The 57,671-nt window shown below is 68.6% G+C and carries 34 protein-coding genes and 1 pseudogene (2 of these 35 running past the window's edge); 20 read left to right on the top strand and 15 right to left on the bottom strand.

Annotated features, from left to right (window positions below):
* The 4 genes from urtC to AC07O8_RS05845 form a co-directional block, all read left to right on the top strand.
* Window positions 1–304, top strand: partial view of an urea ABC transporter permease subunit UrtC gene (gene urtC, locus AC07O8_RS05860; protein ID WP_495047144.1) — the end only. The gene continues 938 nt to the left of window position 1, outside the view; 304 of the gene's 1,242 nt are visible here — the last part of the coding sequence; its start codon lies off the left edge, out of view; the stop codon is at window positions 302–304.
* Entirely contained in the window at window positions 301–1,137 is an 837-nt protein-coding gene (gene urtD, locus AC07O8_RS05855; RefSeq protein WP_495047143.1) for an urea ABC transporter ATP-binding protein UrtD, read from the top strand. The genes urtC and urtD overlap by 4 nt, the downstream gene beginning before the upstream one ends.
* Window positions 1,138–1,177: 40 nt before the next feature.
* A complete protein-coding gene (urtE, locus tag AC07O8_RS05850; protein WP_495047607.1) occupies window positions 1,178–1,882 on the top strand; it encodes an urea ABC transporter ATP-binding subunit UrtE in 705 nt (234 codons plus the stop codon).
* 113 nt (window positions 1,883–1,995) lie between these two features.
* A complete protein-coding gene (locus tag AC07O8_RS05845; protein ID WP_495047142.1) occupies window positions 1,996–7,656 on the top strand; it encodes a TcdA/TcdB pore-forming domain-containing protein in 5,661 nt (1,886 codons plus the stop codon).
* A 461-nt stretch (window positions 7,657–8,117) separates the two neighbouring features.
* Here the strand turns inward: AC07O8_RS05845 and AC07O8_RS05840 are convergent, their stop codons facing one another.
* The 6 genes from AC07O8_RS05840 to AC07O8_RS05815 form a co-directional block, all read right to left on the bottom strand.
* The gene (locus tag AC07O8_RS05840) at window positions 8,118–9,119 is read right to left on the bottom strand and encodes a Bug family tripartite tricarboxylate transporter substrate binding protein (protein ID WP_495047141.1); all 1,002 of its coding nucleotides are present in this window, start codon (window positions 9,117–9,119) and stop codon (window positions 8,118–8,120) included.
* A 111-nt stretch (window positions 9,120–9,230) separates the two neighbouring features.
* Window positions 9,231–10,172, bottom strand: coding sequence for a hydroxymethylglutaryl-CoA lyase (locus AC07O8_RS05835; RefSeq protein ID WP_495047606.1), 942 nt, complete (start codon window positions 10,170–10,172; stop codon window positions 9,231–9,233).
* Between the two features lie 168 nt (window positions 10,173–10,340).
* Window positions 10,341–11,537: a CaiB/BaiF CoA transferase family protein gene (locus AC07O8_RS05830; protein WP_495047140.1), complete on the bottom strand. Its 1,197-nt coding sequence runs from the start codon at window positions 11,535–11,537 to the stop codon at window positions 10,341–10,343.
* 455 nt (window positions 11,538–11,992) lie between these two features.
* On the bottom strand, window positions 11,993–12,274 hold the full coding sequence (locus AC07O8_RS05825; RefSeq protein WP_495047139.1) for an AAA family ATPase: 282 nt from the start codon (window positions 12,272–12,274) through the stop codon (window positions 11,993–11,995).
* Window positions 12,275–12,483: 209 nt separating this feature from the next.
* Window positions 12,484–13,380: a LysR substrate-binding domain-containing protein gene (locus AC07O8_RS05820; RefSeq protein WP_495047138.1), complete on the bottom strand. Its 897-nt coding sequence runs from the start codon at window positions 13,378–13,380 to the stop codon at window positions 12,484–12,486.
* Window positions 13,381–14,536: 1,156 nt separating this feature from the next.
* Window positions 14,537–31,405 carry a C80 family cysteine peptidase gene (locus AC07O8_RS05815; RefSeq protein WP_495047137.1) on the bottom strand — a complete coding sequence of 5,623 codons (16,869 nt, stop codon included), beginning with the start codon at window positions 31,403–31,405 and terminating at the stop codon, window positions 14,537–14,539.
* A gap of 137 nt (window positions 31,406–31,542) precedes the next feature.
* Between AC07O8_RS05815 and AC07O8_RS05810 the strand changes: the two genes are divergently transcribed.
* From AC07O8_RS05810 to mdoH, 5 genes are all read left to right on the top strand, one after another.
* Window positions 31,543–32,991, top strand: coding sequence for a sensor histidine kinase (locus AC07O8_RS05810; RefSeq protein WP_495047136.1), 1,449 nt, complete (start codon window positions 31,543–31,545; stop codon window positions 32,989–32,991).
* Window positions 32,988–33,635, top strand: coding sequence for a hypothetical protein (locus AC07O8_RS05805; protein WP_495047135.1), 648 nt, complete (start codon window positions 32,988–32,990; stop codon window positions 33,633–33,635). The genes AC07O8_RS05810 and AC07O8_RS05805 overlap by 4 nt, the downstream gene beginning before the upstream one ends.
* A gap of 79 nt (window positions 33,636–33,714) precedes the next feature.
* A complete protein-coding gene (locus tag AC07O8_RS05800) occupies window positions 33,715–35,076 on the top strand; it encodes a sigma 54-interacting transcriptional regulator (RefSeq protein ID WP_495047134.1) in 1,362 nt (453 codons plus the stop codon).
* 244 nt (window positions 35,077–35,320) lie between these two features.
* On the top strand, window positions 35,321–36,829 hold the full coding sequence (locus tag AC07O8_RS05795) for a glucan biosynthesis protein G (RefSeq protein WP_495047133.1): 1,509 nt from the start codon (window positions 35,321–35,323) through the stop codon (window positions 36,827–36,829).
* A gap of 11 nt (window positions 36,830–36,840) precedes the next feature.
* Window positions 36,841–39,018: a glucans biosynthesis glucosyltransferase MdoH gene (mdoH, locus tag AC07O8_RS05790; protein ID WP_495047132.1), complete on the top strand. Its 2,178-nt coding sequence runs from the start codon at window positions 36,841–36,843 to the stop codon at window positions 39,016–39,018.
* A gap of 291 nt (window positions 39,019–39,309) precedes the next feature.
* Here mdoH and AC07O8_RS05785 read toward each other — a convergent pair whose 3' ends face one another.
* Both AC07O8_RS05785 and AC07O8_RS05780 read right to left on the bottom strand, forming a co-directional pair.
* On the bottom strand, window positions 39,310–39,714 hold the full coding sequence (locus tag AC07O8_RS05785; RefSeq protein ID WP_495047131.1) for a GFA family protein: 405 nt from the start codon (window positions 39,712–39,714) through the stop codon (window positions 39,310–39,312).
* 235 nt (window positions 39,715–39,949) lie between these two features.
* The gene (locus AC07O8_RS05780; protein ID WP_495047130.1) at window positions 39,950–40,819 is read right to left on the bottom strand and encodes a DMT family transporter; all 870 of its coding nucleotides are present in this window, start codon (window positions 40,817–40,819) and stop codon (window positions 39,950–39,952) included.
* 90 nt (window positions 40,820–40,909) lie between these two features.
* On the opposite strand from AC07O8_RS05780, the gene AC07O8_RS05775 reads away from it, so the two are divergent.
* Window positions 40,910–42,244 carry an aminotransferase-like domain-containing protein gene (locus AC07O8_RS05775; RefSeq protein WP_495047129.1) on the top strand — a complete coding sequence of 445 codons (1,335 nt, stop codon included), beginning with the start codon at window positions 40,910–40,912 and terminating at the stop codon, window positions 42,242–42,244.
* Between the two features lie 55 nt (window positions 42,245–42,299).
* On the opposite strand, the gene AC07O8_RS05770 is transcribed toward AC07O8_RS05775, so the two are convergent.
* On the bottom strand, window positions 42,300–43,220 hold the full coding sequence (locus AC07O8_RS05770) for a class I SAM-dependent methyltransferase (RefSeq protein ID WP_495047128.1): 921 nt from the start codon (window positions 43,218–43,220) through the stop codon (window positions 42,300–42,302).
* Between the two features lie 109 nt (window positions 43,221–43,329).
* Between AC07O8_RS05770 and AC07O8_RS05765 the strand changes: the two genes are divergently transcribed.
* The 7 genes from AC07O8_RS05765 to AC07O8_RS05735 all read left to right on the top strand — a co-directional run bounded on the left by AC07O8_RS05765 (window position 43,330) and on the right by AC07O8_RS05735 (window position 50,002).
* Window positions 43,330–44,121, top strand: coding sequence for an excisionase family DNA-binding protein (locus AC07O8_RS05765; protein WP_495047127.1), 792 nt, complete (start codon window positions 43,330–43,332; stop codon window positions 44,119–44,121).
* 41 nt (window positions 44,122–44,162) lie between these two features.
* Window positions 44,163–44,771 (top strand): VapC50 family PIN domain-containing toxin, encoded by a 609-nt coding sequence (locus AC07O8_RS05760; RefSeq protein WP_495047126.1) that lies wholly within the window; start codon window positions 44,163–44,165, stop codon window positions 44,769–44,771.
* Between the two features lie 109 nt (window positions 44,772–44,880).
* Window positions 44,881–45,390, top strand: a complete 510-nt coding sequence (locus AC07O8_RS05755; RefSeq protein ID WP_495047125.1) for a DUF4124 domain-containing protein — start codon at window positions 44,881–44,883, stop codon at window positions 45,388–45,390.
* Window positions 45,391–45,556: 166 nt separating this feature from the next.
* Window positions 45,557–45,841 carry an EF-hand domain-containing protein gene (locus AC07O8_RS05750; protein WP_495047124.1) on the top strand — a complete coding sequence of 95 codons (285 nt, stop codon included), beginning with the start codon at window positions 45,557–45,559 and terminating at the stop codon, window positions 45,839–45,841.
* 464 nt (window positions 45,842–46,305) lie between these two features.
* Window positions 46,306–47,523: an HlyD family secretion protein gene (locus AC07O8_RS05745; RefSeq protein WP_495047123.1), complete on the top strand. Its 1,218-nt coding sequence runs from the start codon at window positions 46,306–46,308 to the stop codon at window positions 47,521–47,523.
* Entirely contained in the window at window positions 47,520–49,679 is a 2,160-nt protein-coding gene (locus AC07O8_RS05740; RefSeq protein WP_495047122.1) for a peptidase domain-containing ABC transporter, read from the top strand. The genes AC07O8_RS05745 and AC07O8_RS05740 overlap by 4 nt, the downstream gene beginning before the upstream one ends.
* Window positions 49,680–49,798: 119 nt before the next feature.
* Window positions 49,799–50,002 (top strand): hypothetical protein, encoded by a 204-nt coding sequence (locus tag AC07O8_RS05735; protein ID WP_495047121.1) that lies wholly within the window; start codon window positions 49,799–49,801, stop codon window positions 50,000–50,002.
* A 164-nt stretch (window positions 50,003–50,166) separates the two neighbouring features.
* On the opposite strand, the gene AC07O8_RS05730 is transcribed toward AC07O8_RS05735, so the two are convergent.
* The 3 genes from AC07O8_RS05730 to AC07O8_RS05720 form a co-directional block, all read right to left on the bottom strand.
* A complete protein-coding gene (locus AC07O8_RS05730; RefSeq protein ID WP_331612790.1) occupies window positions 50,167–50,958 on the bottom strand; it encodes a transporter substrate-binding domain-containing protein in 792 nt (263 codons plus the stop codon).
* 127 nt (window positions 50,959–51,085) lie between these two features.
* The gene (locus AC07O8_RS05725) at window positions 51,086–52,198 is read right to left on the bottom strand and encodes a porin (protein ID WP_495047120.1); all 1,113 of its coding nucleotides are present in this window, start codon (window positions 52,196–52,198) and stop codon (window positions 51,086–51,088) included.
* A 19-nt stretch (window positions 52,199–52,217) separates the two neighbouring features.
* Window positions 52,218–53,084, bottom strand: coding sequence for a CPBP family intramembrane glutamic endopeptidase (locus AC07O8_RS05720; protein ID WP_495047119.1), 867 nt, complete (start codon window positions 53,082–53,084; stop codon window positions 52,218–52,220).
* 479 nt (window positions 53,085–53,563) lie between these two features.
* Between AC07O8_RS05720 and AC07O8_RS05715 the strand changes: the two genes are divergently transcribed.
* From AC07O8_RS05715 to AC07O8_RS05705, 3 genes are all read left to right on the top strand, one after another.
* Window positions 53,564–54,325, top strand: coding sequence for a substrate-binding periplasmic protein (locus AC07O8_RS05715; RefSeq protein ID WP_495047118.1), 762 nt, complete (start codon window positions 53,564–53,566; stop codon window positions 54,323–54,325).
* Between the two features lie 67 nt (window positions 54,326–54,392).
* The gene (locus AC07O8_RS05710; RefSeq protein ID WP_495047117.1) at window positions 54,393–54,854 is read left to right on the top strand and encodes a cupin domain-containing protein; all 462 of its coding nucleotides are present in this window, start codon (window positions 54,393–54,395) and stop codon (window positions 54,852–54,854) included.
* Between the two features lie 126 nt (window positions 54,855–54,980).
* Window positions 54,981–55,652 (top strand): restriction endonuclease, encoded by a 672-nt coding sequence (locus tag AC07O8_RS05705; RefSeq protein WP_495047116.1) that lies wholly within the window; start codon window positions 54,981–54,983, stop codon window positions 55,650–55,652.
* A gap of 10 nt (window positions 55,653–55,662) precedes the next feature.
* On the opposite strand, the gene AC07O8_RS05700 is transcribed toward AC07O8_RS05705, so the two are convergent.
* The 3 genes and pseudogenes from AC07O8_RS05700 to AC07O8_RS05690 all read right to left on the bottom strand — a co-directional run.
* Window positions 55,663–56,133 (bottom strand): DUF6795 domain-containing protein, encoded by a 471-nt coding sequence (locus AC07O8_RS05700; protein WP_495047115.1) that lies wholly within the window; start codon window positions 56,131–56,133, stop codon window positions 55,663–55,665.
* Window positions 56,134–56,179: 46 nt separating this feature from the next.
* Window positions 56,180–56,893 (bottom strand): hypothetical protein, encoded by a 714-nt coding sequence (locus tag AC07O8_RS05695; RefSeq protein ID WP_495047114.1) that lies wholly within the window; start codon window positions 56,891–56,893, stop codon window positions 56,180–56,182.
* 473 nt (window positions 56,894–57,366) lie between these two features.
* Window positions 57,367–57,671, bottom strand: a pseudogene (locus tag AC07O8_RS05690) (type III restriction endonuclease subunit R); its annotated part runs 82 nt beyond the window's last position; the annotation flags it as partial.

Below are 57,671 nucleotides of genomic sequence, written 5' to 3'. Positions count from 1 at the left end.
GCCGCAGGTCGGCATCATCAACCCCGGCGAGATGAGCGTCGCCAACTCCATCGAGATCGCCATCTGGGCGGCGGTCGGCGGGCGCGGCACGCTGGTGGGGCCGATCGTCGGCGCCTTCGCGGTCAACGGCGCGAAGAGCTGGCTGACGCAGTTCGCGCCGGAGTACTGGCTGTACCTGCTGGGTGCGCTGTTCGTCGCGGTCACGCTGTTCATGCCGGACGGCATCGCGGGGCTGGTCAAGCGCAAGCTCGGCGGGAACGTCGTTGGAAAGAGCGACCGCAAGCACGTGGAGACCAAGGCATGAGCCCCGACCTGCTCGAACAAGGCGAGGAACGGCTGCGCGCGGCCAGCGGTCCCGGCTACGGCCGCGTGGTGCTGCCGGGCCAGCTGGACCTGGCGCACGGCCGCATCCTGTACCTGGAGGACGTGTTCGTCAGCTTCGACGGCTTCCGCGCGATCAACGGCCTGTCCATCGACATCGCACCGGGCGAGCTGCGCTGCATCATCGGCCCGAACGGCGCGGGCAAGACCACGATGATGGACATCATCACCGGCAAGACCCGGCCCGACAGCGGCACGGTGTTCTTCGGCGGCACGATCAACCTGCTGCGCCACAGCGAGGCCGAGATCGCGCAGCTCGGCATCGGCCGCAAGTTCCAGCGCCCGACGGTGTTCGAGGCGCTCAGCGTCTACGAGAACCTCGAGCTCGCGCTGCAGGGGTCCCGCGCGCTGCGGGCGTCGCTGTGGGGCGTGCTGAGCGGCGCGCAGAAGGACCGGCTCGCCGAGGTGCTGACGCTGATCCGGCTGCAGGACCAGATGACGCGCGCGGCGGGGCTGCTGAGCCACGGGCAGAAGCAGTGGCTGGAGATCGGCATGCTGCTGGTGCAGGACCCGAAGCTGCTGCTGCTCGACGAGCCGGTGGCCGGCATGACCGACCAGGAGACTGAGCGCACGGCGGAGCTGATCCTGACCCTGAAAGGGAGGCACAGCATCATCGTCGTCGAGCACGACATGGGCTTCGTGGACCGCATCGCGGAGAAGGTGACGGTGCTCGCCGAAGGCTCGGTGCTGGCCGAAGGCACGCTCGCCCAGGTGCAAGCCGATGAACGCGTGATCGAGGTGTACCTTGGACGTTGAACTTCAGGACCGGACCTCGACGGTCCCCGCCACCGCAGCGATGCTCGAAGCGACCGGCATCCAGCAGTACTACGGCGGTTCGCACATCCTGCGCGACGTGTCGGTGAGCGCGTCGCCGGGGCGCATCACGGTGCTGCTCGGTCGCAACGGCGTCGGCAAGACCAGCCTGCTGAAGAGCCTGATGGGCCTGATCCCGATCCGGGCGGGCAGCGTCACGCTGGCCGGCGCGGACATCACGCGCGCGACGCCGTACCAGCGTGCGCGGGCCGGCATCGGCTACGTGCCGCAGGGGCGCGAGATCTTCGCCCGCCTGAGCGTCGAGGAGAACCTGCGCATGGGCCTGGCGAGCAAGCCCGGCGGCACGACTATCCCGGAGCACCTCTATGCGCTGTTCCCGGTGCTCAAGCAGATGCTGAAGCGCCGCGGCGGCGACCTGTCCGGCGGCCAGCAGCAGCAGCTCGCGATCGCGCGGGCGCTGGCGGCGTCGCCGCGGCTGCTGATCCTCGACGAACCGACCGAAGGCATTCAGCCCAGCATCATCAAGGACATCGGGCGCGTGATCCGGCGCCTGGCGGACGAGGGCCTCGACGGCCACCCGGTCGCCATCCTGCTGTGCGAGCAGTACTACGACTTCGCCGCGGAACTGGCCGACGAGTTCCTCGTGCTCGAACGCGGCAGCGTGATCGCGCGAGGCAACAACGCGGACATGCAGACCCCGGAGATCCGGGGACTCGTGGCGATCTGACGCCCGCGCAGCCGACAAGCGCGGAAAAAATATCGATGAACATCGTGGAGACGCGAGGCAAGACCTGGCGCTCGCGGCGGCACTGAGGGATCCCTTCGACTGTCGTTCGCGCCATGCCCGTCATCCCCGCCAAGCCCACCGCCCTCCCCGCCTTCCCCGACCTTTTCGCCTCCCAGCCACGCCTGGAACCCGTCCAGCACGCCCGCCCCGGTCCCGCACTGGCGCCGCATCAGGGATTGCTGATGCTGTTCGCGCTCGAACATCTTTCCGGCGGAGGCGGCGCCCGTCCGGACGAGATCCGGTTCATGGATGGCACGAAGGAGGCCCTCGTCTCCTGGGCGGTGGACTTCGTCATGCGCGCGCGGCCGCCTCGACCGGGCGGCCTGTCTTCCCATTCCTTGCGAAGCATGTGGGGGACGCTGCTGTCCGGAGTGGTCGACTCGATCATGGCCTCGGTCCGCGGCGCCGCTCCCGCGGGCATCGCTGATGCGGCGAGTGGGCTGGGTGGCCTTTTCCTGCTGGGCGAGGCGCCGGACGGGAAGGTCCCGTTGTGTCGCTTCACCTCCGACAACACCCTCTCCAACACGCCGGCCAAGGCGACCGAGGTCGTGCTGCCGCTCTCCGAGGGACTGCTGCTGAAGCTGGTCGACGTGGCCGTCGCGTCGGCCATCGTCGCCAGTCCCGTCGTTGCCACCTCGGGTCTGGGTGAGCGCCTCCAGGCGCTGAAGGCCACGCTTTGCGAACAGCCGTTCAAGCTCGACGTCGAGCGGGCGCGACGTGCCCATGCCGAGGCGACGCGGCAGCCGGCGGAGTTCGAGGCGCTCCGCGCCGTGTTCCAGGCCCAGCGGCGCATGGCCATCCATGGCCTGGTCCCGATGCCGCAACTGGTCTTTCCGGCGGCCGCGCAGGCATCCCGGCAGTCTCCCGAAACGCGCGCCCTGCTGCGGGCCCTCCTGGCACCTCGCGCGCCAGCGACCGCTGCGGCAGCAAGTGCAGCGGCGGATGCGGCGGCAAGTGCAGCGGCAGATGCGGCGGCCGACGCGGATGTCGGAGCCTCGCAGCTCAAACGGTTGCAAACCGTCCAACCCACACCGTCGGAACGGGAGACAGGGACCTGGACGTTCACCTTCGGCCTCCGCGATTCGAAGGCCGTGCTGCACGTCTCCCCGCTGCCCGCGGCGCATTCGGCGCATTCGGCGCAAGCGCTCGCCGCACAGGACCGGCAGTTCCGGCTGCTGCGCGACTTCGTCCTCGCCCACTTCTCCATCGGCCAACGCGACGTCCATCCGCTGGATGTCCGGCTGGCCGGCGACGAGATCCGGGTCGGTCGTCTGCCCGTCGCCCGCAAGTCCAGGAACGGGCTCTGGATCCCCGACCGCCTGGCGGTCAAGGAAGTGCTCTCGGCGACGGCCGTGAGCAGTGCCGCGGACGCGACGCCCCTCGAGACGTGGTGGGACGCCAGCGCCTTCAGGCTGCTGGAGCCGCGCGTCCCGGCGACGACGGTCCGGCGACTGCGCGTGTGCGTGCAGATGGACCCGGAGTTCAACGCGTTCTGGATGGCGAGATACCGGTATCCGGAGGAGGCCGTCTGGATCCAGATCGACCGGGACGGCCATTGGCGCATCGTGGCCGGCGAGGCCCTGCTCGCTCGTCTGGCGCCGGACCACCAGCTCAAGATCGAGATCGGCGGCCACGGCAACATGGGCGCCTCCGGGGCTCGCGAACTCGCCCACTACGCGCCGTCCGTGCTCGTCGCGCAGGTGACGACCGCGCTGCGTGGCCTGGGCCTCTCCACGCCGGCCAGTGCCGTCACGCTGATCTCCTGCGCGCTGGAATCTCCCGTGACCCGCGAGTCGTATGCCGGTTCCTTTCTCAAGACCGGCATCGCGAAGGGTCTGTTGCCCCCCCGGGCCGAGGTGACCGCGTACGCGGACATGGTGAGCATCACCGCGAACGCCGCGCTCCTGTCGACGGCGCGGTTCGTCCGCCCGGGGACCGATCGGAAGACCCTGCGATTCGACGGCGCGCCCTTGAAGCGGCATGCCCCCCAGAAAACCTGGGTCTATCGCGTCGACCCGACGACCGGCCAGGTCGTCCGCCGCGACAAGTACCCGCCCGCGCCCGGTCAGACCGAAGCGGACACGACCGTGCTCGAACAGTTTGCCCTCGGCAGCGAGGGCTGCACCGTCCTCGGCGCGGCCGGCCGCGTCGCCGACCGCCTGCGTCCGTCCGCGGGGTCCCACCTCGTGCCCGGGCGCATCGACCCCGCCCATCCTTCCCTGACCTTCATCGACGAGACCACCGGCGTGCCGACGATCCGGCCGCTCGGCGACCCGGGAGAAGCCCGCCTCATGCAGGCGTACATGAAGACGCTGTCCGCGCTGATGGACCGCGCGTCGGCGGGCGACGCGCGCCCGTCCTCCGGTGAGTCCGTCGCCGCCTCCGCCCCCGACGGCCTCAACGTCGGTCTGCTCGCGCTGGCGCTGAGCCAGCTCTCGCGGAACCCATCGCCAGGCGATCCCTACCAGGCGGCCCTGACGGTCGTCGGCATGGCCCAGGGCGGCGCGTTCCTGACTGCGGACGCCCTGGCGCTGGCGCGGACGGTACGCACCGCGATGCGCAGCACGGACGCCGCCGTCGTTGCAGGCCTGGCCCAGGCCGGCGGCCTGCTGGCGCGCGGCCTGCGCGGCCTGGGCAGCCTCGCCCAGGTGGGCGTGCTGGGGCTGGATATCAAGGCGTTGGCGGACGCTGTCGGCTCGGGAGACGCTGGCGCCGTCACCACCGCAGGCGTGCAGCTCGGCATCGACGGTGCAGGACTGCTCGTGATGGGCGGCGGCACGCTGGCCGGCATGGCGGGTGCCGCGACGCTGGGCTCGATGCTCTCCGACCTGGCCGTGCCGATCGCCGGCATCGCCATCGGCGTCACCGGCCTCGTGCGCGCCGTGCAAGGCGAGAAGGCCCGCCTGGAAGCCAACCTCCAACCGCTGCACGCGATCGACGCGGGCTACGACGCGCCCTTGCGCCTGCTCGACGGTGCGGGTTCGACGTCGCGGACCCGTCTGCTGTCCCTCGCGGGATGGGCGCCCGTGAACCGCATCGACTTCCTGCGCGGCGAGGTGGGCTTCGCCGACGCGACCATCGGCGAATCCTCCGCCCGCATCGTCCCCAACGCGTTCTACAACGACCACTCCGACCGGCAAGGCACGTTCTGGCGCACCGGCAAGGACCTGGACCTCTGGTCGATGCTCTGGAAGCCGGGGCGGGAGACCCGCCCCGTCACGGCGCTCACGGCCGAGGACCGCGATCCCGCCCATGTCCTGCTGCTGGCGGCCAGCGCACCGGTCGACGTCGACTTCGAGCTGTATTCCAACGGCAGGGTTGCCGCGGCCACGCTGGGGGACGAACAGCTGGACCGCATGCGGGAACGCAGCGGCGGCCGGTTCATCGGCGACTACGTCGCCAGCATGAGCATGGCCAAGTCGGCAGACCTCTGGCACTACGCCTATCGGCCCAGCACGCTCACGGTCGTGCTGGACGAGCAGACGCGCGTGCTCGCGCTGCCGGCCGGCAACGACCTGGCCCAGGCCAGCTTCACTTTCCGGAACCACGACGGCATCCCCGATCGCACGATCAGACCGTTGGACCCGTCCAGGATCGACTACCGGCTCATTGGCGGGGGCGGACAGGCGGTGCTGGCCTTGCCCGGCGACGGCACCGCCCACAACCCCGTCACCATCGTCCCGTCCGGGAAACCCGGCGAGCATTGGACGATCCAGCTCGACGGCGCGCTGAGCGGGGGCGGCAAGGCATTCGAGTTCCTCGACGGCGCAGGCGAGGTGGCCGGCGCCGAGGGCGGTGCCGGGTTCCGCATCAATGGCCAGACGGTCCGGTTCGAAGCGATGCCCGACGCGCCCGTGAGCGTGGTCGACCCCTCCCAACCGGACCGGGGTGTGCAGCTGGACCTGCGTCGGCGACACGCCTCGCTGGTCGTCGACCTCGGCTACTGGCCGTATGACGTCGACCCGCTGCGGGACGTGCAACGACACCTGGCCGCACTGGGCAAGGCCCCGATGAGGGGCAGTCTCATCGAGCAGGTCCTGCGCGACGGCGAGGGTCGGGTGCTGCTGACCGCGCAGGGAGATGCCTTCCTCCCGCCCGGGCCCGGCGCCCCCGCGGCCGCGGCGAGGGACGTGCCGCAGAACGCAGTGCTGCTGGGCGTCGGCCACCGCGTGCCGCTCGGCGGCTACGTCGACCTCGAGAGCGGTCGCGCGGTCCTGCGTGGCGACCAGAACCTGTGGATCCACGATCCCACGCCCACGCGCCGCGACGAAGCGACGCGCTGGCTGAGGATGTCGACGACGGGCGACCAGGCCTCGATCGACGCACTCGGGCGGCCGGTCGTCACGGTGGCGGGCAACCGCGACGTGGCGGCCGTCCGTTTCACCCTGGACTGGGACACCTGGCAGTTCGAACGCGGCGCCGTGCAGCTCACCGAGCACGGTGAAGCCCGACTCAGGCAATGGATGTCGCGCACGCCGGGATGGACGCCGCACCAACTCTTCGAGCAGCTCCAAGACAGCGGCGCGCTGGACGGCGTGGACCTGGCAGGACCGAGCAGCCACGCGCTTCGCCACCATCCGGTCTCCGCCGTGAGCTACGAGGCGCAGACCTCGTTCCTTGTCTCCGAGGACGGTCTCATCGTCACCGATCTCGAGGGCAACCGGTTCGAGCAACAGGACCGGATCCGGCTCGTCACGCTGAACGGGACCGCGATCCCGCCGTTCCCTCTTGGCGGCACCGGCCTGGCGGGGGATATGCAGTCGTCGCCGCTCCTGTCCACATCACCGCTGCGCGTGATGATCCAGGGCAACGGCCGTCCGATCGACCTGACGGCGGCCTTCCACGCAACCGGCATGGATGAGGCCGTGATCCTGCCCGAGGTCGACGGCGCGCCGCGCCAGCTCCATGTCAGGGAGGACCGCGGTTCGGACCTCCGGGCCGCCTGCAACGGGCTGGACCTGATCCTCTTCGACGCCCACCGGCCGGAGGCCCCGTTGATCCGCATCCGCGATGCGCTGGTTGTCGGCGACCACGCGTCGGAGCACGCCCTGACCCCCGATCCCGGCTTGAGCATCGTGCGGCACGGCGCGGCAACGTCGATGCCCCTCGCCTGGCCCGTCGATGTCGTCGACGCACCGATGCTCACCCTGACCGACCGCGGGCTGTCGCTGGCGCGGGACGGCGGCGATCTCGTGGCGCGATCCGCCGACGGGTGGGACGAAGAGCGCCTGCCGGGGTTCTTCGACCCCGATGCGCCGGGCGGCGATGCGGCCGCGTTCGCGCGGGATCCGGCGCTGCTCGTGCGGCTGCGCCGCGACGCAGGCGCGTGGGAATTCGGCCAGCTCGACAACGGCGATCTCCTGGGCATGATCGCCGCGCAGGAGGCGCACGGCGCCCAGGACGCGCGGGATGCGCGGGATGCGCGGGATGTGCGAGGTGAGGCGTTCCATTGGTCGATCAGTCGCGGCCTGGATCCGCAGGACCGCCGCCCCCGCCTGACCCTGGACGCGCAGGGGCGCGTGACCGCGGCGACGTTCCAGCTGCAGGCGGCCCTGCTGAGCGACCATGTTGCCGGCATGCGGCCCGCCGCGTCGACGGATACCGCCTTGCGCTTCCAGCCGGCGCTGGAACTTCCGTCCTCGACGGGTGCCGGTCCGGCCTTCCAGCAATCGAACCGGCACAACTCGCCGACCACGGTGCTCATGGTCCGGTAGCGCCCGACCCCGGGGGCGACACGCAAAGTTCCGCACGCGAAGCGCTGTTACAACCTCACGCGAACGAAGGGTTGCGTCTGCACACTGACAGCGCTCTTCCCATGGAGTTGTGCGAATGTCAAAACCTGACCCTTCCACGAACAATCCCGCGCCCCATCGTCCCGGCGATCCGATCGATCATGCTGCCCTGCCCGGCGACGAGCCTGTCGCCGGTCCGGCAGACCCGGACGTGGCACCTGAAGCGCCGACGACCCTGCCCGCCGCGGAAGAGCGGATACCCGATCTCAAGGCGGAGATCCCAGCCTCCAGCCTGTTCGCGGAAACTCCCCGGCGGCAGGCCGCGCAATTGATCGATGCGATCGCCGCCTTTCCACCGTCGGCGGCGGACGCCGCTGCGGGGTCCCATCCCCCCGAGGATCCTCCGCCGACGCTGGCGCCCCCGAGCTGACCAAGCAGGTGGCTCAATCCGCCTGGATCTTCGCCGACGAGATGACCTTGCCCCAGCGCAGGAACTCGGCGTCCGAATGCGCCTGCAGCTGCTGCGGGTTCATGTAGTCCGCAGTGGCGCCGAGCTCGGCGGCCTTTTTCTTGAACTCGGGCGTGGCCATGATCTTCTGGATCTCCGCGGTCAGGCGGTCCACCACGGCCTGAGGCGTCTTCGCCGGCGCGAACACGGCGAACCACGAGCCCGCATCCAGGTTGGGCAGCCCAGCTTGCGCGGCGGTCGGCACGTCCGGCAGCGAGGACAGGCGCTCCTTGCCCGTCACCGCGACCGCGCGCAGCTTGCCCGCCGCGATGAAGGGCATGAACGGCGGCGGCGTGCCGAAGGTCAGGTCGACCTGGCCGCCCAGCAGGTCCTGCAGCGCCGGGCCCGTGCCCTTGTACGGGACATGGATCATCTGGATGCCGGCCTGCTGTTCCAGCATCACGCCGGTGACGTGCTGCAGCGAGCCGTTGCCCGAGGACGCGAACGAGAGCTTGCCGGGGTTCTTCTTCGCGTAGGCGATCAGCTCGGCGGTGGTCTTCGCGGGCACGCCCTCGCGCAGGACGATCAGTTGCGGCGCGGTCAGCACGTTGGCGACCGGGCGCAGGTCTTTCAGCTCCCACGCGCCCTTCTGGATGTGCGGCGTGATCACGTGGTAGCCGGAGTACTGCATCAGGATGGTGTAGCCGTCCGGCTCCGCGCGCTTGGTCGCGACGGCGGCCAGCGCGCCGCTGGCGCCGGAGCGGTTGTCCACCACCACCGTCTGCCCCAGCGCCTTGCCCAGCGGCTCGGCGAGCATGCGCGCGGCGATGTCGGTAGTGCCGCCGGGCGCGGCGCCGACCAGCATCGTGATCGGCTTGTTCGGATAGGACTGCGCCTGCGCGGCGCTCATCGGCGCCAGCGCTGAGACGGTGGTCGCGATCAGCGCGACCGCCATCGGACTCAGGGCGCCCACGGCGAGGCGGCGGATTCGGTTCATGGTCTTGTCTCCAGGGAAGCCGCTCGGGGCGGCGTTGTCGTTGGGGGTGATGCGGAAAGGTGTCGCGGGAAAGGCGTTGCCGGACGGAGGCCGGGTGCGGTGGAACGGCACTCAGGCGTCGCGGGCCAGCGCGCGTTCGCGGATCGCGTCGAAATCGCGCGGCTTCGGATGCAGGTCGAGCCGGCACCCGGCGCTGACGATCTGGCTCGGCACCGCGTGGCCGATCAGCGGTGGCAGACGCTTCGCCGCGGCGATCAATCGCTCCAGGTCCACGCCGGTGTCGCAGCCCATGCACTGCAGCGCATGGACGATCTCCTCGGTGCAGACGTTGCCGGTCGCACCCGGCGCGTACGGGCAGCCGCCGATGCCGCCGAGCGACGCGTCGAAGCGATCCGCGCCGGCGTCGATCGCCGCGATCACGTTGACCAGGCCCATGCCGCGCGTGTTGTGGAAGTGCAGCGTGAGCTGGGCCTCGGGCCAGCGCCCGCGGAAGGCGCGCACCAGCGCGACGACCTGTGTGGGATAGGCCATGCCGGTGGTGTCGCACAGCGTCACGCCACGCGCGCCGAGGTCCTCGAGGAAATGGGCGCACCAGCCCAGCACGGTCTCGAAGGGCACGTCGCCCTCCATCGGGCAACCGAAGGCGCACGACAGCGAGACGTTCACCGCGATGCCGGCCTGGTGCGCCATCGCGGCGACCTCGGCCAGGCCGGCGAAGGACTGCTCGCGCGTCATCCGCAGGTTGGACAGGTTGTGGCTCTCGCTGGCGGACATCACCAGATTCAGCTCGTCGGCGCGGGCCGCGATCGCACGCTCCGCGCCCCGGACGTTGGGCACCAGCACCGTGTAGACCACGCCCGGTTTGCGCACGATGCCCGCCATCACCTCGGACGCATCGGCGAGCACCGGGATCGCCTTCGGCGAGACGAAGGCCGTGACCTCGACCTTGGCGAGGCCTGCGTCGGACAGCGCGTCGACCAGCGCGATCTTGTCGGCGGTCGGCACGAAGGTGGTCTCGGCCTGAAGGCCGTCCCGGGTGCCGACGTCCTGCATGAAGATGCGCCGGCCGGCGCCGGTCCAGACATCGGACGGCACGCGGGCAGCCGCGCCGGCGGAGGAAGACGGCGAGGAAGGCAACGAAGAAGAGGAGGAAGAGGAAGAGGAAGAGGAAGAGGAAGGGGAAGCAGAGGGGGAAGCAGAAGCGGTCATCGCGGAGAGCCTTCAGGAAACGATCTTGCGGTCGCGGAGCGCGGCGATCTGCTCGGCGCTGAGGCCGATCTCGCGCAGCACCTCGTCGGTGTCGCCGCCCAGTCGCGGCGCGGCGCGGCGCACGGCGCCGGGCGTGCCCATCAGCTTGGGCACGATGCCCGGCACGTCGAGCTCGTGGCCGTCGCGCGTCTGCTGCTTGATGATCATGTCGCGGGCGCGGAAGTGCGGGTCTTCGACGATGTCCTTGGCGGTGTAGACGCGGCCGGCGGGCACGCTGGCCTCGGCGAGCGGCGCGAGGACCTCGTCGACGCTACGCGTCGCGGCCCAGGCGCCGATGGCGGCGTCGATCTCCTCGACGCGCGCCACGCGGCCGGCGTTGTTGGCGAGCGCCTCGTCGTTGGCCAGATCGTCGCGGCCGATCACCTGCATCAGCCGCTTGAAGATCGAATCGCCGTTGCCCGCGATCAGCACGACGCCGTCCGCGCAGGGGTACGCGTTCGATGGCGCGATGCCGGGCAGCGCGGAGCCGGCCGGACCGCGCACGGCGCCGAACGCGCTGTACTCGGGGACCAGGCTCTCCATCACGTTGAGCACGGCTTCGGTGAGCGCGACGTCGATGACCTGGCCGCGGCCGCCATTGACCTTGCGGTGATAGAGGGCGGTCAGCACGCCGATCGTGCCGTGCAGCGCGGCGAGCGTGTCGCCGATGGAGATGCCGCAACGCACCGGCACGCGGCCGGGTTCGCCGGTCAGATGACGCAGTCCGCCCATCGCTTCGCCGATCACGCCGAAGCCCGGCAGGTCGCGATACGGCCCGGTCTGTCCGTAGCCGCTGATGCGCAGCATGATCAGGCCGGGGTTGGTCTTGGCGAGTTCCTCGTAGGACATGCCCCAGCCCTCGAGGGTGCCAGGTCTGAAGTTCTCGATCAGGACGTCGGCTTCAGCGATGAGCTGTCGGGCGATGTCCTGGCCGTCCTTCTGCCGGAGGTCGAGGGCGATGGAGCGCTTGTTGCGGGACTGGACCTGCCACCAGACGGAGGTGCCGTCCTGGATCATGCGCCAGTTGCGCAGCGGGTCGCCGCTGCCGGGGGCTTCGATCTTCACGACGTCGGCGCCGAAGTCGCCGAGCGTCTTCCCGGCGAACGGACCGGCGATCAGTTGCCCCATCTCGACGATGCGCAACCCTTGCAGGGCCTGCAGACCTTCCATGGCTAGCTGTCTCCTGGTTGTGGAGACGGATTCTGGGAAGGACCGCCTCCGGATGGAATGCCGGAGTGGCGGCGCCAGCTTTCACGGATCGCGAAAGCGGGATGGGGTTCGCCCTGACCTGAGGGTGCGCTGGATAGCGCCAGAAACCTAGTAGCGACTCAGTGGCCAGCCCGGGAACGCGCTCGCCCAGCGTTGGGGATTGAGCACCACGCACACCTGGGCCAGCTCACGCTGCCAGCGCGGTCCGGACCGCCCGATCGGGATGCATCGCTTGAGTTCCTTGTTCACGACGCCAAGCAATCCGTTGTCCAGCGTCAGCACACAGAGATAGCGCAGGGGTTTGTCGAGTCGAACTCAAACCCGTCAGCGCGCACCTTCATTGTCCGAGTTCCCCCATCTGCTGACGAATCTCCCGATCGGCCAGCGCTCCCAGCGTGTCGTCGATGACGTTGGGTTCAAGCGAGTTCGGATCGGGTGACGTCCGCGGTGCAGGTGCTACTTGACGAACGACGCTGCACAAGCCTGCCGATCTGCTCGCCGGAGGGGAGGAACACGCGATTCAACTTCTCGGCGAAGCTCTTCTGGCTCGTGCTGACGTCGCACGCCGAATAGATCAACTTGAGCAGATGCGTCTTGCCGCACCCGTTCTCACCGACAAAGATGTTCAGCCCTGGCGAAAACCTGAGATTGAGCTGTTCGAACGCTGTGAATCGTTCCAGCTTGATGGCGTCGAGCATGGGGGCTTGTTCCGATTTCGGTGCAACTCGTCAGCTTATCGCATGAGCGGTGCTTGAGCATTGATCTGGGAGGCGCTGGGGCGAGGCGATGGCCCATCGCCGACGAGTGCGGTGCCGGCGGATGGAATCCTCAATCGGCAAGACTTTGCCGATGGGCCAGATATTCGCCGCTTACCGGAACGATCCTGCCGCTTGCGTACGCGAGGCCATCAGCGAGTCTCGCAAAGATGATCGATGAACACCCGCACATGCCGGGGCAGCGCATCGAGATCCCGCACCCCGATCAGCAGCGTGCGGTCCGACCAGTCCTCATCGAGTCCCACCCGCCGCAGGTTCAGCGGCTTGAGCAGCGGTTCCACCGCCACGTCAGGCAGCACCGCAATGCCCATGCCCGCGGCCACCATGCGGCACATCGCGTCGAAGCTGCGCACCTGGATGCGGTTCTTCAGCCGCCGGCCGAGCTTCTCGGTCTCCATCTCCAGGCGCTTCTGCAGCGAGGTCGCCTTCGCCAGCGTCACGAAGTCGTGTTCGACGGCCTGCTCCCAGCGCACCGTCTTGCGCTTGGCCAGCGGATGCCCGCCGGGCGCGACCAGCACCAGCCGGTCGTGGCGGTAGTTCAGGACGTGCAGGCCCAGCGCCGGCGTGCGGTCCGCGAAGATGCCGAGGTCCGCGCGGCCGTCCAGCACCGCGACCACGATCTCGTGGCTGTCCGCTTCCTCGAGCTCGATCCGGATGCGCGGGTTGTCGCGCACGAAGGCCGACACCTGCTCCGGCAGGAACTGCGTCACCGCCGAGGTGTTCGCCCACAACCGCACCACGCCGGTCAGGCCCGACGCGTAGTCGGACAGGTCGGCGGTCATCTGGTCGACGTCGCTGAGGATGCGCTGCGCATGCTGCTGCAGCGCCAGGCCCGCCGCGGTCAGCGTCACGCCGCGCGAATGCCGTTCCAGCAGCGTCGTGCCGAGCGAATGTTCCAGGTCGCTCAGACGTTTGCTGGCCGCGCCGACTGCCAGCGCGGCAAGGGCCGCCCCCTTGCTGATGCTGCCCGTGCGGGCCACCAGGCTGAAGAGCGACAGCGAGACGAGATCGACGCGATGCAGGTTCATGGCCGCAGGAGTATCCGTCCGCGCCAGCCCGGCCGCCGAGGCGGCGGCGGGCTGGCGCCCTGCGGCGGGCGATCCGCGTCAGGTCGACTGCGCGCTCAGCAGGCTCATCGGCGAGGGGAGCTTCTGCGTCCCGGAGGAGGACGTCCCGCCCAACCTGGCATGCCCGTCGCCTGCCATCTCCTGCATGAGCAGGTTGGCCTGGCGCTGCGGGTCGCCACCGCGTCCCTGATCCGACCCCGCATCTCCCGCGGCGCGTTTGGAACGCCTGGTGGCATCGCCTTGTGGCGGGACGTCAGGCAAATTCAAGACGGCCTTGTCGTGACTCCCTTGGACGGCGGTGCCGGGCCCGGCTCTGAGCTTGATCAGTCCTTCCTGCTGGGACCGTGCCAATGAATGGAACAGGAGTTGGACCCCTTCCCGAAGATGCAAGCCCTCACGGGCATCGCCCACCGACAGCGCCGGCTCGAGGGTCTGCCCTGTCGCTGCGGCACGCAGCACCTGCAGCTGGAGGTAGAACGGCCCGATGTCTCTCGTCGCGCTCGCCTCGTCCTTGCCGCGACTCGCGTAGCCGGAGCGGGCAAGGTCGAGGAGTCGCTTGAAACCCTGGAGGACGACGTAATCCGATGCCGCCATGGCGGACGTCCCGTCCCCAGGCCCATGCCCATGCCCACGGCCATTCCCATCACCGTCTTCGACGAGGCCCAGCTTCACATGACGGCTGACTGTCTCCGGCATCCAATCGTCGCGATCGACCACGGTGGTCTGTCCGCGGTACTTGAAGCCCAGCTTCCTCGCGAGGCTGAGCGCGTCCGTCAATCGCCCGATGTCGCCTGCGGCAGCAAGGCCCATCACATCCACGAAGGCGGTCACATGCGCGTCCTCGGACACCCCGTCGGGGCCTTGCGTGTCCGACAGCCATCGAAGGATCGACGTCCTTTGTGATTGCTGGATCTCCTCGCTGGAGAAAAATCCTCCGGGCATTTGAATCAGCTCGCTGGCAACCCGGATCACCGGATCGATCGCGCCGCCGCGGACCAACGCCGCGGCATCCAACGAATAGCGCTTCGCCAGCCATCCCACCTTCGCGGCGAGTCTTTCTTCCAACGCGGTGAATGGCGCGTTGCCCAGCTCCGCCAGGACGACCTGCGGGGACAGGTCACCGAAGAAGCCGCGCAGCTGAATCGCGCGATCCACGAGCTCGCCGGTGTCGACGCCGCCTTGCTGAAGCGCCCACGCATCGTCGTCCCCGTAGCCCGCCGCCGTCAGGCGATGGAAGGGATAGCTGCGCCGGGCTTCGTTCCAGGCGCTCTCCAGCGAGCGCTTCGACGAGACATGAAGCGCCTTGCCCGCCACCACCTCGGTGGCCCAGGCGTTCTCCTGATCGACCGGCAAGCTCGACGAAGCGATCGCGACATCGACGAGGCCGGCGCTTCTGGCTTTCTCCAGGAAAGGAATCGCCAAGTCGAGCAGGTCCCTGAGTTCTCGATCCGCGGGCGCCCCCGTCGGTGGCGCGTGCAGGCGCAGTTGCCGTCCGCTGGCGGTGGCGTGCAAGGCCGCCAGGCGCAGGAAGTGAGGCCCCATGGCCTCCGTCACCGAAGCCTCGCTGACGGAGCGCCACTTCCAGCGTTTCCAACAGGGCCTCGAACGCCTGGAGCACGATGGCGGTCGGCGCCGCGAGCGCATATCCCGGTTCGCCGCTATTGCCGCTAATGCCGCTAATGCCGCTATTGCCGCTGTTGCCGCCATCGCTGCCATGGCCGAGCGATACCAGGCCCCGCAGACGCTTGGGTGCCCACGGCGCCGACAGGACGACATTGGACTGGAGGTCGCGACGGGCATGCCACCACTGCAAGGTCTGGATGGCTTCGCTCAGCGACCTGCGAAAGTGCCAGGACGGACCGGACACGGCCTGCAAGAGTGACCATGCGAGATCGTCGACCGACTCCGCCGCTTCAAGCTTCAATGGCGAGAGAGATTCACCCAACGAAGTCGTCAAGCTCGACAGGAGGAGGCTGACCGGGGAGCCCTCCTCCAGAGGAAACCACTCGCCGTAGGTGTGCCACAGCAGGTCGCGCCACGAATACGGCAGGTGATCCTCGTTGACCACGACCTCGCGAAGCACCTTGACCTTGTTGCCACGGACGGCCGCAAGCACCTCCGCCGGATCCAGCCCGAGATGCCGGACCAGGGCGATCGCGTACCGGAGGTCCTCGACAGGGAGGGGAGGCAAGGCGACGTCTTTCGCCACGACCTCCGGAGTCAGGCTGGGGAATTGCTTGCGCAGCTCGATCGCACGTGTCACGAGCTCCGGTGTCGTCACGCCCAGCGTGTACAACGCCCGTGCCTCCTCACCGCTGAATCCATCGGCTTCCAGCCGCGGGATCACCTGCGAAGCCTTGGCGCGCAGCCAAGCCTCTGGCGAGGCATCCGGAGACTGGTGCCAGGTCTTGCCATCGACCAGCTCGGTCGCCCATCCCTCAGACGGATCGACCGGGGGCATCGCCGACACGATCCGGACGTCGAGAAGATCGCGCATGTCCATCTGCTGCAAGGCGGCGAGCCTCGCCTCGATCAGGGTCATGAACGCCTGCTCTCGCGGCGACTCCCCCGCCGGCACATGCAGACGGAGCTGCTGTCCGGCGATGGCCGCACGTATCACGGCGAGTTCGACGTAGTTCGACCGGAGGGCTCCGGCCGCCGTCTCCTGGTCGTGCCCCAGGTCCTTGAGCCCGTCACCCAGGGTGTCGAGCAGCCGCTCGTACACGCTGAGGACGTTGAAGACCGACGCGTCGAACGTGCCCGCCCTCTTCACGCCTTCTCCCGGTTGCAGGGAGATGAAGCCACGCAAGGCGGATGGCGCCCACGCCGACGATTCGGTCACCGTCGATGCGCCGTGGTGGAGCAGCTTCTGCTTCACGGCGAGGCCGATGGCGGAGGACAAGGCCCCCGGCGCGCCGCCCGCGGCCTTGGTCAACTGGGCAGCGATCGGGAGATTCGCCGTGGCGGTCCCCATGGCGTCGAGCCAGCGGCGCACCCTCAACACATGGCGGCCTGTCACGGCCCGGTTGAACAGGCGAGGCGCATCGATCGGCAGTTGCCCGTCGATGAACTCGGCGAGCTGGACCTGCGTGAGCCCGCCTCGCACGGAGCCCCCCTGCCCGCCCTGGCCGCTTACCGGCTCGCGCGGTGCGTCCTCCGAGGCCGGAACATAAAGCGCGCCATCGGCGACGATCTTCCAGGGAAGGGTCGGGAAGAGCTTGCGCCATTCGATCGCGCGCGTCACCTGCTCCACCGTCTGAACGCCCCGGCCGAATAGCGACTGCGCTTCGTCTTCCGTGAATCCTCCCGCCTTCAAGCGAGGAATGGGCAGACCGTCACGGGCATGACCGTACTCGGTCACCAGGGCGGTACCAGGCGAGAGGTGCAAGGTCGCTCCCTCCTGCGTCGACATCGACCATGCCTTCACGTCGCCGACGGGCGGCATCGATGAGGCGATCGTCACCTTGAGCAGCCCGTCGTTCCGGGCGGCTTGCAGGCGAGGCAGAGCGTCCTCGATCACGGCCCGGAGGGCCTGATCCTTCTGCGACGTGTCGGACTTCGCCAGCAGACGGAGGTCGCGGCCAGACGCGGCGGCGATCAGCGCGAGGAGATGGAGATACCAAGGCGCGGTGACACGCATCGCGCCGGCCTCTCCCTGGCTCGCCGCGAGCTTGACGTACTGCTCGTCCAGGAGACGCCGCACGGCCTCGTAGGGGCCGGCGTGAAGCGCCGACCCGAGGGCACGCGGCGTGTCGGACCTCCTCACCGGAGACAGGGTGACGAGGTCGTTCAACCAGTCCGGCATTCCGGCCTCGGCAACCGTCCCCGGCCCCTTCGTCTCGTTCTCCCTGTCTTCCTGGGCGGACGCGTCGCGTTTGTCGACCAGTCCCTCCTTGATCTGCGCCACGAACTGGCGATGCGCTTCGTCCTGGATCGACGCGGGGTCGAGGAATGGCAGGCGCTCATTGAGCAATCGGACGTGTTGATCGGCAGCGCGGAGACGGACTGCCTTGAGGAGCGATGCAGCGGACCATGGCTGTGAATCTTCCGATTCCGCCCGCAGGTCGTTCAGTATCTTGACCTCCGCCTCGGTCAACGAACCATGACGGTGTGCGTCCTCCACGACGACATCCGGCGGCAGGGGGCCGAAATGGCGACGCAGGTCCGCAGCCCGCAAGGCCTCCCCCTGGCTGCGCAGACCATGGAGCAACAGCGACCGGATCTCTTCGTCGCCATACCCGGCGCGCTGCAGATGGCCGACGGCATACCGGGCCTCACTGTCCATGCCGGCTTCGCCGGTCGAGAACGTCACCTCGCTGAACCAGGCGGCTTTCGGGAACGTTCCGTCGATGCCCGTCAGGCGGTACCGGCTGTAGGGCACGCCTTCCGTGTCGATCGTCCACCTCGGATGCTTGTCGCCCGCTTGGATCCAAGTCGGGTGGGAGACCTCGACCCACGTCTGGTCCTTGCGCTGCGCCTGGATCTTCCATCGGGACAGAGGCCTCGACAACGCCTCCGCGGCCCATTCGAGCGCCGACGCGTCGATCTTCAATGCCAGGCGCGTCAGTGCGACGGGATGCGCGAAGTCGAACTGGATGAACTTGTCGGGATCCACCGAGATGTCTGGCGTCGATGTGCCGTCATCGGAGGAAGCCTTCGATGCGCCGGGGCGCCATGCGACGGTCTCGTTGTACCCGTCGAAGCCATCGACCAGGTTGCCGGGGGTTGAACGACCGGCCCAAGTGCCCCCCACCGGATACGTCTCCACGTTCGCGAGTCCTTCTCTTTTCAGGCGAACGACGGACGAAAGCGCCTCCTTGTACTCCGGAATCAGCGCGGCATACACGAAGGATCCCCCGCCTGATGCGCCACCGACTGACGACCTGGACTCATCCTCTTTTGCGCGGGCCAGCCTCCTCTGTTCCTTCGCAATCTTTTCCGCGTACGTCTTGTCCCAGGTTGCGTACGCCGACACGGGATCGGGAGATTCGCCATTCTGATCAACGATGACTCCGGGGACGAAGTCATAGACAACGCGGGCCTGGGGATTCCTGTCCCTTCTTTCAAATCTGTTTCCCGCCTTGTTGAGCTTGAGGTAGTACTTCAACGTGTAGCGGTAGGCGTTGGTCAACGGGCTCTTCAAGCTGTCCGATGCGTTGACAGCGATGAGCGCCGTCCGGTCGCCAGCTCCTTCGTAGCGCAGGCGATTCGCATGGCTCAGCACCACGTCCTGGGGTGCCACGCCTGCGTCCCGCAGGCGCCGCAAGACGTCATGGTGGACGACACCCGCCTGCCGCATGCCCGCCACCCAGGCGTCATCCATGGTCTCGGCGGCCTGCATCGCAAGTGCCAGTTGTTGCGCGAAGGTGGGTGGACGGCCTTTCAGCTCAAGCACCTTCGCGAGCAAAGAGGGCGCGAACGATCCCGAAGGCTTCTCGCCCTTCAGCATCTGACCGAATGCCGCCAGCGCCGCGCAGCCATTGCTGGAACCCCGCGCCTCTTCGACGTGGGCGTCGGCCCAGGACTCGAACACCTGGAGCTGCGTCATGGACAGCGCATGGCGCAGGATCAACTCGTCGTAGGCCCATGGCGAGCGGCGCGAGGCCAGGAACCTGAGCATCGGCCCCTGGTCCGCGGACGGCGTCAGATCGCTCGCGGCGTAATCGTCGATGAATGCCGCCGGGAGTCGCCAATCACGCGAGTCGACCGCGGCCGCCAACAACCGATGCAATCGTTGCAGGCGCTGGAAGGTGTCGCTGCGAATCTGGGCGGCGACCTCCTGGGGCATCCCTCTCGCCACGAGATAGCCCCGCACCGTGTCCAGCGGATAGACATGGTCGGGATCGGTCGTGCCTGCCAGAAGAGCTTCGTGAAGGTCGCCGATGGTGAAGGCGTGGTCGTGGATGGCCATGCCGAGGAGACTCGCCAGACGGCCTCCGTCCTGGGCAATGTCCTCCCTCAATGCCCAAGCCTCGGGCGCATGCTGGTAGTCCACCAGGATCACCCTCGACCCGCGATCTCCGCTCCGGACGGCTTCGACACTCGCTCCGTGTTTGAGCAATTCGTCGGGCCAACGCATCCATACCTGTTTCGGTTGCGCGCTGAGATCCCAGGGTCGGCCGGGCCTGGGCAGCACCATGTGGACACCGGGGGCCGTTGCCGGCACATCGCCTTCCGTGGGTGACGACAGATGCACCATGAATCCGTCCTGGACCACGGGCAGGGCGAACCGCTTGTCGCCGACGCCGAGCGTGAGACGGCGCGCGTGGGGCCAGGCAGCGTGATCCCGCACGGTGATCTGACCGCCGGCCAGGCCGATCACCAGATCGCGGCCCGAGCGCGAAAACCGCAGGTCCTTCAGCAGCTCCAGCCAACCGATATCGTCAACTTGCAGGACATCCAGTGCCGAGTCCTCGGCCCTGTTGTCGATCACCTGCGACTGCCCCGCCTTGATCCGATAGGTGTCCGCACCGAGGCCTCCCCTCAGCACAGTGCCGTCCGGCAGCGACCGGGCGTCGATCACGTCCGCGCCGTCCGTGCCTTGGCCTGGGACAGACAGATGGCCCTCCGTCGTGGAAGTCACCGTGACGTCGGACTTCTCCCCGGTCGAGGCCTTGAGCGGGACGAGGACGCGGGCCGTCGCATCGACCGGCTCGCCGGGCTTCGGAAGGACAAGGACGGCAGGCGCCTTGTCCTTGTCCTTGTCCGCCACCCACACCGTGACATTCCGGCCGGATTCATCCGCGTCCGACTCATCCGCGTCCGACCGCCGCAGCCCCGACAGCCGCAAACGCAGCGGCACGAAGGTCTCAGGGGCGCCGACGGGGGGTGTCTCGATGATGTCCAGGTCGTCGCCCTCCTCTTGCAGCCCGAGACGGTCGACAGGCACATCCAGGAAAAGGTTCATCGGCATCGCCGTCATCGGCTCGACGCGGAAATCGCCGCCGCCGGAGGACAGATGGAAGCGGGTGCGTGCATGGTCTCCGGAGAGGGTTCTGCGCGAGACGGGCAGTTCCTTGCTGAACGCCAGATGCTTGTCGAGCGCGGCGACGGAGATCGTCTCCTCCTTGATCACCTCGGGCTCGATCAGGGTCAGGATCGTCCCGACCGCGTCGATGAAGGTCACCCCTGGCGCACCGCCCAGATGCGACTGCTGCATCGGCCCGAAGTAGTGCTCCAGTCTCAGTGACTCCTTGTCGATGAGAACGTCCAGGTGCCCTCCGCTGCGGCGGAAGGACAGCGACTCATGGAGTACGTCGATCTTGAGCACTAGGCTGCCCGTGCCCAGAATGAGGTTGACGCCGCTGACACCGCGCGTCCAGACAGCGACGTCGCTGGACGAGAGAAGAATGCGATTGCCGTTTCGCAGAAGATAGGTGTTGCGACCCCCGCCGCCATCAATCTTCGCCTCTCTGGCCGAGATGTCGTAGAAGTCATCCGCCTCGGAGCCGGAGGCGATGACCTTGCCGGCATTGCGAACGACGATCCGATGAATGCCGACGATGGAGTTTTTCTGGAGTGACGGATAGGTGAGATCTGTGAAACGACCTGGCATCCGCGGATTCGGCGCGATCGTCAGATCGGAGCCTTCGGCATCGATCTGGAGCTCATCCCCGTTGCTCTCCACCGAGCCTTGGCCGCTGCCGCCACCGATCAGCACACCACTGATCTTCCTCATTTGAAAGACGTCGGCCTCCGGGCCGCCGAACACGCCCGAGTGGAACAGGTTTCCCATCTGGAATAGTTGACGGCCCTTGCCTGTCGGACGCAGCGCTCTCATGACATCGACGAGCGGCGTGCGCTGAAGCGACACCAAGTCCATCGACAACCACGCCGTGTCGGGCGACGGCGTCCCTCCTCCCCTTGCCTGCATCACCTTGCGGAAATTCGTGGCCGTCGGTTGCTTGGGCTGAAGGGCGAAGGTGTAGCGCTGGCTGGACTCCCCGTCATAGAAGGTGGCGTGCTTCACCGGATGCGTGGTGTCCGGAATCATGGCGGTGTCGTAGCCTTGCTTGCCCAGTTGCCTGGCCTCGAATTCCAGGTCTGATTGCTGTTGGGCCTTCAGCGACTCGGAGAGCCTGGCTGCGGCCTCCCGGGCGGCCTTCTCCGTTTCCGCCCGCAGCGTGACATCGGTCGAGAAGCCGAAGGCCTTGGCGAAGCCCGCCGCGGCCTCGTCGTCGACGCTCGTCCCATCGCGGATGTACTGGCCGAACTCTTCGAACCAGAGCGCCGCCTGCACCACCGCGTTGGTGATGAACATCACGATCGCCAGGGGCGCCGCGACGGAGCCAAGAACGCTCGACGCCAGGCCGAGCGCAGTGCCGGCAACCGCTGCCGCGCCTCCCGCCAGGAACACGGCCGTGCCGACCACGGCACTGGCCGTCGCGATGATGAAGGACGTGCACGCCATGACGGTGTTGGCGATCGCGGCCTTGCCGGCATAGCTGTCGATCCCCTGCCCGCTGTCCTTGAGGGCCTGCCATTCCAAGGCGCACGACGCGATCCCCAGGGCGGAGAGTCCGACATTGGCGGCGCCACCCGCCAGTCCCGCGCCGGCCATGCGAAGCACGCCGGACCGCGCGACCGGCGCGAGCCTGCCCAAGGCCTGCCCCGCCATCATGGCCAGCCGCGAGATGACGATGCCCCCGCTCTGGACGACGCTCAGCCCCTTCTGGGTCGGGCTCATCACGTCCCAGTGGGCCAGGATCTGGTAGACGCCCTGGGCCGTGTCGATGTAATCGATCGCGCCATCCACCTTGTTGAAGCCGGCCAGGACCTTCTTGCCCAGCGTCTTTCCGATCGTCTTTCCGATCGAGGGCAGACCGCGCATCTCCGTCATGAACGGCCGGACGCTGTCAGGTGCCGAGTCGAGCAGCGCGCTGTAGGCGTGGCCGGACATCTTGCGCAGCGCCCGTCCCGCGTAGGCGAGCTTCACGCCATCGCCGCCGTCGATGTAGGCCTTCAGTCGCGCGGCATCCAGGCGCAGTCCGTGCTGGTCGACCCGCACGATGCCGATCTCCTGGAGACCGGCGATCGCGTTGCCCTCGTTCACGCGCACCATCTTGTCGAAGTCGAGGCCGTCGTCGTCCCGCACGCGCCGCTCGATGTCCCTGACCACCTTCTCGACCGGCGTCTCTCCCTCGCGACCGGGCCGCGATGGCGCCATGCCCTTCAAGTCGTCGAGGCTCTGGCCGGTGCTCTTCAACCAGCCCTCGAAGTCCGCGCGCGTCGACGGCGACAGGTCCGCGAGGATCTCACCGAGCAGGCTGGTAGGACGGGCCTCCTCACCCCGCGCCGCTCGGAGCAGATCGGTATCGCTCAAGGCATGCCTGTCGCCATCGCCATCGCCGTAGCCATCACCACCGCCTTCGGCCTGCGATGCCGATGCCAGCCTGTCGGCGATCGCGCGGGTCTCCGACGAGGCCTCGCTGATGAACGCGGCACCGACTCCGGACTGCGTCTCCCGTTGGCCCAGCCACCCGCCCAGCGCACGAAGCCGGTTGGAGACCTCGGCGTCGGGCTGATCGGACAACAGCGACGTCCACTGTCGGAAGAGATCCGGATCGATCTTGAGCCGCATCGCGGGATCGTCCGGAAGATCCGCGATGACGTGCAGCAGATCGCCTGTCAGGGGGCGATCGTCGATCGTCGCGCCCAGCGTGGCCAGGAAGGCCAACGGGACATCGATCCCATGCAGGGGGAGCGTGCGCCCAGCCAAGCCGTCGACGGTCGACGCCGCCACCGCCCCATAGGCCTCGTCCCGGAAATCGGCGAGGCGCTTCAGCGCCGAGTCGTCATCCCCGACCACGTTCGCGTCCTCCGCCTTCCCGGCCGGGTACTTGTCGGTCCGGACGATCTCCCCCGTGGTTTCGTCCTTCCTGAACTGCCAGGTCACGCCTGGCGCGTGTTTCTCCGGCGTCGCATCCGGATGCCGGCGCGTCGTGCGGGACGGTTGAGTTCCCTCGAGCCCGTTGTTCCTGATCAGCACCTCGCCGTACGCCACCAAGGTCGCGTCCTGACGGACGACGCGCTTGTCGATGGCGGCTTTCATGAACGCGGCGCCGAAGCTGTCCGCCACCACCGGCGCCTCGATCGCGCAGGCAACGAGCGTGAGGTGCTTCGCCCTCGACGTCAGGCCGAGGTTGCCCATCACCGCGCCCACCCGGTCCGCCAGCTCGACCGCGCCATAGCCCGCCAGCCGCTGCGTCCGTGTCGCGGGATCATGACTGCCGTGACCGCTGATCTCGATCTTGACCGGCAGGTCGGCAGCGGCAGCTTTCAGAAGCGCTTCGCCGTACCGGATCACCTGGTTGCCGAGCCGGTCCACCTGGATCCACACGGTGTCCTCGGGATGATTGAGGATGGTGCGTCGCGCGCCATGGACCATGACGAGGTCTTCTTCCATCTGAAGATGGACGAGCAGACGGGTCCCCGGGTCCGCGATCTTCAGACCCGTGATCGCGTCGCCGGGTTCGCCATGCCATGACGTCGCCGGTCGCTCGACCTGGGACTCCACGGGAAGCGGGGACAGGATGGACAGGGCCTCGCGCATGGCCGCGTCGTGCCGCACCCATCCCTCCCCCTGCCTGTCGGCCAGCACGGAACGACCCGCGACCAACTTGCCTTCGGCGAGCCTCAACTCGCCGGGCATGCTGTTGCGCATGAGGCCGGCCGCGGGGAAGAACTCGCGGATGATGAAGTCGTCCATCGCCAGGATGTCCGCGTCCTGCCGACGCCGTCCCTCGCTGCCGGCATCGCCATCGGACGGTGCGAATCTCAGCACCGAGTCGGCCTGCCGACCGTCCTTCATCTCGGGCCAGACGATGGTCACGGTCCCCGCCTGCCGGTCGAGCGTCTGCGTCGCATCCGGCATGAACCGGGCGAGACGCGGCAACGGACGGGCCTCGTCGACCGCGGTCGCCGCCGGGATGCGCAGGCGCTCGATCGTCTTGCCGCGCTCCGGCAGCACGTTCGGCAGGATGTCGCCACGGTGGACCAGGCTGCCGTCCTTGTACCCTTGCCACCCGACGTCCGGGCTCTGCCGGGCATCGGTCAGGTAGATCGGCGTCGCCATCAACTCCCTGCGCGCCAGTTGCACCGCGGTGGCGTGGGTGACGTCCAGGACGTCCAGCGTTGCGCGGGCGTCGACCTCCTGCAAGGTGGACATCCGGAACACGGCATCCGCATCGACGGTGAACGGCCGCCCGCTCAGCAAGGCCTCCGTGAGCGCCAGCGTCTGCCGTGCGAAGGCACGGCCGATCGCATCCGACTGTGCATCCGCCTGCGCGTCCGGCGGCAGGCCGCCCCTGCCCGCGACCGCGGCCTGCAGGCCATGCACCAGCGCCGCATCGGCGAGCGGCATCTCCATGAACGTGGTGAAGCTCAACCGCAGCTGCGAGGGCACGGTCGCCCGATCCACCACGCCGATCGGCCGGTCGCTCCAGACCACCTTTGCGGCCTGCCCGCTGTCGGCGGCACAGACGGAGGACAGCTTGACGTAGCCCTCGTGGATCGTCGCGGGATCACGCCGCCAGACGCCGTCCGACAGGGATCGCGCGACGTCGTGCAGGTCGTTCTCCGACACGCCTTCCAGCGTCGACAACAAGGATCGCAGCTTCCCCTGCACCGCCTCGACCACGGCATCCGGCGCGTTGCCTTCGAGCTTTGCGATGCCGCCCGCGACCTGCGTCGCCCCCAGCGTGCCAAACAGCTCGGAGAGCGGGCCGGCGCGACCTGGTTGCAGATTGCGGGCCTCGTCACGGTCGATGGCATGGAGGGAGCCGATCCCGTAGGCATCGTCGAACTCGGCCGCAGGGTGCTTGTCGGTCCGGACGATGTGTCCGGTTCCGGCATGCTTCCTGTAGCGCCACGTCGTCTCGGGCACGAACCGGCGGCTTTGCTCTCCCCGGAATCTCCGGGTCTTCTTCGGTGGCGAACGGACGGTGTCGAGGTCGTCGACCATCGTCACCGCCGCGGCATACGCGGTCAGCTCGACGTCTTCATGCAGCACCCCCGTCCTGATCGCGGCTTCCAGGAACTGCTCGGCATAGTCGCTGGCGACCATCGGCGCCACGAGCGCGCACCCAAGGAGCGTGGCCTGCTTTGCCCTGGATCCCAGCTTCAAGCCCGCAACGAGCGTCGCCAACCGGTCCGCCAGTTCATCGGCCGTGAAGTCTGCGAAGACCTGCGAGCGCTTGAATTCATCGTGGCTGCCGTGACCCTCGATCGTGATCTTCACGGGGAGGTCCGGTCGCACCTGTTCCAGCAGATGTGCGCCATGGACGATGCGGTGTTCGCCCCGGCGGTCCATCTGGATCCACACCACCTCGTCAGGATGGTTGCGGACGACACGCCGCGCGCCGCCGAGGATCGTGTCGTCGTCTTCAATCTGCACGTGCAGGCGCAGCTTCTTCCCGATCACCTTCCCCGCGCCGTCCATGCCCTTCAGGGCATCACCCAGACCTGCCTGCCAGGTCGACACGGCCGTGGCGGGCTGTGGATCGGCATAACTCCCGAGGACAGCCTGCGTCTGACGAATGGCCCCGATGTTGCGATACCAGCGGTCATTCACACGCTTGGCAAGCACCGCGTTGCTCGCGGTCAAGACGCCGTCCGCCAGCTTCAGCTGGGACGGCGTCGCGTTCTGCCGAGCGCCGACAACGTCGAAGAACGCGCTGACGATGAATTCATCCAATGCCAGGATGTCGTCGTCCTGCCCCCGACGCCCCTCCGCGCCGGCGCCCTCAGGGAGCGGCCGGAAGCGGAGCACCGAATCGGCCTGCCGCCGGGGCGGTTCTCCGCGCCAGGTGATCGTGATGGTGCCCTTGGCTCGATCGAGCGACTGTGTGGCCTTCGGCATGAAGTCCTTCAGCCTCGCCAGCGGCGCGGCGTCATCCACAGCACGAGAGAAGGGTTGACGGAGCCAAGCCAACGAGCGCGCCCGGTCCCGCAACAGATCGGGCAGGAGATCGCCGCGATGGACGCGGCTTCCATCCGCATGTTTCTCCCATCCTGGGGTCGACGCGGTGGTGGCGTCGCTCAGGTAGATCGGCTCGGCCATGATCCCCTGGCGCGTCAGATGCATGGCTGCGCCGTGCACGACTTCCAGGACGTCCAACGCCGTGATGCCCGCCGGGCGTTTCAAGCCGGAGGGAGACAGCGCGCCCAGTTGGTCGACATCGACGACGAACGGCCGGCCGGCCAGCAGCGCGTGGACCAGGTCGCCCGTCTGTTGGGCCAGCGCGATCCGGCCGGTGTCATCCGGTGCGGAACCGGCGCGGATCGCCATCTGCTTCAAGGTCGCCCATCCGGCGTCGAGGGCGCTCATGAACCCAGCCTCTGCGGCAGGCAGGAGCACCTCTTTCTTGAACGCGTCCAGCATCCGCGAAGGGAAACGAACGTCCTTCACCAAGCCGCGCGGACGATCGCCCCACTCGACCGGGATCGTCGCGTCGGTATCGCAGTCATCGCTCAGTTCCACGAAGCCGTCGTACAACGCCATGGGATCCCTTCTCCAGAGCCCCTTGGCGATCCGTTTCGCGGTCGTCGAGAAGTCAAGCCCGGGGTCCGCGTCCGTCGAGAGCGCTTGCCTCAACGACGCCTGGATGGCCTGGGTCAGCGTCGTCGGCGCCGCGCCATCGAGCACCTTCATCCCTGACCGCGCCAGGACCTTGTCCAAGGTCCCGAACAGGTCCCTCAAGCTCCCGGCCGAACCCCATTGGCGGACCGGGTCCCGCGCCAGCTGCCGGTCGCCTCTGGATCCATCACCGGGGACGTGATCGTGTGTCCGGTGGATGTGAGCGCGCCGGGCGACGGAAGACCTCGACGTGGTCGCCGGATACTTGTCGATCCGGTCGATTTCGCCGGAGGCGGGATTCCTTTTGAAGACCCATGTCGTACCGGCTTCATGGATGACCGGGTCAAAGCCGGGATAGGCCAGGGTATGGCGTGACCTTCGTTCATGGCCGGGCTCGAAGTCGAACATCAACATGTCGCCGTACGCGACCACCTCGCCATTCGGGACGACCACGCCGCGGTCGATCGCGTACTTCAGGAACTGCTTGCCGAAGCTGTGCTCGACCGACGGCGTCTCCAGCGCGCAGGACACCAGCGTCACATGATCGGCCCTCGATGTCAGGTTGAGCTGATCCAGCACCGGGGCCACGCGATCCACGAGCGTCGTGGAGAGATACCCCGACAAGGTCTGCGAGCGCGTCGTCATGTCATGGCCCCCATGACCGACGATCTCGATCTTGACGCGGCGATCAGGATCGACCAGCGGCAGGAGGTGCGCCCCGGCGCGGATCGCGTGGTTCCCGGATGCATCCACCTGAATCCAGGCCACGCGATCGCCGTGGCGCACGATCGTCCGCCGCGCTTGCCAGGTCGCCATCGGGTCATCCTCCATCTGCAGCAGAACGAGGAGTCGGCCCCCCTCGTCATGTGGAGGCTTGCTTCCGTGATCGACAAGACCGTCGAGGCGGGCATCCCACGACGAGACCGGCGTCGACGGCGTCCCCCGGTCGACGCCCGAGCCCACGGACATCCAATGCCTGCGGAGCGCTTCACTTTCGGGCACCCATTGACCGTCCTCGCGTCGGGCGAGGATGGCGCGGGCGGCGATCAAGCGATCCCCTTCCAGCCTCAAGTCGCCAGGCAGGGCATTCAACGAGGACACGGCCGAATCGAAGAAGGCACCGACGAGGAACTCGTCGATCATCCGGATCTCCGCCTCCTGCAAGCGCTGGCTGTGCGACCCGGGCACAGCGTCGGCCGACCGGAATCGCAGCACCGAGTTGGCCTGCTTGCCCAAGGTCGTCGTCGGCCAGATGATCGTGACGGTGCCCTTCTCCCGGTCGAGCGTCTGCTTGGCGGCAGGCAGGAAGGCGGAAAGCCGGGACAGGGGATGGAGATCGTCGAATTCGACGTCGGTCTCCGTCCGTGAGCGCGTCACTTCCGCGCGTCGTCGCGGCAACAGATCCGGCAGAAGATCGCCACGATGGATGCGGCTGCCGTCCGCGGCGCGCGTCCATCCGGCCGCAGCGCCCTGCGGGAGATCGGACAGGTAGATCGGCGTCTGCACCACTCCCTTGCGGGCCAGCCTCATCGCGGCACCGTGCACGATCTCGAGTGCCCGGAGGCTCGCCCGATCTCCCGCCTCCGCAGAGGCCAGCCAGGCGCTCAAGAGATCCGTGTCGACGCTGAACGGGCGTCCGCTCAGCGTGACCTGCAGGAGCGCCAACATCTGTCGATTCAGAGGAAGGCGCAAGGGACTGTTCACAGTCCCGGCGGGCAAATCGCCCAAGGCCTTCACCCCGGCCTTGACGCCCTCCATGAAGGCGAATTCCTCGATCGGCAATTCCAGGCTGAGGGGGTACCGCGACAACAGCTCGGACGACAGTCGGACCTGATCGACGACGCCCATCGGGCGATCGTCCAACTGCCACGAGACAGAGGTCTCGTCGAACGTCCGGGACAGCTCCTGGAAGCCGTCATAAAGCAGGTCCGGGTCCTGCCGCCAGAGGCCGTCGGCGATCAGTTTCGCCGCCCGCGGCAGGCTGTCCGCGACGGCCGGTGCTTGCCCCTGGCTCAACGCGAGGAGTCGACTCAGCGCAGCGGCCCTGATCGCCTCGGGCGTCTCTTCGGGGAAGACCATCGTGCCGCCCTCGGAGGCGACCGTCATCTTCTTCGCTGTTGACTTGAGCACCGAGAACATCTCGAACAACTTGCCGGCCTGGCCAGGCTGCCATGAGGGATTGCTCCTGTTCGCGAACGTGCCGCGGCTGAGGACATCGGTGTCGACTCGACGTGTCGCGTCCGCGATCCCTTCGCCTGCGTTGGCCGGATATTTGTCTTTCCGGACAACCGCCTTCGTCTCGGCATCGACATGGAAGCTGAAGGTCGCCTCCGGGCGGTGCACGCCCGACGGCGCATCGCCATGGGGCTGCGTGTGACGTGATCCGAAAGGCGAGAAGGCCACGTTTTCGGCATAGGCGGTCACGGTCGCCGCCGGTCTCAGGAATCCGGCCTTGTTTGCGGCCAGCAGGAACTCGGTGGCGAAGCTGCGGGGAAAGACCGGCGATTCCTGCGTGCAGGAAAAGAGCGTGACCCGGTCGACGCGTCGGGGCAGCCTCAGCTCTCCGAGCGCCTTGTGCACACGCGCGGCCAGCGCTCCGGCCGAATAGTCGGCGAGCGCCGCCTCGTCCAGATTCCCCAGCCTCGTGCCATGCCCGACGACGACGAGCTTGATGAGGCCATCCGATGCGAGGTCGCGGATCCATTCCTCGCCGTCGGCGATCCTGAATCCGCCGTCCCGATTGAGCTGGACCCACGCCGTCTCTCCGGGTTCCTTGCGCGTCAGGAGGCGGGCGTTGTAGTCGATCTCGTTGTCTTTCTCCATCTGGAGGACGAGGGTCAGGCGTGTCGCGCCCTTCAGGAGCCGGGGCGGCGCGATCGCCAGGCGCCGTCGGGTTCCGGGGAACGATCCCGGGATCCGGTCGTGCACCCAGAGCGTCCCGACCGCCCTCTTGATCGCGTCGGCATCGCCGACCCAGCGTCCCTCCTGCTCCGTCGCCACGCGCAGCTTGCCGACGAAGATCTCCTGGCCCTTCAACCGGATCTCGGGAGGCAAGCCGTTCTCCGGCTTGTCGATGACGCGATGGAAGTGAGCCTGGATGAAATCGTCGATCTGGCGGATCTGCCGGTCCTGCTGCAGGCGCTGCTGCGGCGTGGCATCGACCGGCAGCGGATCGACGTGCACGGCCGCCTTGAACGCCCGCCCGTCGATCGACGATGCGCGCTCGATGTTCTCGTCGAACGCGATGTCGATGCGCCCCCGCTCACGGTCCAGTGTCTGCACCAGACGACGTCTGCCTCGCGTCAGCCCCTTCAACGGGGCCTCCCTGTCGATGGTCTGGTCGACGTCCCGCAGGGGCAGCGGCGGGGGCATCGGCGCGCACAGCTCGTCGAGGAGGTCCGCGTCGCTGACAAGGAGCGACCCGCCGGGGAGTTCGCGCCACTCGCCCGACTCGCGCTTGAGCAGGGAAACGAAGCGCGGCGCCATCGACAAGCCGCGTCTGGCGAGGCGCTGCTGCATCAAGGAGGTCGCCCGCAGCGCATTCAGCCGATGCTGGTCCGCCGGGTCCGCCGACCGGGCCATGAACGTCACCGCGTCCGCATCGATGAGGAAGGGCTCCTTCAGCACCATGGCCCGCACGACCTGCGCCATCACCTGAGCCATCGCCACGCGCGCGCCGTCATCGGGCGTCGCGGACGATGCCAGCATCCGCATCGCATCGGACATCGCGACGATGAACGCCAGCCCGTCGCGTTGCACCACCAGCTGGGTCCGCAGTTCCGGGCGGCCCCGCAGGTCGAGGTCGGACGCCTCGGCGAACCAGCCCGAGGCGACGTCCTCGAACCCAAGACGTTCCTTGCGGGCGCCACGCGTGATCTCGAAAGCCTCCGCCGTCTTCAGATACGCGTCACGGAGCTTGAGCGGATCCAGCTCGCGAAGACCCGCGACCAGGGTCTCGCCGGCCTCGCGCACCAGCGCGTCCGCCCGTGTCGCGAGCGCTTTCCCGAACTCGGCTTCGATGCTGTCGACCGCAGACTTCGTCGCGGCGGCGGGGGTGGCCTCCGCCGCCACCTCCGCATCGTGCGCCAGCACGTTCCACAGCGACGCGATCGCCGCGTCGGCCAGCCTCGGATCCTGCGCCATGGCGCCTTCCAGCCTGGGCAGATGCCGTCGCAGTTCCCGCGCGACCAGATCGAACAAGCCCGGATTCGGCATCGCGTGCAGCGCCTTGCTGTCTTGCGACGTCGCCTTGATCAGCGGGGTGTACTGCGACGGCGCGCGGCGCCAGAGCGGCGGCGTCCAGGGTGCCGCGGGCGGCGACTTGCCGTCGAACGCGGTCGGGTCGTTCTGGGCGATGACGGAGGTCGAGGTCGATGTCGAGGTCGAAGGGGTTTGCGCGTGGGAAGTCATGGCGGCTGTCGCAGGGAATCCAGATCCCGCGTCAGTGGCAACCCTCGCCACGCGGTTGTCAGGTTCGACGACGCTTGTCGCCGGAGAACCCGGGCCTCCGACAACCGCACACCACCGGACAACTACACTGCCGCCCGATGCTGAACCGCATTTCCTTCCGCCAGATGCTGCTGATCGGCTTCCTGTCGATCGCCGGCCTGCTCGCCGCCGCGTCGCTGGGCGGCCTGCTGACGCTCGAACGGCTGACGATGCAGAGCCGCGAGGCCGTCGTGCGCGCCGCGCGCATGAGCAACGAGGTGCAGCAGCTCGGCGACCGCGGCGTCAGCATGGAGCGCGCCGCGCGGCAGTACGCCGTCCTGGAGGACCGCGCGCTGCGCCAGCGCTTCGACGAGGACGCCGCCGACGCCGAGCGCCTGCTCGCCCTGCTGCGCGCGCAAGGCCTGGCCCCCGCGCCGCTGGACGCCTGGAAGACCAAGCTCGAAGAAGTCCGCGCGCTGCTGGACACGCCGCGCGCGATCAACCCGCGCAAGCGCGAGACCGACCTGATGACGCGCTTCCGCGAGCTGGGCGGCCTCACCGGCAGCCTCGCCGAGGACGTCCGCAAGCACGCCGAGACCAGCAACCGCGTGCTGCAGGACAAACTCGAGAACGGCCGCGTGCTCCTGGGCCAGCAGGTGCTGGGCGCGATCGCCCTGGCCGCGCTGCTGTCGCTGGTCTTCGGCATCTTCCTGACCCGGCCGCTGCGCCACCTCGCCCGCGCCATCAAGGGACTGGGCGAGAACCGGCTCGACGACCGCATCGAGATCCGCGGCCCCGCCGACCTGCGCGTGATCGGCCAGCGCCTGGACTGGCTGCGGCTGCGGCTGGCGGAACTCGATGCCGACAAGGCGCGTTTCCTGCGGCACGTCTCGCACGAGCTCAAGACCCCGCTGGCCGCCCTGCGCGAAGGCACCGCGCTGCTGGAGGACGAGGTCGCCGGCCCGCTCAACGACAAGCAGAAGGAAGTCACCCGCATCCTGCGCGACAACACCGCCGTGCTGCAGCGCCAGATCGAGGACCTGCTGCGCTTCAACGCCGCCGCCTTCGAGGCTCGCGACCTCAAGCCGCAGCGCACCGAACTCATGTCCCTGATCCAGGGCACGATCGATCACCAGCGGCTGCAGTGGCAGGCACGCGGATTGCAAGTCAGCCTGTCCGGCGGACCGCTCGAGGCGGACGTCGACCCGGCCAAGATCGCGGCCGCCGTCGGCAACCTCCTCTCCAATGCGATACGCTTCGCCCCGCCCGGCGGCCGCGTCGACATCGACCTCGCCCGCCAGGACGGCCAGCTCACCATCGACCTGCGCGACGACGGTCCCGGTGTCGCCCCGGCAGACCAGGCGCGCATCTTCGAGCCCTTCTACCGCGGCGAACGCCAGCCCGACGACGCGCTCAAGGGCACCGGCATCGGCCTGTCCATCGTCACCGAATACATCGCCGCCCATGGCGGCCACATCGACCTGCTGCCCGCCGACCCAGGCGCCCATTTCAGAATCACGCTGCCATGCGCCCACACGCCCCGGTTCCTGAAGTCCTCGAACGCATGACGACGCGCGCCCTGCCGGCCGCCGGCGGCCGGGCCTCGCGGGTCGCTTCTTCGGTCACTCCTTCGATTGCTTCCTCGGTCGCTTCCCCGGTCGGGGCGAGGGTCGCGCCGCTCCTCGTCGCGCTGGGTGCGCTCGCAGCCGCCGGCTGCGCCCAGCAGCCGCCCCGGACCATCGTCAAGGAAGTGCGCGTGCAGGTGCCGGTGCAGGTGCCCGTCGTCGCGCCGACCGACAACGCCGCGCGCATCGTGCTCAACCTCAACGACCGGCTGCGCCAGATGAGCCCGCTCGAGCTCGCGCAGGAAGTCGCGCCGCGCGACGACGCCGCGCTGCCGCCCGGCAACGCCGTGCAGCTCGCGCTCGCGCTGATGTTCAGCCACGCCAACGGCGAGACCTTCCGCGCCCAGACGCTGCTCGACCAGGTCCTGCGCGACGCGCGCCCCGAGGCCGACGAATGGCGCCCGATGGCGCAGTTCCTCGTCGACCGCGTCGCCGAGCAGCGCCGCATGGAAGGCGAGCTCGACAAGACCCGCCTGGCCCGCGACGACCTGCAGCGCCGCCTGGACGACGCCAACCGCAAGCTCGAGGCGCTGAAGGCGATCGAACGCAGCCTGGGCGGGCCGCGTTCCGCGTTGGACAAGCCATGAGCGCCACGCAGGGCTGCCCAACGCCAGCCGACATCCTCTCGGGGGACCGGTCGCGGCGCGCCGCGGACGGGGGGGTCACATGAGCGGTGGTGCGCGCCTTCTGATCGTCGACGACGACGCCGACCTGCTGAAGCTGCTGCAGATGCGGCTGGAAGCCGCCGGCTACGACGTCACCGCCGTCGGGAGCGCGGAGGCCGCGCTCGCGCAGATGGACGTGCAACGGCCCGCGCTGGTGCTCAGCGACGTGCAGCTGCCCGGCATGGACGGCCTGGCGCTGTTCAACACGATCCGCGAGCGCCACCCCGCCCTGCCCGTCATCCTGCTGACCGCGCACGGCACCATCCCCGACGCCGTCGCCGCGACCGCGCAGGGCGTCTACACCTACCTGACCAAGCCCTTCGACGGCCGCGCGCTGCTCGACACCATCGCGCAAGCCCTGACCCTCACCGCCGTCCACCAGGACGACAGCCCCGACCAGCTCTGGCGCGAGTCCATCGTCAGCCGCTCCAACGTGATGGCCGAGGTGCTGGCCGAGGCCCGGCTGGTCGCCGCCTCGCAGGCGCCGGTGCTGATCCGCGGCGAGAGCGGCAGCGGCAAGGAGCTGCTCGCCCGCGCGATCCATGCCGCCAGTCCGCGCGCCAAGCGGCCCTTCGTCGCCGTCAACTGCGGCGCGATCCCGGAGCCGCTGCTGGAGTCCGAGCTCTTCGGCCACGTCAAGGGCGCCTTCACCGGCGCGCTGGCGAATCACCGCGGCCTGTTCCAGGCCGCCGACGGCGGCACGCTGCTGCTCGACGAGATCGGCGACATGCCGCTGCCGCTGCAGGTCAAGCTGCTGCGGGTGCTGCAGGAGCACCAGGTGCGGCCGGTCGGCGCCAGCGCCTCGGTGCCCATCGATGTCCGCATCCTGTCCGCGACCCACCGCGACCTGGAAGCCGCGCTGGCCGAGGGCCAGTTCCGCGAGGACCTCTACTACCGCCTCAACGTCGTCAGCCTGACGCTGCCCACGCTGGACGAGCGCCGCGAGGACATCCCGCTGCTGGCGCAGCACTTCCTGCAGAAGCTCGCGGCGAAGTACGACAAGCGCGTCAACGGCTTCGCGCCCGAGGCGCTGAAGGCGCTGACCATGGCCACCTGGCCGGGCAACGTGCGCCAGCTCCACAACGTGGTCGAGCAGGTGAGCGCGCTGGCGACGTCGCCGCTGATCCCGCTCTCGCTGGTGCAGCGCGCGCTGCGCCTGCCCAGCATCGAAGTCCTGCCTTACGCCGAGGCGCGACAGCGCTTCGAGCGCGAGTACCTGGTCGGCCTGCTCAAGCTCACCGACGGCAATGTCGCCGATGCCGCGCGGCTCGCGGACCGCAACCGGACCGAGTTCTACCGCTTGCTGCAGCGCAACGGGCTGGACCCCTCGATGTTCCGCGCCGACGGACCTGTCGCTGAATAGCGACAAGAAAAGTCCTTTCAAATCAAGCACTTGGAATAACCGGCGGCAATCGCGTCGCCCTCAGGCGACAGAAATTCCCGTGTGCGGCACCGCACCAACGACGCAAGTCGTTGATTCATAACGGATTTCCCATGTGGCACAGGCCTTGCAATAGGTCGGTCACATGAGAAATATTCACACCCCCTCCTCTCGGGTCCTCATCCAGGCGGCCAGTGCCCGCCTCCAGGCCGACCAGCGTCGGTGGATGGGGTCGTTCCTCGGGCTCGCGGTCGGCGTGGCGCTGCTGGCGACCACCGCCTCGGCGCAGGCCTTCGGCTTCGACGAGGTGGCCGAGCGCGCCAGGGCGCTCGCCGCCAAGCCCTACGTCGCGCCGCCGGATTCGCTGCCGGTCGAGTTGAAGAACCTCAACTACGACCAGATGCGCGACATCCGCTTCAAGCCGGCACGCGCGCTGTGGCGCGAGGAGAAGCTGCCCTTCGAGCTGATGTTCTTCCACCTGGGCCACTACCAGACCCAGGCCGTGCGCATCAACGAGATCGTCGGCGGCCAGGCAAGACCTGTCCCCTTCAAGCGCGAGGACTTCGACTACGGCAAGAACAGCCAGCTGTCGCCGCAGAAGTGGGGCGACGTCGGCTACGCGGGCTTCCGCGCGCACTACGCGCTCAACAACGACAAGTACAAGGACGAGCTGGCCGTCTTCCTGGGCGCGAGCTACTTCCGCGTCCTCGGCGCCAACCAGCATTACGGCCTGTCGGCGCGCGGCCTGGCCATCGACACCGTCGGCGGCAAGGGCGAGGAATTCCCGCGCTTCACCGAGTTCTGGATCGAGCGCCCCGCGGCCGACGCCAAGTCGCTGACCGTGCATGCGCTGCTGGACTCGCAGCGCGCCAGCGGCGTCTACAGCTTCGTGATCAAGCCGGGCGCCGAGACGGTGGTCGAGACGCGCGTGCGGCTGTTCATGCGCTCGCCGGTCGCCACACTGGCGCTGGCACCGCTGACCAGCATGTACCTGTTCGGCGAGAACCAGCCGCAGAAGGGCGACTTCCGGCCCGAGGTCCACGACAGCGACGGCCTGATGGTCGCGAGCTCGACGGGCGAATGGATCTGGCGTCCGCTGATCAACCCCAACGGCACGCTGACGACGTCGTTCACCCTGCCCGGCGTGAAGGGCTTCGGCCTGATGCAGCGCGACCGCAAGTTCTCCAACTACGAGGACACCGAGGCGCGCTACGAGATGCGCCCCTCCGCCTGGGTCGAGCCGACCAGCGACTGGGGTCCGGGCCGGGTGGAACTGATGTCGCTGCACACGCCCGACGAGACCCACGACAACATCGTCGCCTACTGGGTGCCCGCCAAGCAGCCCGCGCCGGGCCAGCCGCTGGACTACTCGTACCGCCTGCACCTGCAGGGCGAGCAGCAGCAGCGCCCGCCCGGCGCCTGGGCGGTGCAGTCGCGCACCGGCTACAGCTACGCCAAGCTCGACAAGAACGAGCAGCAGTTCATCGTCGACTTCGAAGGGCCGTCGCTGGCCGCGCTGCCGGCCGGCGCCGAGGTCAAGGCCGTCGCCAGCACCAACGGCAACGGCGAGGTCACCGAGGTCAACGCCTACCCGAACCCGGTCACCGGCGGCTGGCGCATGGCCGTCCGCATCAAGCAGCTCCGCCCCGGTCAGTCGACCGAGCTGCGCGGCTTCCTCCAGACAAAGCAACAGGTCCTCACCGAGACCTGGAGCCTGATTCTTCCTCCCCAGTGAAGGAGCACGACATGACCGCATCCCTGCCCACCGGCACTCTGCATCAGGCGGCTTCCGCGCCGGGTCCCGTCGGACCGAGCGCCCCGGCGATCAAGCGCGGCGCGATGGTGCCCCGCGCCTGGGGCCAGCGCAATCCGCCGGTCGACGCCTTGCCCGCCGCCCAGCCGCCCGAGGCCTGGGAAACCGCCGCGAGGAACCGCCGCAACGCGCTGAAGCTGTCCATCCTCGGCGCCACCGCGCTGGCGACCGGCGTGCTCTGGCAGACGCACCGCGGCTGGGCGTCCGATCCGTTCGCCTTCGCGCTGCAATGCGTGCACCTGGGGCTGTTCGCGCTGCTGTTCGCCTGGGTCAGCGCCGGCTGCGTCACCGCGGTGATGGGCTTCTGGGTCATGCTGCGCGGCGACCGCCACGCCATCAGCATCAAGGACGCCGGCCATGACGCGCTGGGCGCCGACGCGCGCACCGCGCTCGTCATGCCGATCTGCAACGAGGACGTCACCACCGTCTTCGCCGGCCTGCGCGCCAGCTGCGAGTCGCTCGCGGCGGCCGGCGCGCTGCGCCTGTTCGACGTCTACATCCTCTCCGACAGCAGCGACCCCGAGTGCCGCACGCAGGAGCTGGCCGCCTGGGCCGAGCTGCGCGCGCAGTTCGCCGGCCGCGGCCGCATCCACTACCGCTGGCGCCAGCGCCGGGTGAAGAAGAAGGCCGGCAACGTCGCCGACTTCTGCCGCCGCTGGGGCCGCAACTACCGCTACATGGTGGTGCTGGACGCCGACAGCGTCATGAGCGGCGACTGCCTGCTGGGCCTGGTCCGTCTGATGGAAAAGCATCCGCGCGCCGGCATCCTGCAGGCCGCCAACCAGGTCTGCGGCCACGACACGCCGCATGCCCGCGCGCAGCAGTTCGCGAGCCGCGTGACCGGTCGCCTCTTCGCCGCCGGCATGCAGTTCTGGCAGCTGGGTGAGGCCCATTACTGGGGCCACAACGCGATCATCCGCGTCGAGCCCTTCATGAAGCATTGCGCCCTGGCCCCGCTGCGCGGCAAGGACATCATGTCCCACGACTTCGTGGAAGCCGCGCTGATGCGCCGCGCCGGCTACCAGGTGTGGCTGGTGGCCGACCTGCCGGGCAGCTATGAGCAACAGCCGCCGCATCTGCTGGCCGAGCTGCAGCGCGACCGCCGCTGGTGCCAGGGCAACATCCAGAACGCCGGCCTGATCGCCGAACCGGGCCTGCACGGCGTCCACCGCGCGATGCTGGTCACCGGCGCCCTGTCCTACCTGGCCGCGCCGCTGTGGCTGCTGTACGTGGGCCTGGGCGTGCTGCTCTGGAACGTCGGTGGCAGCGAGGCGTTCCAGCCCTTCCTGGAAGACGGCTCGCTGGCACCGGGCGTGGCCGCGTTGTGGTTCGGCACGATCGGCATGCTGGTGCTGCCGCGCCTGCTGTCGGTGGCCGCGCTGATCCTGCGCGGCGAGCAGTCGCAGTACGGCGGCTCGCTGAAGCTGGTGGCCTCCTGCGCCGCCGAGGCCGGCATGTCGCTGCTGCAGGCGCCGCTGCGGATGGTCGCGCACTCGATCTTCTGCGTGGTCGCGCTGACGGGGATCTCGCTGGACTGGAAGTCGCCGCCGCGGGCCGCCGAGGACGTGTCCTGGCGCGAGGCCTTCGCCGCCTACGGCCGCATCAGCCTGGTGACGCTGGCCATCACCGCGGTGATCGGCGCGCTGAGCCCGTCGACGCTGATCTGGATCGCGCCGATCGCCCTGCCGCTGCTGCTGGCCGCGCCGATCACGGTGCTGTCGAGCCGGTCCAGCCTGGGCGAGCGCATGCGTGGTGCCGGTCTGCTGGTGATTCCGGAAGAAAGCCTCACGCCGACGGTGCTGCGCAATGCGTGGGCCTATGGTCGCCAGGAGCGTCACCTTCCCGGCTTCGCCGACCTGCTGGCGAGCCGCCGCCTGACCGCGCTGGCGGCCGAGGCGATGGGTCGTCGCGATGTCGGCACCGGCAAGCGCGCCGAAGTGCGTGCCCGTCGCCTGCATGAACTGGCGACGCAGCCGGGCGTCGTCGACGCGATGAGCAATGCCGACCGGATGCGCTTCCTGAGCGAGCCGCATCACCTGCTGCGCCTGGCGCAGCCGCTGCGTCCGTCGACGCTGACCGAAGTGCGTCCGGAACTGCGTCTGGCCGCCTGATCGAGGAACGAAGAGACGCCCCATCGGCCCGGGCGCCCGCCGACGAGTCATGGCGGAGGCGCGGTGCCCGGGACCGGTGGACGTGCTGACCGCCCTCTCCTGAAGAGGGCTTCAGTACTTCCACGGCCGCTGGCCCTCACCCCCACCCTCTCCCGCAAGCGGGAGAGGGAGTAAGAAGGGCGACGGTCGGACTCCCTCTCCCGCTTGCGGGAGAGGGCCGGGGTGAGGGGCGCGCGCAGCGCGCGGGGTCCAGGCAGTCAACCGGCGCACGTCGCCCGACGTCATCCCCGGCTACATCGGATCCTTGTCATAGGTCCTGACCTCCTCCGGCAACCGGACCCAGCCATGCATGCGGCAGGTATAGACCGAGTCCTGAGGCGGCGGAAACGAAGGATCCGCGAAGCCGCCGACCGCCACGCCGACCGATCCTTCGACCCCCTCCTCCGTGTGGAACACGTTGCTCCCGCACACCGGGCAGAAATGGAACCGGAACCGCGCGCCCTGATCCCCGGCGCGCACGAACTCAGTGGCGATGCCGACCACCTCGTAAGGTTCGGCGAAGGCCGCCAGCGTCGCGAAGACGCTGCCCGTGCGGCGCTGGCACGCCAGGCAATGGCAGAGGCCGGTGCCCAGCGGCTCTCCCTGCACGACGATCTTCAATTGGCCGCAACTGCAAGAAGCGGTACGTGAAGCCATGCGATCACCTCCCTGGAAATCGTCACTGGAGAGGCCATGCTAAGCGCTCACTTGGTGCGCTGGCTACAACTCTGAGACTTCGTTGCGACAGGGACATGATCGCGCGTCCCCGGAGCAGGGGAGGCGGCCGGCCTCGCGCCGGGAACGGCAGGCTCCGGATCCACGTGCCCGTCAGCGCCGCCATCGCATCGCGCGATCTCGCGGCTCACGGCTCACGCCCCACGCCCGAGGCCGTTCAGCGGGCGCGCGAGAAATGCCGCGCCCCAGCCACGCATCCGATGACGCCGACGGTCACCGCCAGCATCCCCGCACTCACCGACTCCCGCAACAGCCCGGCCGCGAGCGCCAGGCCGAACAGCGGCTGCAGCAACTGCAGTTGCCCGACGGCGGCGATGCCGCCCTGCGCCAGGCCGCGATACCAGAACACGAAACCGATCAGCATGCTGAACAGCGACACGTAGCCGAGCCCCACCCATGCCGCCGCACCCACGCCGTCGACGCTGGGCGGCAAGCGCCACAGCGCGAGCGCGAGCATCGCCGGCAGCGACAGCGCGAGCGCCCAGCAGATCACCTGCCAGCCCCCGAGCGCGCGCGAGAGCTTGGCGCCCTCCGCGTAGCCCAGCCCGCAGACGAGGATGGCCGCGAGCATCAGCAGGTCGCCCGCCGGCGACGCGGTCAGGCCTTGCCCGGCGGCGAAGCCGATGACCAGCAGGCTGCCGAGGAGCGAGAAGATCCAGAACACCGGCCGCGGCCGCTCGCCGCCGCGCAGCACGCCGAACGCCGCCGTCGACAGCGGCAGCAGCGCGATGAACACGACCGAATGCGCCGAGGTCACATGCCGCAGCGCCAGCGCCGTCAGCAGCGGGAAGCCGATGACCACGCCGATCGCGACGATGGCCAGCGGCACGGCCTGCGCGCGCGTCGGACGCGGCGCCCGCAACAGCCACAAGGCCAGCAGCGCCAGCGCGCCCGCGATCGTGGCCCTCGCCGCGGTGAGGAAGACCGGATCGAAATCCGCCACCGCGACACGCGTCGCCGGCAGCGAGCCGCTGAAGATCAGCATGCCGATGAATCCGTTCAGCCAGCCCCGCGATGCGGTGTCCATGTCCTCGGTGCCTCGATGGGGAGTGAAGGCGCAGCGTAGGCGAGCGCATCAATACAATCAAAGAATTGTCATGGATACAGACGGGAACGTATGGCGCAGCCCAGGTACAAGGGGGTCGTGGACCGGCTGGCGGCGGAGATCCGGACCGGCGTGCTGCCGGCCGGCGCGCGGCTGCCGACGCATCGGGACCTCGCGGCGCGCGAGGGCTTCGCGCTGGTGACGGCGACGCGGGTGTACGCGGAGCTGCGGGCGATGGGGCTGATCAGCGGCGAGACCGGCCGCGGCACCTTCGTCAAAGAGACGGCGCTCGCGGCGGGCCAGGGCGTCGACCTGGACGCGGTGGCGGCGGACATGGTCGACCTGAGCTTCAACTACCCGTCGCTGCCGGGCCAGGCCGAGCTGCTGCGCGGCGCGCTGCGCCAGCTGGCCGGCGCGGGCGATCTGGAAGCGCTGCTGCGTTACCAGCCGCATGGCGGCCGTCCGGCGGACCGCGCGGCCATCGCGCGCCATCTGGCGCGGCGCGGGCTGACGGTCGACGGCGGCCGGGTGCTGATCGTCGACGGCGCGCAGCACGGTCTGGCGGTGACGCTGATGGCGCTGTTGGAGCCGGGCGACGTCGTCGCCGTCGACGCGTTGACCTATCCCGGTTTCCGGCTGCTCGCCGACATGCAGCGGCTGGAGCTGGCCCCCGTGCCGGCGGCCGGCGCGGGACCTGATCTCGACGCGCTGGAGGCGCTGTGCCGGCGCCGCCGCGTGAAGGCGATCTACACGATGCCGACGCTGAACAACCCCCTGGGCTGGGTGATGGCCGCGACGCGGCGACGCGAGCTGGTGGCGCTCGCGCGGCGGCACGACCTGCTGATCATCGAGGACGGCGCCTACGCCTACCTCGCCGAGGATCCGCCGCCGCCGCTGGCCATGCTGGCACCGGAGCGCACCGTCTACGTCTCGGGCTTCTCGAAGAGCGTCGCGGCGGGGCTGCGCGTGGGTTTCGCGGTGGCGCCGGCGGACCGTGTCCACGCGCTCGAACGGGCGATCCGCGCGACGACCTGGAACACGCCGGGCGTGATGACGGCGATCACCGCCGGCTGGCTCGAGGACGGCACGGTGTCGCGGCTCGAATCGGAGAAGCGCGAGGACGCGAAGCGGCGGCAGCGGCTCGTCGCCGAACGCCTCGGTGCGATGAAACGCGTCGGGCATGCGTCGTCCTACTTCGTGTGGCTGCCGCTGGGGGAGGAAGTCCGCGCGGACCAGGTCGCGATGGCGCTGCAGCGCGAGCGGGTGTCGGTGTCGACGGCCGAGCCCTTCGCCACGACCCGGCAGGTGCCGCATGCGATCCGGCTGGCGCTCGGGTCGGTGGACATCGCGCGGCTGCGCGTCGCGCTGGACCGCGTCAGGGAGGCGATCGAGGCGAGGAGCTTCTGAGCGCGCCGCCGCGCCGGACCGCCCTGCACGTTGCGCCTTCGGTGGCGCTGTCCCGCTACCGCGGCTGCCGGTAGACCAGCACCTTCAGCGCACGCTCCTCCGACACGTCGGCGAAGGCCTCGGGATTGGCGACGCGCTCGATGAATTCGAGTGCCGGCGCTTCCGCGGCGATCGTCTCGCGCAGGAAATCGGTGCCCAGCTTGGGCGTGTTCAGACACACGAGCGCATGGCCGCCGGGCGCGAGCAGCTCGGGCAGCTTGCGGGCGAGGCGCGCGTAGTCCTTGGTCGCGACGAAGCTGCCCTTCTGGTAGCTCGGCGGGTCGAGCACGACGAGGTCGTAGGGCGCGCCGCGGCGGATCTTTCCCCACGAGTTGAAGATGTCGTGCGCGTGGAAGGCGGCGTGGTCCTGCACGCCGTTGAGCTGGTGGTTGCGCCGCCCGGTCGAGAGCGGGCCGCGCGCCATGTCGTAGTTCTCCACGGCGCCGGCGCCCGCGTGCCGCGCGACGACCGAGAACGCGCAGGTGTAGGCGAAGAGGTTGAGCACGGAGCCGCCCGGATGCGTCTGCGCCCAGCGCCGCACCCAGCGGCGGCCTTCGGCCATGTCGAGGAAGAAGCCGTGGTTCTGGCCGTGCGGCAGGTTGACGTGGAAGCGCACGCCGTCCTCCTCGACGATGTGCTCGTCGGGCAGCGCGCCGGCCATCAGGCGGTTGGTGGGGCGGTTCTCGTCGCGGTGCTGGAAGAGCCAGTTCAGCGGCTCGCCCGGGGCGATCACGGCCCAGCGCGCGGCGAGGGCGTCGCCGATGCGGGCCAGTTCCTCCTCCGTGACCGGCGCGAAGCTGGTCAACAGGAAGACCGGCGGATAGGCGTCCAGCGCCCACTGCTCGCAGCCGGGAAACCGGCCGCCGCGGCCGTGGAAGACGCGGCAGGCGTCGGTGGGCCGCGCGAGGGCGGCGATGGCGTCGAGGAGCGCTTGCATGAGGGGATTCGGGGAAGGGGCGTCAGTGTAGACAGGCAGTGCTGACTTCGACTGGCTAGCTCATTTTCGTTATTTTCGAGTTCATGGTGACAGCGTTAGGATGGTCCCCATGAGCACCTCGAAGCCCTCCCCCTCTGCCCGTCCGCCTCTCACACGCCGGGCGACGCCGCCGCCCGCGCCGCAGACGGAGCTCGAGAAGCCACGGCGCAGATCGAAGCCGATGCGTCTCGCGCCTGGCGCGAGCAACAGCGCGCCGGAGTCGGTCAGCGCCGCCATCCAGCGGGCGCTCGCGATCTGCGCGCATCTGAGCGAGGACGATCCTTATCCGGCACCGGAGGCCCTGGCCGACGTGCACCGCACGCTGGAGCAGGCGCTGACCGATCTGGAAGTGCTGGCGAGCTCGGTGATGCGGGTGAGGGATCAGACATTCGGAGATCGACGGGTGAAGGTGGAGTATCTGGCGGACCCGACGCAGCCGGGATCGGTGCTGCTCAGGCTGGTTCCGTCCACGGCGCCGGCCGTGATGGCGCCCGCGCCCGATCTGATCCGGACCTCCGAAGCAGCGGCGCTGCTCGGCTTGAGCCGGCCGCATGTGGCGATGTTGTGCGATCAAGGCGAACTGGGATCGATGGAGGTCACGCAGGGCGGACACCGGCGCGTCTCGCGTGCCGGCGTCATGGCGTACCGGGAAACGCATCTGCGTGAGCGCGCGGCGCTCGACGGGATCGAAGGTCTGACGCAAGACCTCCGAGCACGTGAGCACCAGACGCTGCTGGCGGCAGGCAAAGCATCAGGCATTCGATGGACCAAGATGTCCGGGCAAGCACGAGAGAAACCATCCCTCCCGGCAGGCTCGAAGACGGCGTCGGGGCTAGCGAAGCGGGGAAAGGCAACTCGATGAGGCGTCGGACGGAATGCACCACCGCTTCGTTGGACGCGTTGTTGGAATCGACCCAAGTGATCGTATTTCTGGATGCCAACATCCTCGTGCCGCAGTATTTGAGGTCGATCTTTCTAGACCTTGCTCAAGCAAGACTCTTCCATCTTCGGTGGACGTCACTCGTTCTCGATGAGACGCGCCGCAACCTGCTTGACACACGAGGGCGATATCGGCTCCACCCTGCCTCGGTGGAGAAGTTGTTCGCGGACATGGCACGCGCCTTTCCAGACGCTACGGTCCGCGACATTGATTCACTCGTGCCGCACTTCGACGGAAAGACTGATGCAAAGGACCGGCATGTCGCCGCAGGTGCGTTGAAGGCCAGCCTGATGTCCATGCAGCGAAACGCTGTGGTCTTGGTCAGTCACAACATCCGAGATCTTCCGCAGAGTGCATTCGATGCGCGAGACGTGTTGGTGTCCACGCCCGACCACTTCCTGCGCCGCTTGCTGGCGCGATTTCCCGAAACGGCCTCCAGTGTGTTGTCGACGCTTTGTGCCAGGCTTCGCCGTCCCCCGGTATCGAAGCAAGTGTTCTTGACGCTTCTGGTCGGTGCGGGCTGCCGCCACGCAGCGTTCGCTTTGGCTGAACTGTGGGGCTTCCAGGCATGAAAGGAATCGCTTGGCCTTGTGCGATCCCCTCACAGAGGGATGCAATTCGCGCCTCCTCTTCGCTAGAGTTCCCGCTTTCACAAGAACAGACGATTTCAGGGAGGGCGCCATGGCATGTCAGGCGCAGAAGCACGTGCAGCGGTCGGACGTCCAGGTCCTTCTGCGGAGAGCGGCGATCGCCGCCGCGCTGACCTTGCCGGCGATCGCCGCGCAGGCGCAGCAGGTCTACAAATGGGTGGATGCCGACGGCCGCGTCCAGTACTCGGAGCGCAAGCCGACCGAGCCCGACGCCGCAGCCCGCGCCACCGAACTCAAGCCGCCCCCGCCACCCCAGCCGCCACCTCCCCCGGTGCCGCGTCCGCTGCGGCCCATGCCGCCGCCGCTGCCGACACCGCCTGCCAACACGGATCGGCCCCACGCCGTCTTCCCGCAACCGGCCAATGGCGGGAACGATCCGCCTCCCGCCTTGTCCCGCGGCCTGAACCGTGAGACGGACGCCTACAAGTGCGCGCTCGCCAGAGACATCCTGAATGGCTCGGTCCGCCGCATGTTCGGCGGCCCCATGGACGAGAACGATCGCCAGATCGCGAGAGGGGATATCCGCTTGTTCTGCAAGTGACGCTGGGTCGTGGGAACGATCTCCTGTCGCTGCCGTCGACATGCTGCGCGGATCGGGCCGACCGCCGACATCGATCGCCACGCCCGTTGACGAAGCTTTACCGGCGCCGCATCAAGGGCAGCACATGCCGCGGCGATGCTGAGGGCTCCACTTCAGCGGAGTTCCCATGAAAGCAGTCCTGATCGCCATGGCCGGCGCCGTGATCGCGACCCTGGCCCTCACCGCCCTGCCCGCGCAGGCCCAGAGCGGCAAGGCCGCCCAGAAGCTCGAGGACCGGTTCGCCGCCGCGGACACGGACCACGACGGCAAGCTCACCAAGGCCGAAGCCCAGGCCGGCATGCGGCGCCTGGCCAAGCACTTCGACGAGGTCGACACGCAGAAGACCGGCTCGGTCACGCTCGACCAGGTCAAGCAATATGCGGCGGCCCAGATGAAGGACCGCAAGAAGTAAGGCGGGAAGCAGGGCGCGGGAAGCAAGTCGGGAAGTAAAGCGGAAAGTGAAGCGGTCCCTCCCAGGCAACGACTGGCCCCCTCGCGGCGCCCCGCCTTCACCGGCGTGGGCGCCGCGCCACATCCGGGCCGGGATTCCGCTCGCGGACATCGACCGGCCCTCCCCCATCCCCAGCAGCCGCTTTGGGGGATCCCCGGCAGTCGCCCCCTCCTTGAGGTGGGTCCGGGCCGCCCAGGACGGCATGGACGAGTCGGAGCCCCACACATCCACGTCATCGACGACCCGGCCCGTTCCCCCCGGGCATGTCTCCGGCGCGAAATCAATCCTCTTTCGGAGCCCCCTCCCCGCCAACCCGCGCGGCGTCTGAAACCGCCGAAGAATCCGATCCGTTGCCGCCATCGCGGCGTCTTGGACGAATGCGCATGTTTCGGGCAGCGGTCACGGAGTTTCAGCAGGCATCGTGGATGGGGAGCATCCGCGTCGCGCAACGGCCGGAGGCCGGGCTCGTCGCGGCGGTCGCGGTGGGCCTGGCGATCGCGCTGATCGCGTTCGCGCTGATCGGGCAGGTCTCGCGCAAGGCCCGCGTGCCGGGCCTGCTGATGCCGGTCGGCGGCCTGCTGCAGGTGGCGGCGCCGCTGGCGGGCCAGGTCGAGGAACTGCTGGTCGACGAGGGCGACGAGGTGCGGCGCGGACAGGCCCTGGTGCGGGTGCGCAGCGAGCGCCTGGTCGACGGCGGCGACATGACGGCGCTCAACCTGCGCGCGGTCGAGGCGCGGCGGGACAGCCTGGCCACCGAGCGCCGCCTGCAGCGCCGGCAGGCCGACGAGCATCGCGAGACGATCACCGGTCGCCTGCGCAGCCTGCGTGTCGAGACCGCGCACGCCGTCGAGGAGCTGGACATGGTCCGCCAGCGCGTCGAACTCGCGCAGCGGAGCCGGAAACGCTACGCGGCGCTGGCCGCGGACGGCTACGTGTCCGAGATCCAGGCGCAGCAGAAGGACGAGGAACTGCTCGACCTCCGCGCGCGCGAGCGCGGCGCGCAACGCACGATCGAGACGCTGACGCGCGACGCGCGGGGGCTCGAGGCGGAACTCAGCTCGATTCCGACCGGCCTGGCCACGTCGCTCACGCAGCTCGATCGCGTGGTCGCGCAACTGGACCAGGAGCGCGCCGAGCTCCAGGCGCGGGCCGGCGTCGCCGTCACCGCGCCGCGCGACGGGCGCGTGAGCGCCCTGCCCCTGCGCGCCGGGCAGGCCGTCCAGGCGGGCCAGACCTTGGTCACCCTCGTCCCGACGCCGCGCCTGCTCGCCCAGCTCTACGCACCGAGCCGCACGGTCGGCTTCGTCCAGCCCGGCCAGCCGGTGTGGCTGCGCTACGCGGCCTATCCGTACCAGAAGTTCGGCATGGCCAGAGGCGAGGTCGCCCGCGTGAGCCCGACGCCCATCGCCCCGCAGGACCTGCCCGCCGGGCAGGCGCAGGCGCTCGTCAGCGCGGCGCAGGCGAACGAGCCGCTGTACCGGATCGACGTGCGGCTGGACCGCGAGGACATCGCCGCCTACGGCCACGACCTGCCGCTGCGCGCGGGCATGGCGCTGGATGCCGACGTGACCCTGGAGCACCGGCGCATCTGGGAATGGCTGCTGGAGCCGCTGCTGGCCACGGCGAAACGGGTCCGGCCATGACGCCCCGGCCCACGCTCGTCCTCCAGTCCGAGGTCGCGGAATGCGGACTGGCCTGCCTGGCCATGATCGCCACGGCGCACGGGACCGCGGTGACGCTGCCCGAGCTGCGTCGCCGTTTCCCCGCCGCGCTGAAGGGCATGCGGCTGCGCGACCTGCTCGAGGTCGCCGCGGGCCTGGGCTTCTCCGGCCGGCCGATGAAGCTGGATCTGCCGCAGCTCGGCAAGCTGTCGCTGCCCTGCGTCCTGCACTGGGACCTGCGGCATTTCGTCGTGCTGACGAAGGTCCGCGGCGACGGGGTCACCGTGCTCGATCCGGCCGTCGGCGAACGGCGCCTGAAGCTGGCCGAGGTCTCCGACCACTTCACCGGCGTCGCCCTCGAACTGACGCCCGCCGCGGGCTTCCAGCACGCCGCGCCGGCCCCGCGCGTCTCGCTGCGCGCCCTCACCGGCCAGGTGCTCGGCCTGCGCCGCGCGCTGGCGCAGATCCTGCTGGTCGCGCTGGTGCTGGAGCTCTTCGCCATCGTCGCGCCGCTGTGCAGCCAGCTGATCGTCGACGACGTCCTCAGCACCGGCGACCGCGAACTGCTGAAGGTGATCGTCCTCGGTTTCGGCCTGCTGCTGGTCACGCAGACGGCGCTCGGCCTGGCGCGCTCGTGGCTGCTGATCCTGCTCACGCAGACGCTGTCGCTGCAATGGCGCGGCAACGCCTTCGCCCACCTGCTCCGGCTGCCGGTCGCCTTCTTCGAGCGCCGCCACCTCGGCGACATCAGCTCGCGCTTCGGCGCGGTCGAGGCGATCCAGAAGACGCTGACGAACGCCGCGATCGAGGCCGTCCTCGACGGGCTGATGGCCGTGACGGCGCTGGTCATGATGGCGGTCTACGCCTGGCCGCTGGCGCTGGTGGTGCTGGGCGCGGTCGCGCTGTACGGGCTGCTGCGCTGGGCCGCCTACCGGCCGCTGAAGGAAGCGTCCGCCGAGCGCCTGATCGTCGCCGCACGGGAGAGCTCGCATTTCCTCGAGACGCTGCGCGCGATGACGCCGCTGAAGCTGTTCGGCCGCGAGCAGGAGCGCCACGCGCAGTGGCAGAACCTGATCGTCGAGGTCCAGAACCGCGACGTCCGCACCGCCAGACTGTCGACGGCGATGAACGCCGCCAACACCTTCCTCTTCGGCGCGGCCAACCTGCTGGTGCTGTACCTCGGCGCCGGCCTGATCCTCGACGGCCAGCAGGCCGGCGCGGTCACGATGACGGTGGGCATGCTGTTCGCGTTCCTCAGCTACCGGACGCAGTTCACCGGGCGCGTGTCGGCGCTGATCGACTACGCGGTCGAGTGGCGCATGCTGGGCCTGCACGCGGAGCGCCTGGCCGACATCGCGCTGGAGCCGCCCGAGCCGGACGAGGTGCCGGCGAACGACCTGGCGCATCTGGCGGCCAGCCTGGAGCTGCGCGATGTCAGCTTCCGCTACGGGCCCCACGAGCCGTGGATCCTGCGCCACGTGAACCTGACCGTGCCGGCCGGGCAGAGCCTCGCCATCACCGGGCCGAGCGGCGCGGGCAAGACGACGCTGATGAAGCTGTTGCTGGGGCTGCTGGCGCCGGTGGAGGGCGAGGTGCGCTACGGCGGCGTGCCGATGCTGCAGCTGGGCCTGAAGAACGTGCGCGGCCGCATCGGCACGGTGATGCAGGAGGACGTGCTGCTGACGGGTTCGCTGGCGGACAACATCGCCTTCTTCGACGCCCAGCCGGACCCGGAGCGCGTGCGGGCCTGCGCGATGCTGGCGCAGATCCACGAGGACATCGGCGGCATGCCGATGGGGTACCAGACGCTGGTGGGCGACCTGGGCAGTGGGCTGTCGGGCGGACAGAAGCAGCGGCTGCTGCTGGCGCGCGCGCTGTACCGCGGGCCGCAGGTCCTGGCGCTCGACGAGGCGACGAGCCACCTGGACGTCGCGCGCGAGCGCGCGGTCACGGCCAACCTCGCCGGGCTGCCGTTGACGCGGCTGATGATCGCGCACCGTCCGGACACGATCGCCGGCGCGGAGCGCGTGGTGGTGCTGGAACGCGGCGCGCTGCGCGAGGCCACGCCGCTCCCCCTTTCGGTGGCCCCCGACGAAGCCCCCTCGCGGGGGAGTTTCTCCGAGGCCTCATCGACCTAGAGTGGATCCACATCGACGACGGAGCGGGCCTGACCAGGCGATCCGGTCGATGCGTGTTCATCCGCGGCATGGGGTCGCGGAAGAGCGGATCCTCACGACTGACATGACACGAGAGGCTGATGATGTTTGAAGAGATGACGACGCAGGAGATCGCGCTGGTGAGCGGCGGCGATCGCTGGGCGGGCACGCCGGAGGGCCGCGCGCCCTGCCCCTGGATCGCGATGGGCCTGGTGGGCTCGGAGAGCCTGGCGCAGGCCTCGGCAAATGCGGCCGGCGCGGCGGACGCGCCCCTCCAGGTGAAGCTGCAGTCCCAGAGCTGCTGATCGTGGCCCTGCGGCACGGACGTCTGCGAGAGGCTTGCGGACGTCCAAGAGACAAGGGCCGGCGCGAAGCATCGCGCCGGCCCGTCCGAGTGATCGATCGATCACAGAGGGATCCTCGGTGGTCTACCAGGAGACCCGGGGATCATCGGGGGCTCACCTGCGGATCACTTGTTCTCGATCGGCTTGCTGACGTCGCGTTCGAACCACTTGGTGGAGATCTTCGCGTAGGTGCCGTCGGCCTGCAGGTCGGCGAGGGCCTTGTCGATGGCGGCCTGGAACTTGGGGCTGCCCTTGCGGAACGGGATGGCGTTGGTGGCGGGTTTGCCGATGGCGGCGCCGGCCTTGACGGGCAGCTTGGTCTTGTCCTTGAGGTAGGGGATCAGCAGGCTGTCGTTGAGGGCGGCATCGATGCGGCCGGTGGCGAGGTCCTGGAGGTACTCGGTGGCGCCGGGATAGGTGCGGACTTCGGCGCCGTCCCAGGACTTGGCGAGTTCGGCGAAGTTGCTGCCCTGGCCGACGCCGATCTTCTTGCCCTTCAGGTCCGCGGCGGTGTTGAGGGCGCGGGTCTCGTTGGCGCGGATGATCAGTTGCGGATACGAGGTGACGTAGGGGGCACTGAAGTCGAAGGTCTTGCGGCGCTCGTCGGTGGCGGCGACCTGGTTGACGATGACGTCGTACTTGCCGGCCTGCAGGCCGGCGAGGATGCCGCTCCACTCGGTGGTGGTGAATTCGGGCTTGACGCCCAGCTTGGCGGCGAGGGCCTTGGCGATGTCGACGTCGAAGCCGTCGAGCTGGCCCTTGGCGTCCTTGAAGTTGAACGGCGGGTAGGTGCCCTCGACGGCGACGCGCAGCGTGCCGCGCGACTTCACGTCGTCGAGCAGGTCGGCGGCGTGGGCCGCGAGGGAAGCGCCGGCGAGCAGCGCGGCTGCGATCAGGGAAGTGCGGAGTGCTTTCATGGGGCCCCTCGTTGTTCGTAGGAAGGGCTGATGTTGCCATCAGTCGTCCACGTCAACGGGCATATGGATATGCCGTGCAAGACATGAGGGGCAGCGGGCGGCGGGGCGGCAGTGATTCGGCGACGGATCAGAACGCGTGCCGCATCCCCACCGCGAACACGGTGGGCTTCTCCCCGGCCCCGACGCCGACCGGGTTGATTGCGAAGTCGTAGGCGGCGCGGGCCTGGTTGTCGATGCGCGAGACATAGGCATAGAAGCCGGTGCGCTTGGACAGCGTGTAGTCCGCGCCGAGCGTCCACTGCCGCGAGCCGGTGTCGTCGCCCGCGGAGACGAAGCCGACGCGCGCGCCCGCCGGGCCCTTGCCCTCGCCGGCATGCGTGAAGCTGGCGCGCAGGCTGGTGGCGCCGATCTGCCAGGTGGCGGCGACGTAGACGCTGTCGCGCGTCAAGGCGCCGAGCGGCGTCTCGTAGCGCAGTCGTTCGATGGCGGTGGCCAGGCGGCCCGGGCCGAAGCGGTAGGCGGCGCCGAGCTTGGTGGCGGAATCGGTGAGGTGTGGGCCCTGGTAGTCGCGGTGCTGCTCATGGGCGAGCGCGAGGTTCCAGGGGCCGTCGTCCCAGGTGAGGGAAGCGGACAGGAGTTGCGGCCTGGCGCCGTTCGGGCCGACCTCGCCGTCGTTGACGGCGTAGGCGATGCGGCCGGTCAGACCGCTGAGCCAGGAGTGGCCGCTCCACGCCGGGGTCCAGTACTGGACGATGTTCTGCTGCCGCCGGTCGAAGGACGCGGTGTTGGTCAGATGGTTGGTGGTCGGCGCGGAGCCGTTGCCCATCAGGGCCATGTAGCCGGCGGTGGTGGGGTACCAGGGATCGAAGGTGCTGGTGGCCAGCAGGTAGGGCGTGCCCCAGTGGCCGGCGAACAGCAGGCCGTAAGGGGTCTGCAGCCCGACGCGGGTATCGCGGTTGGCGAGCGAAGGACCGACGCCGGTGTCGAGGGCGAGCGAGCCCTCGATCTGGAACAGCGCCTGGAGGCCGTCGCCCAGGTCCTCGACGCCGCGGAAGCCGATGACGGAGCGGTTGTTGGACTCGCGGTTGATGGCGCGGTCACGAGGGGAATGGCCGGCGTCGGCGTGCTCGAGGGAAACGTTGAGGCGGCCGTAGACCGTAACGGTGGATTGAGCGTGGGCGGCGCTCGCGACGAACGCGAGACCGCCGAGGACGAGCGAGGGCAAGGAGCGGTACGGCATCGGAGCGAGCGAGGTGGCGTCACACCGATGTTGTCGCGCCACCGGCGATTGCGGTTCTCTCGTTCGGGGGAGACGGCCATGCACGTCGATCATCGCGGCGATGCCAGAGTTCGAAGGCGATCGTGAGCAGGATGAGTGCCCCACCAATGGAAGGCCGCATCGGTGCGAACTCTTCAGCGCTGAGCAGCGGCGACACCATCAAGTGATTCCCCTTCAGCAGGTCGACCGTCACGTTCATGGCCAGATGCAGCATGGTCGTGCAAACCACCGAACGTGTGCGCAGGAAGACGGTTCCCAGCAGCAAAGCGCCGGGGACCACCAGCACCGCGTTCGCCAACGGATGCATCACCGTGAAGATCAGTGCAGCGCCCAGCAGTCCCGCGAGTTGATTGGCGAAGAGTCTGGCGAGCAACGGCTGGAGCAGGGCTCGGTGAAAGAGCTCCTCGAAGAGCGCGCTGAAGGTCATGGTTGCGACCGCAGAGGTCCAGACGCCCGGATGCACGCGAGGATCGATTGGATAGAACCCGTTCGATCGGATGGCCTCGACATCGACCAGGCTCGCCGCGAGCGTGATGGACACAACCGCTGCGACCACCAGGCCTGACGTGGTCCGCACGGGGACTCGAAGCAGTGTTCGCAGCGGATAACCGCGCTTGATGACGGCGAGCAACCAAAGTGCCGGGAGCATCTGGATGCACAGCAATGAAAGCACTTGAATTGAGGGACTCAACTGGAGCGAATCGGAAATGGTGTTTCCGAAAATCGTTTTACCAGCAAGGCTTACCGCCGTGCAAATCGCGGCCACCGTGAGAAGCAAGAGAATGAATTCAAGGGTGCGTTTTGCCCCCTGACACACCATTTCAATTGGACGCTCGAAATTCGACATGGTGATGAGTGAATGAATAACCACCACATCCTATCCAGCCAGCAAACGGCGACAACCGGATTTGCCCGCTCGCACAGATAGATAGATAACGACACCTATTAACAACTAACTGTTGAAAACACGTCGCCGAATCGCACCCATTGACTAGCATCAAGGCTTCGCAAGAAAACGCAGTCGTTGCGGCCATGATTTGCGGGGCGAAGAAGTTGCAGCAGTATGCGAGGGAGAACTGGTAAACACCTGATCCAATAACCAGACGGGTGATTCAAACCCGCGTAGGTAACCACTCACAGGGGCGCTTCGGCGCCCTTTTTTCATTGCGCACTCCCCAACGCTTCCTTCACCAAGCCTTCAATCATCGCGGGTAGTCTCGCTCGCCAAAGCCGGGCGCACCGGCGCGGAAGAAAGCGATCGTGACCATGCAGCGCGTCGAGGGAGTGAGCGTCGGGGAGGACCCTCTGGGGCCAGAGACGGAAAGCGTGCCCACTCGCGGGGCTGGTGTGCAGCGGCGCGCGGTGGTGCTGGCGCCGCTGCTCGGCCTGGCGGTCGGCGCGCGGGCGACGGCGGCGCCGGCGTTGCCTGCGATGCAGGTGCTGCCGCTGGCGCTGCCGGAAGGCATCAACATCGCGCGGATCAAGCCGGTGCTGGATCTCATCGGCCGTTACGCGGAGTTGTCGTGGGACTACCAGCTGGTGCCGGTCCCGCGCATGCTGGCGATGGTGGAGAACGGCTGGACGCTGGGGTTCGGGGCCGGGAGGTCGTCGAGCCGGTCGTCGCGGCTGCTGTTCTCGGAGGACGTCTTCGTCAGCGGCGTGTGGCCGATCGCGCGCAGCGACGTGGATCGGGAGCTGCGCGCGGTGCAGGACCTCAAGGACCTGCGGGTGTGCGTGGTGCGGGGGCTGGACTACGGCCGCGCGCTGGAGCAGGCGAAGGGGTCGATCTACGCGGCGGAGTACGTGTCCGGTGATTTCCGGACGAGGATCCGGCAGCTCATGGCCGGCCGGTGCGACGTGCTGCTGGCGAATCACTTCAACGCGGATGTGCGCGTGCTGAGGCAGCGCATCGCGGACGCGGGCGGCAACCTGGACCGGCTGAAGGTTGGGCCGTCGCCGCTGGGCACCCTGGCCGAGCGCTTCGTGACGGCGAGGGGGAGCAGCCTGGCGGCGCTGGTGCCGGTGCTCGATCAGGCGGTGAGGAGCACGCGCCGCGAGATCGGGCAGTTGCTGGCGGCGGAGGACTGAGCGCCGGGGCGATGCGGCGATGATGGGAGGGCGGCGGTGGCCGCCTGACCAACAGCCGAGGTACGCCATGCCGGTTTTCACCCCTGCGCAGTTCGTGACCGAGATCCAACCCGTCGAGGGCTCCGCGGAGCCCAATCAGACCCAGTGGCTCAGCGAGGCAGGCGGCCTCACGCAGTTCGGCGCCTTCATTGAAGTGCTGCAGCCGGGGTCCCGCTCCTCCATCAAGCATTGGCACAGCGCCGAGGATGAACTGGTCTACGTGCTGGCCGGAGAGATCACCGTGATCGAGGGCGCGACCGAGACGCTGCTGCGTGCGGGGGATGCGGCGACCTTCCAGGCGGGCACGGCGGTGGGACATTGCCTCGAGAACCGAAGCAGCGCGCCCACGCGATGCCTGGTCGTCGGCACCCGGGCCGCGGTCGACCGGATCACCTATCCCGACCACGATCGCGTGTGCCTGAGAGATCGCTCGCTGCCGGATGACCTCTGGACGGACGGTGCCGGCCGGCCGGCGGACAGCCCGTACTGAAGGTCTGGCGGAAGGACCGCCTCCCCTGCTCCGCCGCCGTCGGCGATCACCGGGACCTCGGAGAGGCCGATGACCTCGAGGATCGGCGAGCGATACTGGACGGACGTCTTCAGGGAGAGAGCCGACATGGCCAGAGCGAAGAAAGGATCCTCGGGAGAGGATCTGTTGGGGCGGCTCGCGTCCATGGGCGCCGCGGTGATGTCGGCACTCCGGCCGCGCGCGGGAAGGCAGCAGGGTGAGGCCCCCGCTTCAGGCGATGGCGCCGGCGCGCTCGATGGCATGACCTGGCACCAGTTCGAGCTTCTGATCGCAGAGGCGTTCCGGCAGAAGGGCTTCACCGTGGTCGAGATCGGCGGCAGCGGCCCCGATGGCGGCGCGGACCTCGTGCTGCGCAAGTCGTCGAAGACAGGGAACGAGACCTTCCTCGTCCAGTGCAAGCACTGGAAGGCCCGCAAGGTGGGCGTGAGCGCGGCCAGGGAGCTTTACGACGTGATGGCGGCGCGCGGCGCGGCGGGCGGGTTTGTGGTGACGGCGGGGAGCTTCACCAGGGAGGCGTCGGCGTTCGCGGAGGGGCGGAATATTCGGCTCATCGATGGGACGAAGCTGACCGCGTTGCTGGCGGCCTCCCCTGCCCCGCAGCCCGAGCCACAGCGTGCAGCGGCGGACGTCACGATGGTGGTCTGCCCGGCGTGCTCGCAGCCGATGGTGCTGCGGACGCTCAAGCGCGGGCCGAGTGCCGGGCAGTCGATCTATGCATGCTCGACCTATCCGGTGTGCAAGGGGACGAGGCCGGCTTGATCGCTCGTGGTCACGGCTGCACCGTGCAGATGCCGAAGCTGTGGACCTCCAGGTGCGCGACGGGTTCGTCCTTCAGGTCGCAGACCAGGCGCAGGGGCTTGCCGCCGAGTTCACCCAAGTCATCGTAGTTGTGCTTGGAATGGGTCCATCCCTTGAAGGTCTGGCCCCGGTAGACGAAGCGGATGAACTGATCGATGACCGGCTCGTGCGGCAGCAGATTGCCGGTGATCGAACGCCCGGTGATGGCAGGCAACTGGTAACGCCCATTGGCGTCGGTACGGGTCACGATGGTGGCCTTCTTGTCGCCCCAGTGCCAGAAGTAGTTCTGCTGGACCTCGACCCCTTCCACCGGTTTGCCGTCCATCAGGACGATGCCCTCCGTGGCGGAGAACAGGGTGAAGGTCTTGAAGAAGGCCATGGCGTGTCCGTGCGTGAAGAGTCCGAGGGCGAGCACGGCCAGCCAGGCGGCGATGCGGGTCATGGGCGAGGTGCTCCGGGTTGGATGTCGTCAGGCGGTGTGACGAGGCTCAGACCAGGATGGACCGGCCTTTCGCGAGCAGCGTGAAGGCCGTCTGCTTGTCGAGGCTGACGTAGTCGGCGGCCTTTTCTTCGGCCTGTTCCTCGGGATCGAGTTCATCCCACTCTTCGGTGTCCTGGACGTCCTCGATCAGGAGTTCGGTGAGGTCGGCGTCTTCTTCGGGGCTGTGGGGGCTGCCGGCGACCATCACGTAGGACGACAGATGCTGCACGGCGGCGATCTGCGCCTTGTCGAACACGTCCATCCAAGCGCCGTGCCCCGAATCCAGCAGCTGCGCCTGAACGTCTCCGGCGACCTGCGTCACGCTGCGCATGGCGGTGCAGACGATGGTCTCCTGCGCGGTGAGCGCGCCGGCGCAAAGGAAGGCGGCGCCGTCACCGACGAAGAGGTTGCGGGCGCGCACGGCGCCCAGGACGATCAGGTAGGCGTCGTCGTGCGCCTCGGTGGGCTTCACGAGGACGTTGCCGTCGATGTGGAGGTCGCCGGTGATCAGCACGGCTTGGGTGGAAGGACGCCAGGCTGGAGTGGTCTCCTTGACCTCGTCGAGGACGGTCCAGGTGAGGTGGTCCATGGCGAGCACGTCCCTGACGTCCTGCGCGAAGGCGGGCGGGCAGCGCGACAAGGTCGCTTCCAGCTGCGCGAGGGCTTGGTCAGGCAAACCGCCTGGGGTCTTGGCGGCGGGGGCGGCTTTCTTGCTGGGCACGGGCGAACTCCGGGACTGGGAAGGGTGAGGGCCAGGTCTTGCGCGGGAGCGAAGGAGGCTGGCCGGCCAGTCTAGGGGGAGGCGGAAAGTTGAAAGTCACTTGCCTATCTATATCTGCGAGACGGCGTCATCCATGACAACGAGCGTTCGCGCGTGAATAGCCATCGGCGGCAACCGTCAGTCTTCTGAAGTCGACGGTGTTGACGTCGTAGTGCTCGCGAGTTCGGCAGGATCTTGGGGCACGGAGAAATGCCGTAGATCTCGCCCATCGCTTTGAACACGAGCAGTTCCGCTTTCTGGGAGATCGATGCCCAACCGCCGGTGCTTGGGTTCAAGACCAGGCTATAGATATCCCGGTTCTGCAGAGACGGTGCGCTGAGCGATTTCCCTTCGCCAATTCCACTATGTCCGGCGGATCCGTCGAGGCACTGACAGGAGACTGACAAGCGCAGTCAGTGCGCATGAGTTCGTTTTCATGACTCTTTCATCGCAAAACGCAAGAAGTCATTCAGCCGTCCCGACTCGGCAATGTCATCGTGCGGCACGAGCAGGTAATGCCAGGGCTTGCCGCCTACAGATACCGCGTGGTCAGACGCATGCATGCACCAGCGCACCGCCGCAGCCGCTTTGGCCTGCACTTCTTGCGTGCCGATGTCGCCACGAGCCTTGGTCTCAATCATGAAGATCTTGCTATCGGTTTCCGCGACGAAGTCGGGGATGTACTCCGGCTGCTCGGTGCCCAGTTTGTAGTAGATCTGGAACTGCCCCTTGGCAGGCT

It is taken from the genome of Roseateles sp. GW821-FHT09G09 (genome assembly GCF_059415965.1).
Note: the sequence above shows the minus strand (reverse complement) of the source record. Positions and strands in the feature narration are given on the sequence as shown.

Bases quoted from the DNA above. Each gene is read 5' to 3' on its own strand.
- urtD (WP_495047143.1), top strand. From the start codon at position 301: ATGAGCCCCGACCTGCTCGAACAAGGCGAGGAACGGCTGCGCGCGGCC.
- urtE (WP_495047607.1), top strand. From the start codon at position 1,178: ATGCTCGAAGCGACCGGCATCCAGCAGTACTACGGCGGTTCGCACATC.
- AC07O8_RS05845 (WP_495047142.1), top strand. From the start codon at position 1,996: ATGCCCGTCATCCCCGCCAAGCCCACCGCCCTCCCCGCCTTCCCCGAC.
- AC07O8_RS05840 (WP_495047141.1), bottom strand. From the start codon at position 9,119: ATGAACCGAATCCGCCGCCTCGCCGTGGGCGCCCTGAGTCCGATGGCG.
- AC07O8_RS05835 (WP_495047606.1), bottom strand. From the start codon at position 10,172: ATGCAGGACGTCGGCACCCGGGACGGCCTTCAGGCCGAGACCACCTTC.
- AC07O8_RS05830 (WP_495047140.1), bottom strand. From the start codon at position 11,537: ATGGAAGGTCTGCAGGCCCTGCAAGGGTTGCGCATCGTCGAGATGGGG.
- AC07O8_RS05825 (WP_495047139.1), bottom strand. From the start codon at position 12,274: ATGCTCGACGCCATCAAGCTGGAACGATTCACAGCGTTCGAACAGCTC.
- AC07O8_RS05820 (WP_495047138.1), bottom strand. From the start codon at position 13,380: ATGAACCTGCATCGCGTCGATCTCGTCTCGCTGTCGCTCTTCAGCCTG.
- AC07O8_RS05815 (WP_495047137.1), bottom strand. From the start codon at position 31,405: ATGACTTCCCACGCGCAAACCCCTTCGACCTCGACATCGACCTCGACC.
- AC07O8_RS05810 (WP_495047136.1), top strand. From the start codon at position 31,543: ATGCTGAACCGCATTTCCTTCCGCCAGATGCTGCTGATCGGCTTCCTG.
- AC07O8_RS05805 (WP_495047135.1), top strand. From the start codon at position 32,988: ATGACGACGCGCGCCCTGCCGGCCGCCGGCGGCCGGGCCTCGCGGGTC.
- AC07O8_RS05800 (WP_495047134.1), top strand. From the start codon at position 33,715: ATGAGCGGTGGTGCGCGCCTTCTGATCGTCGACGACGACGCCGACCTG.
- AC07O8_RS05795 (WP_495047133.1), top strand. From the start codon at position 35,321: ATGGGGTCGTTCCTCGGGCTCGCGGTCGGCGTGGCGCTGCTGGCGACC.
- mdoH (WP_495047132.1), top strand. From the start codon at position 36,841: ATGACCGCATCCCTGCCCACCGGCACTCTGCATCAGGCGGCTTCCGCG.
- AC07O8_RS05785 (WP_495047131.1), bottom strand. From the start codon at position 39,714: ATGGCTTCACGTACCGCTTCTTGCAGTTGCGGCCAATTGAAGATCGTC.
- AC07O8_RS05780 (WP_495047130.1), bottom strand. From the start codon at position 40,819: ATGGACACCGCATCGCGGGGCTGGCTGAACGGATTCATCGGCATGCTG.
- AC07O8_RS05775 (WP_495047129.1), top strand. From the start codon at position 40,910: ATGGCGCAGCCCAGGTACAAGGGGGTCGTGGACCGGCTGGCGGCGGAG.
- AC07O8_RS05770 (WP_495047128.1), bottom strand. From the start codon at position 43,220: ATGCAAGCGCTCCTCGACGCCATCGCCGCCCTCGCGCGGCCCACCGAC.
- AC07O8_RS05765 (WP_495047127.1), top strand. From the start codon at position 43,330: ATGAGCACCTCGAAGCCCTCCCCCTCTGCCCGTCCGCCTCTCACACGC.
- AC07O8_RS05755 (WP_495047125.1), top strand. From the start codon at position 44,881: ATGGCATGTCAGGCGCAGAAGCACGTGCAGCGGTCGGACGTCCAGGTC.
- AC07O8_RS05750 (WP_495047124.1), top strand. From the start codon at position 45,557: ATGAAAGCAGTCCTGATCGCCATGGCCGGCGCCGTGATCGCGACCCTG.
- AC07O8_RS05745 (WP_495047123.1), top strand. From the start codon at position 46,306: ATGGGGAGCATCCGCGTCGCGCAACGGCCGGAGGCCGGGCTCGTCGCG.
- AC07O8_RS05740 (WP_495047122.1), top strand. From the start codon at position 47,520: ATGACGCCCCGGCCCACGCTCGTCCTCCAGTCCGAGGTCGCGGAATGC.
- AC07O8_RS05735 (WP_495047121.1), top strand. From the start codon at position 49,799: ATGATGTTTGAAGAGATGACGACGCAGGAGATCGCGCTGGTGAGCGGC.
- AC07O8_RS05730 (WP_331612790.1), bottom strand. From the start codon at position 50,958: ATGAAAGCACTCCGCACTTCCCTGATCGCAGCCGCGCTGCTCGCCGGC.
- AC07O8_RS05725 (WP_495047120.1), bottom strand. From the start codon at position 52,198: ATGCCGTACCGCTCCTTGCCCTCGCTCGTCCTCGGCGGTCTCGCGTTC.
- AC07O8_RS05720 (WP_495047119.1), bottom strand. From the start codon at position 53,084: ATGTCGAATTTCGAGCGTCCAATTGAAATGGTGTGTCAGGGGGCAAAA.
- AC07O8_RS05710 (WP_495047117.1), top strand. From the start codon at position 54,393: ATGCCGGTTTTCACCCCTGCGCAGTTCGTGACCGAGATCCAACCCGTC.
- AC07O8_RS05705 (WP_495047116.1), top strand. From the start codon at position 54,981: ATGGCCAGAGCGAAGAAAGGATCCTCGGGAGAGGATCTGTTGGGGCGG.
- AC07O8_RS05700 (WP_495047115.1), bottom strand. From the start codon at position 56,133: ATGACCCGCATCGCCGCCTGGCTGGCCGTGCTCGCCCTCGGACTCTTC.